The organism is Dysgonomonas sp. Marseille-P4361 (assembly GCF_900343125.1).
Lineage (GTDB): Bacteria > Bacteroidota > Bacteroidia > Bacteroidales > Dysgonomonadaceae > Dysgonomonas.
In genome coordinates, this window is record NZ_OPYL01000004.1 from 115,344 (window position 1) to 173,014 (window position 57,671).

55 protein-coding genes and 2 other RNA genes (2 of these 57 cut by a window edge) are annotated in these 57,671 nt (G+C 36.4%); 28 read left to right on the forward strand and 29 right to left on the reverse strand.

All coding sequences use genetic code 11. The annotated features are described in order from the left end of the window. A protein-coding gene (gene gap / locus DHU68_RS09075) for a type I glyceraldehyde-3-phosphate dehydrogenase (RefSeq protein WP_108822671.1) crosses the window boundary here: on the forward strand, nucleotides 1-636 show its 3' portion. It extends 369 nt beyond the left edge of the window; the window shows 636 of its 1,005 coding nt (coding positions 370-1,005); its start codon lies beyond the left edge, outside the window; its stop codon occupies nucleotides 634-636. An 81-nt stretch (nucleotides 637-717) separates the two neighbouring features. On the opposite strand, the gene DHU68_RS09080 is transcribed toward gap, so the two are convergent. From DHU68_RS09080 to DHU68_RS09105, 6 genes are all read right to left on the reverse strand, one after another. Beyond that, nucleotides 718-1,476 (reverse strand): creatininase family protein, encoded by a 759-nt coding sequence (locus tag DHU68_RS09080; protein ID WP_108822672.1) that lies wholly within the window; start codon nucleotides 1,474-1,476, stop codon nucleotides 718-720. 121 nt (nucleotides 1,477-1,597) lie between these two features. After that, nucleotides 1,598-2,950: a dihydrolipoyl dehydrogenase gene (lpdA, locus tag DHU68_RS09085; protein WP_108822673.1), complete on the reverse strand. Its 1,353-nt coding sequence runs from the start codon at nucleotides 2,948-2,950 to the stop codon at nucleotides 1,598-1,600. 57 nt (nucleotides 2,951-3,007) lie between these two features. Continuing rightward, on the reverse strand, nucleotides 3,008-3,763 hold the full coding sequence (locus DHU68_RS09090) for an SDR family NAD(P)-dependent oxidoreductase (protein WP_108822674.1): 756 nt from the start codon (nucleotides 3,761-3,763) through the stop codon (nucleotides 3,008-3,010). Beyond that, a complete protein-coding gene (locus tag DHU68_RS09095; RefSeq protein WP_108822675.1) occupies nucleotides 3,760-4,872 on the reverse strand; it encodes an Mrp/NBP35 family ATP-binding protein in 1,113 nt (370 codons plus the stop codon). Before DHU68_RS09095 ends, DHU68_RS09090 begins: the two co-directional genes overlap by 4 nt. A gap of 48 nt (nucleotides 4,873-4,920) precedes the next feature. Beyond that, nucleotides 4,921-5,667: a tRNA (guanosine(46)-N7)-methyltransferase TrmB gene (gene trmB, locus DHU68_RS09100; RefSeq protein WP_108822676.1), complete on the reverse strand. Its 747-nt coding sequence runs from the start codon at nucleotides 5,665-5,667 to the stop codon at nucleotides 4,921-4,923. A gap of 17 nt (nucleotides 5,668-5,684) precedes the next feature. After that, entirely contained in the window at nucleotides 5,685-7,523 is a 1,839-nt protein-coding gene (locus tag DHU68_RS09105; protein WP_108822677.1) for an ABC transporter ATP-binding protein, read from the reverse strand. Between the two features lie 224 nt (nucleotides 7,524-7,747). Between DHU68_RS09105 and DHU68_RS09110 the strand changes: the two genes are divergently transcribed. The 4 genes from DHU68_RS09110 to DHU68_RS09125 all read left to right on the forward strand — a co-directional run bounded on the left by DHU68_RS09110 (nucleotide 7,748) and on the right by DHU68_RS09125 (nucleotide 11,116). Beyond that, on the forward strand, nucleotides 7,748-8,521 hold the full coding sequence (locus tag DHU68_RS09110) for a GDSL-type esterase/lipase family protein (protein ID WP_108822678.1): 774 nt from the start codon (nucleotides 7,748-7,750) through the stop codon (nucleotides 8,519-8,521). 31 nt (nucleotides 8,522-8,552) lie between these two features. Continuing rightward, an RNA gene (gene rnpB, locus DHU68_RS09115) (RNase P RNA component class A) lies at nucleotides 8,553-8,905 on the forward strand. 234 nt (nucleotides 8,906-9,139) lie between these two features. Further along, the gene (locus DHU68_RS09120; protein ID WP_108822679.1) at nucleotides 9,140-10,363 is read left to right on the forward strand and encodes a Gfo/Idh/MocA family protein; all 1,224 of its coding nucleotides are present in this window, start codon (nucleotides 9,140-9,142) and stop codon (nucleotides 10,361-10,363) included. Between the two features lie 285 nt (nucleotides 10,364-10,648). Next, on the forward strand, nucleotides 10,649-11,116 hold the full coding sequence (locus DHU68_RS09125) for a hypothetical protein (protein ID WP_108822680.1): 468 nt from the start codon (nucleotides 10,649-10,651) through the stop codon (nucleotides 11,114-11,116). Between the two features lie 188 nt (nucleotides 11,117-11,304). Here the strand turns inward: DHU68_RS09125 and DHU68_RS09130 are convergent, their stop codons facing one another. The 3 genes from DHU68_RS09130 to ssrA all read right to left on the reverse strand — a co-directional run bounded on the left by DHU68_RS09130 (nucleotide 11,305) and on the right by ssrA (nucleotide 13,529). Further along, nucleotides 11,305-12,174, reverse strand: coding sequence for an energy transducer TonB (locus tag DHU68_RS09130; RefSeq protein WP_108822681.1), 870 nt, complete (start codon nucleotides 12,172-12,174; stop codon nucleotides 11,305-11,307). 304 nt (nucleotides 12,175-12,478) lie between these two features. Beyond that, on the reverse strand, nucleotides 12,479-13,096 hold the full coding sequence (locus tag DHU68_RS09135; RefSeq protein ID WP_160111115.1) for an SGNH/GDSL hydrolase family protein: 618 nt from the start codon (nucleotides 13,094-13,096) through the stop codon (nucleotides 12,479-12,481). A 34-nt stretch (nucleotides 13,097-13,130) separates the two neighbouring features. Continuing rightward, nucleotides 13,131-13,529, reverse strand: a transfer-messenger RNA (tmRNA) gene (ssrA, locus tag DHU68_RS09140). 223 nt (nucleotides 13,530-13,752) lie between these two features. Here ssrA and DHU68_RS09145 point away from each other — a divergent pair. Further along, complete coding sequence (locus DHU68_RS09145; protein WP_369831337.1) at nucleotides 13,753-15,126, forward strand: Gfo/Idh/MocA family protein; 1,374 nt, start codon at nucleotides 13,753-13,755, stop codon at nucleotides 15,124-15,126. A 61-nt stretch (nucleotides 15,127-15,187) separates the two neighbouring features. Here the strand turns inward: DHU68_RS09145 and DHU68_RS09150 are convergent, their stop codons facing one another. Then, a complete protein-coding gene (locus DHU68_RS09150) occupies nucleotides 15,188-16,543 on the reverse strand; it encodes an FAD-dependent oxidoreductase (RefSeq protein WP_108822684.1) in 1,356 nt (451 codons plus the stop codon). A 214-nt stretch (nucleotides 16,544-16,757) separates the two neighbouring features. Here DHU68_RS09150 and DHU68_RS09155 point away from each other — a divergent pair, with 214 nt between their 5' ends. Together DHU68_RS09155 and DHU68_RS09160 are read left to right on the forward strand one after the other, a co-directional pair. Continuing rightward, nucleotides 16,758-17,921: an ATP-binding cassette domain-containing protein gene (locus DHU68_RS09155; protein ID WP_108822685.1), complete on the forward strand. Its 1,164-nt coding sequence runs from the start codon at nucleotides 16,758-16,760 to the stop codon at nucleotides 17,919-17,921. A 12-nt stretch (nucleotides 17,922-17,933) separates the two neighbouring features. After that, nucleotides 17,934-19,544, forward strand: a complete 1,611-nt coding sequence (locus DHU68_RS09160; RefSeq protein WP_108822686.1) for a hypothetical protein — start codon at nucleotides 17,934-17,936, stop codon at nucleotides 19,542-19,544. 74 nt (nucleotides 19,545-19,618) lie between these two features. Here DHU68_RS09160 and DHU68_RS09165 read toward each other — a convergent pair whose 3' ends face one another. Genes DHU68_RS09165 through atpD form a run of 9 tightly spaced genes read right to left on the reverse strand, consistent with a single transcriptional unit; the run spans nucleotide 19,619 to nucleotide 26,799 of the window. Next, nucleotides 19,619-20,497 (reverse strand): F0F1 ATP synthase subunit gamma, encoded by an 879-nt coding sequence (locus DHU68_RS09165; RefSeq protein ID WP_108822687.1) that lies wholly within the window; start codon nucleotides 20,495-20,497, stop codon nucleotides 19,619-19,621. Between the two features lie 7 nt (nucleotides 20,498-20,504). Next, complete coding sequence (atpA, locus tag DHU68_RS09170; RefSeq protein WP_108822688.1) at nucleotides 20,505-22,091, reverse strand: F0F1 ATP synthase subunit alpha; 1,587 nt, start codon at nucleotides 22,089-22,091, stop codon at nucleotides 20,505-20,507. Nucleotides 22,092-22,136: 45 nt separating this feature from the next. Then, nucleotides 22,137-22,691, reverse strand: coding sequence for a F0F1 ATP synthase subunit delta (locus DHU68_RS09175; protein ID WP_108822689.1), 555 nt, complete (start codon nucleotides 22,689-22,691; stop codon nucleotides 22,137-22,139). Nucleotides 22,692-22,696: 5 nt separating this feature from the next. After that, a complete protein-coding gene (gene atpF / locus DHU68_RS09180) occupies nucleotides 22,697-23,191 on the reverse strand; it encodes a F0F1 ATP synthase subunit B (RefSeq protein ID WP_108822690.1) in 495 nt (164 codons plus the stop codon). A gap of 21 nt (nucleotides 23,192-23,212) precedes the next feature. After that, nucleotides 23,213-23,476 carry an ATP synthase F0 subunit C gene (gene atpE, locus DHU68_RS09185; protein WP_108822691.1) on the reverse strand — a complete coding sequence of 88 codons (264 nt, stop codon included), beginning with the start codon at nucleotides 23,474-23,476 and terminating at the stop codon, nucleotides 23,213-23,215. A 52-nt stretch (nucleotides 23,477-23,528) separates the two neighbouring features. Continuing rightward, on the reverse strand, nucleotides 23,529-24,620 hold the full coding sequence (atpB, locus tag DHU68_RS09190; RefSeq protein WP_108822692.1) for a F0F1 ATP synthase subunit A: 1,092 nt from the start codon (nucleotides 24,618-24,620) through the stop codon (nucleotides 23,529-23,531). Continuing rightward, the gene (locus DHU68_RS09195) at nucleotides 24,601-25,023 is read right to left on the reverse strand and encodes a hypothetical protein (protein ID WP_108822693.1); all 423 of its coding nucleotides are present in this window, start codon (nucleotides 25,021-25,023) and stop codon (nucleotides 24,601-24,603) included. Before DHU68_RS09195 ends, atpB begins: the two co-directional genes overlap by 20 nt. A gap of 5 nt (nucleotides 25,024-25,028) precedes the next feature. Then, the gene (gene atpC, locus DHU68_RS09200) at nucleotides 25,029-25,277 is read right to left on the reverse strand and encodes an ATP synthase F1 subunit epsilon (protein ID WP_108822694.1); all 249 of its coding nucleotides are present in this window, start codon (nucleotides 25,275-25,277) and stop codon (nucleotides 25,029-25,031) included. A gap of 7 nt (nucleotides 25,278-25,284) precedes the next feature. Beyond that, on the reverse strand, nucleotides 25,285-26,799 hold the full coding sequence (gene atpD / locus DHU68_RS09205) for a F0F1 ATP synthase subunit beta (protein WP_108822695.1): 1,515 nt from the start codon (nucleotides 26,797-26,799) through the stop codon (nucleotides 25,285-25,287). Nucleotides 26,800-27,390: 591 nt separating this feature from the next. Between atpD and DHU68_RS09210 the strand changes: the two genes are divergently transcribed. From DHU68_RS09210 to DHU68_RS09230, 5 genes are all read left to right on the forward strand, one after another. Further along, complete coding sequence (locus DHU68_RS09210; RefSeq protein WP_160111116.1) at nucleotides 27,391-28,944, forward strand: hypothetical protein; 1,554 nt, start codon at nucleotides 27,391-27,393, stop codon at nucleotides 28,942-28,944. An 86-nt stretch (nucleotides 28,945-29,030) separates the two neighbouring features. After that, the gene (locus DHU68_RS09215; RefSeq protein WP_108822697.1) at nucleotides 29,031-30,224 is read left to right on the forward strand and encodes a saccharopine dehydrogenase family protein; all 1,194 of its coding nucleotides are present in this window, start codon (nucleotides 29,031-29,033) and stop codon (nucleotides 30,222-30,224) included. Nucleotides 30,225-30,498: 274 nt separating this feature from the next. Beyond that, nucleotides 30,499-31,416 (forward strand): aspartate carbamoyltransferase, encoded by a 918-nt coding sequence (gene pyrB, locus DHU68_RS09220; RefSeq protein WP_108822698.1) that lies wholly within the window; start codon nucleotides 30,499-30,501, stop codon nucleotides 31,414-31,416. Between the two features lie 17 nt (nucleotides 31,417-31,433). Then, entirely contained in the window at nucleotides 31,434-31,895 is a 462-nt protein-coding gene (pyrI, locus tag DHU68_RS09225) for an aspartate carbamoyltransferase regulatory subunit (protein WP_108822699.1), read from the forward strand. After that, nucleotides 31,892-32,458: a flavin reductase family protein gene (locus tag DHU68_RS09230; protein ID WP_108822700.1), complete on the forward strand. Its 567-nt coding sequence runs from the start codon at nucleotides 31,892-31,894 to the stop codon at nucleotides 32,456-32,458. Before pyrI ends, DHU68_RS09230 begins: the two co-directional genes overlap by 4 nt. Nucleotide 32,459: 1 nt before the next feature. Here the strand turns inward: DHU68_RS09230 and DHU68_RS09235 are convergent, their stop codons facing one another. From DHU68_RS09235 to folB, 7 genes are all read right to left on the reverse strand, one after another. Then, nucleotides 32,460-33,218 carry an MBL fold metallo-hydrolase gene (locus tag DHU68_RS09235; protein WP_108822882.1) on the reverse strand — a complete coding sequence of 253 codons (759 nt, stop codon included), beginning with the start codon at nucleotides 33,216-33,218 and terminating at the stop codon, nucleotides 32,460-32,462. Nucleotides 33,219-33,229: 11 nt separating this feature from the next. Next, nucleotides 33,230-34,099 carry an SPOR domain-containing protein gene (locus tag DHU68_RS09240; RefSeq protein WP_108822701.1) on the reverse strand — a complete coding sequence of 290 codons (870 nt, stop codon included), beginning with the start codon at nucleotides 34,097-34,099 and terminating at the stop codon, nucleotides 33,230-33,232. Between the two features lie 112 nt (nucleotides 34,100-34,211). Continuing rightward, entirely contained in the window at nucleotides 34,212-34,544 is a 333-nt protein-coding gene (locus tag DHU68_RS09245) for a hypothetical protein (RefSeq protein ID WP_108822702.1), read from the reverse strand. Nucleotides 34,545-34,703: 159 nt separating this feature from the next. Next, a complete protein-coding gene (locus tag DHU68_RS09250; RefSeq protein WP_108822703.1) occupies nucleotides 34,704-37,298 on the reverse strand; it encodes a T9SS type A sorting domain-containing protein in 2,595 nt (864 codons plus the stop codon). Between the two features lie 194 nt (nucleotides 37,299-37,492). Continuing rightward, on the reverse strand, nucleotides 37,493-39,010 hold the full coding sequence (locus DHU68_RS09255; protein WP_108822704.1) for a DUF4301 family protein: 1,518 nt from the start codon (nucleotides 39,008-39,010) through the stop codon (nucleotides 37,493-37,495). Nucleotides 39,011-39,064: 54 nt separating this feature from the next. Next, the gene (locus DHU68_RS09260) at nucleotides 39,065-39,592 is read right to left on the reverse strand and encodes an RNA methyltransferase (protein WP_108822705.1); all 528 of its coding nucleotides are present in this window, start codon (nucleotides 39,590-39,592) and stop codon (nucleotides 39,065-39,067) included. Between the two features lie 6 nt (nucleotides 39,593-39,598). Beyond that, nucleotides 39,599-39,952 carry a dihydroneopterin aldolase gene (folB, locus tag DHU68_RS09265; RefSeq protein WP_108822706.1) on the reverse strand — a complete coding sequence of 118 codons (354 nt, stop codon included), beginning with the start codon at nucleotides 39,950-39,952 and terminating at the stop codon, nucleotides 39,599-39,601. A gap of 189 nt (nucleotides 39,953-40,141) precedes the next feature. Between folB and DHU68_RS09270 the strand changes: the two genes are divergently transcribed. The 6 genes from DHU68_RS09270 (at nucleotide 40,142) to DHU68_RS09300 (ending at nucleotide 46,267) form a co-directional block, all read left to right on the forward strand. Continuing rightward, nucleotides 40,142-40,501 (forward strand): polymer-forming cytoskeletal protein, encoded by a 360-nt coding sequence (locus DHU68_RS09270; protein WP_108822707.1) that lies wholly within the window; start codon nucleotides 40,142-40,144, stop codon nucleotides 40,499-40,501. A gap of 34 nt (nucleotides 40,502-40,535) precedes the next feature. Further along, nucleotides 40,536-42,314, forward strand: coding sequence for an aminopeptidase P family protein (locus DHU68_RS09275; RefSeq protein ID WP_108822708.1), 1,779 nt, complete (start codon nucleotides 40,536-40,538; stop codon nucleotides 42,312-42,314). After that, entirely contained in the window at nucleotides 42,304-43,704 is a 1,401-nt protein-coding gene (locus tag DHU68_RS09280) for a thioredoxin-like domain-containing protein (protein ID WP_255412476.1), read from the forward strand. The genes DHU68_RS09275 and DHU68_RS09280 overlap by 11 nt, the downstream gene beginning before the upstream one ends. After that, complete coding sequence (locus DHU68_RS09285) at nucleotides 43,704-44,222, forward strand: gamma carbonic anhydrase family protein (RefSeq protein ID WP_108822710.1); 519 nt, start codon at nucleotides 43,704-43,706, stop codon at nucleotides 44,220-44,222. Before DHU68_RS09280 ends, DHU68_RS09285 begins: the two co-directional genes overlap by 1 nt. 177 nt (nucleotides 44,223-44,399) lie before the next feature. Continuing rightward, a complete protein-coding gene (locus tag DHU68_RS09290; protein WP_108822711.1) occupies nucleotides 44,400-45,029 on the forward strand; it encodes a nitroreductase family protein in 630 nt (209 codons plus the stop codon). 323 nt (nucleotides 45,030-45,352) lie between these two features. Next, complete coding sequence (locus DHU68_RS09300; protein WP_108822713.1) at nucleotides 45,353-46,267, forward strand: polyphosphate kinase 2 family protein; 915 nt, start codon at nucleotides 45,353-45,355, stop codon at nucleotides 46,265-46,267. 96 nt (nucleotides 46,268-46,363) lie between these two features. Here DHU68_RS09300 and corA read toward each other — a convergent pair whose 3' ends face one another. Both corA and rsmA read right to left on the reverse strand, forming a co-directional pair. Then, nucleotides 46,364-47,308: a magnesium/cobalt transporter CorA gene (gene corA / locus DHU68_RS09305; RefSeq protein ID WP_108822714.1), complete on the reverse strand. Its 945-nt coding sequence runs from the start codon at nucleotides 47,306-47,308 to the stop codon at nucleotides 46,364-46,366. A gap of 99 nt (nucleotides 47,309-47,407) precedes the next feature. After that, a complete protein-coding gene (gene rsmA / locus DHU68_RS09310; protein ID WP_108822715.1) occupies nucleotides 47,408-48,202 on the reverse strand; it encodes a 16S rRNA (adenine(1518)-N(6)/adenine(1519)-N(6))-dimethyltransferase RsmA in 795 nt (264 codons plus the stop codon). A 110-nt stretch (nucleotides 48,203-48,312) separates the two neighbouring features. On the opposite strand from rsmA, the gene DHU68_RS09315 reads away from it, so the two are divergent. The 3 genes from DHU68_RS09315 (at nucleotide 48,313) to DHU68_RS09325 (ending at nucleotide 52,000) form a co-directional block, all read left to right on the forward strand. Further along, the gene (locus DHU68_RS09315) at nucleotides 48,313-49,323 is read left to right on the forward strand and encodes a lysylphosphatidylglycerol synthase transmembrane domain-containing protein (protein WP_108822716.1); all 1,011 of its coding nucleotides are present in this window, start codon (nucleotides 48,313-48,315) and stop codon (nucleotides 49,321-49,323) included. 143 nt (nucleotides 49,324-49,466) lie between these two features. After that, nucleotides 49,467-50,402 (forward strand): metallophosphoesterase, encoded by a 936-nt coding sequence (locus tag DHU68_RS09320; RefSeq protein ID WP_108822717.1) that lies wholly within the window; start codon nucleotides 49,467-49,469, stop codon nucleotides 50,400-50,402. Nucleotides 50,403-50,539: 137 nt separating this feature from the next. After that, nucleotides 50,540-52,000, forward strand: a complete 1,461-nt coding sequence (locus DHU68_RS09325; RefSeq protein WP_108822718.1) for an aminoacyl-histidine dipeptidase — start codon at nucleotides 50,540-50,542, stop codon at nucleotides 51,998-52,000. A 57-nt stretch (nucleotides 52,001-52,057) separates the two neighbouring features. On the opposite strand, the gene DHU68_RS09330 is transcribed toward DHU68_RS09325, so the two are convergent. After that, a complete protein-coding gene (locus tag DHU68_RS09330; RefSeq protein WP_108822719.1) occupies nucleotides 52,058-52,744 on the reverse strand; it encodes an NAD-dependent deacylase in 687 nt (228 codons plus the stop codon). Nucleotides 52,745-52,920: 176 nt separating this feature from the next. Here DHU68_RS09330 and DHU68_RS09335 point away from each other — a divergent pair, with 176 nt between their 5' ends. The 6 genes from DHU68_RS09335 to DHU68_RS09360 all read left to right on the forward strand — a co-directional run. Beyond that, nucleotides 52,921-53,505, forward strand: a complete 585-nt coding sequence (locus tag DHU68_RS09335; RefSeq protein WP_108822720.1) for an FKBP-type peptidyl-prolyl cis-trans isomerase — start codon at nucleotides 52,921-52,923, stop codon at nucleotides 53,503-53,505. Nucleotides 53,506-53,525: 20 nt separating this feature from the next. Further along, the gene (locus DHU68_RS09340) at nucleotides 53,526-54,542 is read left to right on the forward strand and encodes an FKBP-type peptidyl-prolyl cis-trans isomerase (protein ID WP_108822721.1); all 1,017 of its coding nucleotides are present in this window, start codon (nucleotides 53,526-53,528) and stop codon (nucleotides 54,540-54,542) included. Between the two features lie 121 nt (nucleotides 54,543-54,663). Next, the gene (locus DHU68_RS09345; RefSeq protein ID WP_108822722.1) at nucleotides 54,664-55,131 is read left to right on the forward strand and encodes an Lrp/AsnC family transcriptional regulator; all 468 of its coding nucleotides are present in this window, start codon (nucleotides 54,664-54,666) and stop codon (nucleotides 55,129-55,131) included. A gap of 146 nt (nucleotides 55,132-55,277) precedes the next feature. Next, entirely contained in the window at nucleotides 55,278-55,898 is a 621-nt protein-coding gene (locus tag DHU68_RS09350; RefSeq protein ID WP_108822723.1) for a PASTA domain-containing protein, read from the forward strand. Continuing rightward, entirely contained in the window at nucleotides 55,898-56,968 is a 1,071-nt protein-coding gene (locus DHU68_RS09355; protein ID WP_108822724.1) for an RluA family pseudouridine synthase, read from the forward strand. Before DHU68_RS09350 ends, DHU68_RS09355 begins: the two co-directional genes overlap by 1 nt. A 17-nt stretch (nucleotides 56,969-56,985) precedes the next feature. Beyond that, on the forward strand, nucleotides 56,986-57,671 hold the 5' portion of the coding sequence (locus DHU68_RS09360) for a D-alanine--D-alanine ligase (RefSeq protein ID WP_108822725.1). The gene runs 298 nt beyond the window's last position; the window shows 686 of its 984 coding nt (coding positions 1-686); the start codon lies at nucleotides 56,986-56,988; its stop codon lies off the right edge, out of view.

The following is a 57,671-nucleotide window of genomic DNA, read 5'->3' on the forward strand; positions in this document are numbered from 1 at the left end:
GACGACACTCCTATGTTCGTTACTGGTGTTAACACTGACAAATATGTAAAAGGAACTCAATTCGTTTCTAATGCATCTTGTACTACTAACTGTCTTGCTCCTATCGCTAAAGTATTGAACGATAAATTCGGTATCCTAGAAGGACTAATGACTACAGTACACGCTACAACTGCTACTCAAAAAACAGTTGACGGACCTTCAGTAAAAGACTGGAGAGGGGGACGTGCTGCTGCAGGTAACATCATCCCTTCTTCTACAGGTGCAGCTAAAGCTGTAGGTAAAGTTATCCCTGAATTGAACGGAAAACTTACAGGTATGGCATTCCGCGTTCCAACTCTTGACGTATCAGTAGTAGACTTAACAGTTCGTCTTGCAAAAGAAACTACTTATGCAGAAATCTGTGCTGCTATGAAAGAAGCTTCAGAAGGTTCAATGAAAGGAATCCTTGGATATACAGAAGACGAAGTAGTATCTGCTGACTTCATTGGTGATGCTCGTACTTCTATCTTCGATGCTAAAGCTGGTATCCAACTAAGCCCAACTTTCGTAAAAGTTGTTAGCTGGTATGACAACGAGTGGGGTTACTCAAACAAAGTTCTTGAGCTAATCGCTACAATGGCTAAAATCAACGGATAATCTATAAAGATTTATCATAATAGAAAAGGACTGCAAAATTTGCAGTCCTTTTTTTATTTATAAAATCAATTGAATATTTCCTTACTGATATATCCCATCTTTCACCACCTCTGCAAATAATTTTGCAATTTTAGCTACAACAGCCTTTGCATAACGCTCGCCTTTTTCGGCTGAGGATTTTTTCGGATTGGCAGTTCCCGTATCGGGTGAAACTCGTTTCCAATTGCGAGGAGTCCATCCAACACCTGCGTTAAGAGATGCAGACTTGAAAGGAATTCGTTTTCCCTCTCCTGCCACCGACAAATCAACCAAATCGGGACGATAATACATCAGCACAGAAGTTTCCTGTTCCCCTGCATGATCATCTTTTATATCAAAATACGGTTCTTGCGGCTCTACTGCAAACCAATCTATGAGGATTATTATAAAATCGGGATAATCGACAGCCAAATCACGAATCATACTTTTGAAGCTATTACCGCCGTGCCCGTTTACTATAAAAAGCTTATTGATGCCTTGTCTATCGAGTGATGCCACAATATCTCTGAGAATAGAGAACTGAGTCTGATAACTAGTGTGCAAACAGAAAGGATAATCTAACTGTCCTGGGTTCTGCGCTCCAAATGGTACATAAGGCAATACCATTCCCTTTATTTCGTTATCGCTAAAAGCTTTCTCTACAGCATCTATACTAATATGATATGCCAAATAGCAATCGGTCATATAGGGCAGATGATAGTTATGTGGCTCTGTCGCTCCCCAAGGTAGGACTGCATAGTCGTAGTTTTCGTTAACTATATCGTGATATTTTGCTTTAGAAAGATCTAAGTTTGGGTTCATATTTAATTTTATTTCATGTTATTCTCAAAGATACGATTTATGCTAAGTTCTTTGCTCCTCTATAAATAAAAAAGCTGTCGTTCTTTAAACAACAGCTTTCTGAATATTATCTTTTATTTTTTCAGTACAAAGCTTCGTGAATAATCTCTGCTACAGTAGGATGAGGAAATACGATCTTCTTAAATTCATCGACTGTATATCCCTTCTCGATAGCAATACCTGCAATAACGATCAATTCCGATGCTGGATTACCCAATATATGGCAGCCAATAATTTTATCATCTTTATTGACAATCAACTTAAACATACCATTACCCAACTCATTTTCGGCAACAAAGCGTCCAGAGAAAGCCATCGGTAGTTTCATTACCTTATATTCGATTCCTTTCTCCGTAAGGTCTTCTTCTACTGCTCCTACACCTGCAATTTCCGGATTTGTATACACTACGGCAGGAATAGCATTATAATTCATCCTATCCTCTACTCCCGTAATGTTATTTACAGCTACTTCAGCTTCGCGGATAGCTGTATGTGCCAACAACGAGTAGCCGGTAATATCGCCACACGCATATATATTAGGATGTGTAGTCAGCATATGCTCATTTATTTTCACTCCATTGCGGAATGACTCAACCCCCAGTTCTTCCAGATTCAGATCTTTTGTAACCGGACGACGACCTGTACTTAACAGAATTTGAGAAGCTTCAATAACAGATTGTTCACCATCTTTTTCTACAACGACCTGACCATCCTTTATTTCTATAACTTTTGTATTCAAATAGAATTCTACTCCTTTCTTTGTATAGTCGGCACGCAGCACAGCAGAAAGTTCCTTATCCATTGCCCCTAGAATTTCGGGAAGCATTTCTATAACGCTCACTTTCACTCCTAAGCTATTGAAAAATGAGGCAAACTCCACTCCAATCACTCCCCCGCCTATTACAGCCAAAGATTCGGGCAATTCCTTATTATCCAAAGCTTCTTTCGAAGTCCAATAACCACTCTCTGCCAATCCTTTTATAGGAGGAATAATAGTTTCGGATCCGGTACACAGAATCACCTTTGCCGCAGTAATGGTTTCACCGTTGCATGTGATCAGGATATTTTTTTCGCCATCTTCGCCATCTATTATAGCTTCTCCGTTCACTACTGTTACATCATGAGCGGCAAGCTTTTGTTTAATACCTGCAACTAGCTTACGCACTGTCTTTTGCTTACGGGCAATCATTTTAGGCAAATCGAAAGATGCTGCTCCCTCAACGGTTACACCATATTTTTGGCTCGATTTAATATTATCATACGTTTTCGCTGAATAGAGAAGAGTCTTTGTAGGAATACACCCTTCATTGAGGCAAACTCCACCCAAGGCATTTTTTTCGAAAAGAATTGTCTTCAGACCTTTTGCAGCAGCTCTTTCACCTGCTGTGTATCCGGCAGGTCCACCACCGATAATTGCAACATCGTACAACGTCATATCTTTGTGTTTTTTGGTATTTATTAATTTAAAATTTAGCCTTATAAAGATAAGGAATTATTCTTCATAAATCATCTTCTTAGTCATTCCTCCATCGATGATTATATTCTGCCCATTGATAAAATTGTTATTTGGATGACACAAGAACAAGCAGGCCTCAGCAATATCGGCAGGAACTCCTACCCTACCCGAAGGATGTTGCTTGTGATCTGCCACAGTCAGACGACTATAATCTCCCGTCTCGATCCACCCCGGGCTGATGCAATTTACCGTAATATTGAATTCACTCAGCGAAACAGCCAAAGCATGAGTCAAGGATACAATTCCACCCTTAGATGCTGCATAAGCTTCCGAATTGGCTTCGCTCATCAGATAGCGTGTGGAAGCAATATTTACAATGCGTCCGTAGGCTTTAAACTGCTCATGCTGCGAACGATGTTGAGCCAAAAACTTTGATGTAATAAAAACAGAGCGTAAATTTATTGCCAACACCTTATCAAAATCATCAATAGAGACATTTAGTATAGAACCAAAATCACTGACTCCAACATTATTGATTACAATATCTATATTACCTTTTTCGCTTACAATGTCTGTTAAAGCAGACCATAACTGCTCTTTATCCGACACATCTACTTGAATAAAAGAAGGTTTGTAGAGTTTCAATTCCTCACACAAACGTTCTCCTCCTTCTCTGTCAATATCGCAAAAGGTTACATCAGCCCCTGCAAGGCAAAAGGTGGAGACTATAGCCTTTCCTATGCCATTAGCTCCACCCGTTACGAATACTATTTTGTCTTTTAAACTTGTCATTTGTTGTGCACTTCCACTTTTTGTGTAGGAGGTTGCTGTTTGTTGCGCTTATCTACCGCCTCTACAAAATTATCAGCTAGAGTAGAGAAAGCCATACCGGTGATACTATTTTCATTCAAAGCTACGGGTTCTCCTTTGTCTCCCCCCTCGCAAATACTTTGAACAATAGGAATCTGACCAAGTAAAGGCATATTCATTTCTTCTGCGAGATTCTTAGCTCCGTCTTTTCCGAAGATGTAATATTTATTGTCCGGTAATTCAGCCGGTGTAAACCATGCCATATTTTCTACTAACCCGAGAATAGGCACATTTACCTTATCGTTCATAAACATATTGATACCTTTACGAGCATCGGCCAAAGCTACTTCTTGCGGAGTACTTACTACCACAGCTCCCGTAATGGCCAATGTTTGTACCAATGTAAGGTGAATATCACTCGTACCCGGAGGAAAGTCTATCAAGAAATAATCCAGTTCGCCCCAGTTAGCATCTGCTATTAACTGTTTCAAGGCATTACCTGCCATTGCTCCACGCCAAACAACTGCATCATTCTTGTTGACAAAGAATCCGATAGAAAGCATTTTCACCCCATATTTTTCTACTGGGATAATGTATTCTTTTCCATCTATTGGCTCAAGGTATGGACGAGCATCCTCTACGTCAAACATCTTAGGCATGGAAGGCCCAAAAATATCGGCATCCAACAATCCTACTTTGTAGCCTTTCTTAGCCAGCGATACTGCAAGATTTGCAGATACAGTACTCTTTCCTACTCCACCTTTACCCGACGATATAGCAATCACATTCTTCACCTGAGGAAGCAGCTTTGCGGGCTTTGGTTGTTCTACCTGAGGTGTACGAGCCTCTATATTTCCTTTTATTTCTATGTTAGGGTCGGCATAAGTAAGGATTGCCGTTTCAGCAGCTTTTATTATAGATTTCATAAACGGATCGTTCGGTTTTTCGAACAGAATCGACAAATTTACTTTCATCCCGTTTATATGGATATCGTCTGACACCATACCCATTTCTACAATATCTTTCCCTGTACCGGGATAGCGCACATTGCGAAGTGCGTCAAGAATAAGTTTTGGATATATACTAGCCATTTCTATTATTGTTGTGTGGTCTGAACAACAGACCTTATTGTTTAAAGTTTATTGATTCAACATATTACTGCGCCCGAAACTGCGATATGAATCTTTTTCGATTTCGATATCAGGCTCGACCCAATTTTCACGATCGGGACATTCAAATTTAATATACTTGATATTTAAACCACGAGCAAGCCATTGTTGTTCGTAGAATGTTTGAATTTTAAGAATATCATCTACCAATCCCGAATGATATAGATCATCTGTTTTGAAGAGAACAGGTAATTTATTCTCCTCAACCATAGCACATGTATAGGTAAACATAAAATTACTATCCGTTTTCAGATGTACGATTCCATCCCCTTTTATAATCTGACGATAGAGCTTCATAAAACGGGTCGAAGTCATACGTTTGCTCACCTTACTCATTTGAGGATCGGGGAAAGTAATCCATATTTCCGACACTTCATTTTCGGCAAAGAAATGCGTAATCATCTCAATATGCGTGCGAAGAAAAGCAACGTTAGCCATACCATCCTCCAAGGATTTTTTAGCTCCCGTCCACATACGCGCACCTTTGATGTCTACTCCGATAAAGTTCTTGTCGGGAAATAGCTTTGCCAAACCAACAGTATATTCTCCTTTTCCACAGCCAAGCTCCAACACTATGGGATTGTTGTTCTTGAAAAACTGCTCATTCCATTTGCCTTTCATATCGAAGCCTTTTTCTTGCAATACCGAAAAAGGATACTGAAACACATGAGGATACTCCTCCATGTTGGCAAATTTCGCTAATTTATTTTTTCCCATATACTCTTATTCTATTATCAAAACTGCTGCATATCGCACAGCTTGCGGTAATAACCATTCAATTCGTACAATTCGCTGTGATGTCCGCGCTCAACAATAACCCCCTCGTTCATCACACATATTTCGTCTGCGTTTTTGATCGTCGACAAACGGTGAGCTATTATCAGGGTGGTTCGGTTCTTCATCAAGCTTTCCAATGCTTCTTGTACCAGACGTTCCGATTCGGTATCAAGTGCTGATGTAGCTTCGTCGAGAATCAAGATCTGCGGATTTTTCAATATAGCACGGGCAATGCTCACACGCTGACGCTGTCCGCCCGAAAGCTTGCCGCCCCTATCTCCAATATTTGTATTATAGCCATCTTCGGTTGCCATAATAAAGTCGTGAGCATTAGCCACTTTTGCAGCTTCTATCACTTGCTCCATTGTCGCATTTTCTACTCCGAAAGCAATATTGTTGAAGAACGTATCATTAAAGAGTATCGCCTCTTGGTTTACATTCCCCATCAGTCCACGCAAATCGTGGATATCGGCATCTTTAATATTTACATCATCTATATATATTCCTCCTTTATCTACATCATAGAAGCGAGGGAGCAAATCTGCCATCGTAGATTTCCCTGATCCCGACTGACCAACTAAGGCGATAGTTTTACCTTTAGGTATAGTCAGTGTCACATCTTTTATCACCCAGTTTGATTCGTATTTGAACCAAACATTTCTATAGGAAACTTCTTTATTGAAAGTTATCGTTTTCGGGTTTTCCGGGTTTAGTATATTATTTTCAGCATTCAATATCTTATCTACCCGCTCAACAGAGGCCATACCTTTTTGGATTGCATATACCGATTTAGAAAGATCTTTAGCCGGATTGATAATAAGATAGAAAACTGTAAGATAGAATATAAACTTAGGAGCCTCTATACTTCCGTCTGATCCTAATATCAATGTTCCTCCATACCACAAGACAAGCACTATGGTGATAGTTCCCAACAATTCACTCATCGGGTGAGCCAACTGTTGACGACGTGCGATTCGGCTCGACATATCACGAAACATATTGCTTGCGTTATCAAATCGTTGTGCAATCTTAGGTTCTGCATTAAACGCTTTTATAATACGCAAGCCACTTAATGTTTCTTCCATCTGAGTAACAAGACTCCCCCATAGGTTCTGAGCTTCTACCGATCTGCGCTTCAAACTCTTCCCGACCTTGCCCATTACATAACCCGCAACAGGTAACAAGATGAACACAAAGATTGTCAATTGCCAGCTTGTCACCAACATTGTTCCCAAGTACACTGCAATCAGAATAGGATTCTTACTTACCATGTCCAGAGAGCTCATCACAGAATTTTCTACTTCGTTGACGTCTCCGGTCATACGTGCCATCACATCGCCTTTCTTTTCATTCGAGAAAAAGCCTAAAGGGAGCGATAATATTTTATCATTTATCTGCTTACGGATGTCTCTTACTACCCCTGTACGAACTGAAACGATATAGTAGCTAGCCAAATAAACAGCTATTGTCTTAAAAATCGTCATTACGACCAAAAACAGACCAAGCACCAAAAGCACTGTTCCGCCCGGATACTTATCCATGATATCGGTCATATACCAATAGAAGTTGTTTTTGAGGATATTGAAGTCGAAAATAGAAGCAAGGCTACTTGTATCTATCGGGATATATTCATATTCTTTTATATCTGTTTTGAAGAGAACTTCAAGGATAGGTATAATGAACATAAAGGAGAATACATTAAGAAAAGCACTTAATATATTGAAGAAAATATTAAGTAATACCTCTTTCTTATATGGCGGAACAAACCGTCTGATTAAAGTAATAAAGTCCTTCATCGAAAAGGGTTTTGTTTATATTTACGAATCTATCCGTATACGGCTGGATAAAAACGGCTGCAAGTTAGTCATAATTCTTGTTTTAATAAAGTGCTTTCAGCTATTTTAGGAATTTGAACAGCAGCGATAAAAGAGACTCAGGTAAAGAGGTATCTTCATCTCCTTTTTTACTATCTTTGATCTGCCTATATCTATAGACTAATCTATTAACAATGTTATAAACTATGAAAAACCTACTTATTGTCAGCCTTTCACTTCTATTCTCAATCCAGCTAGCATCTCAGAATGATGCAAAAAGCCTCCGTATTGTATTCATTGGCAACAGTATAACTGAGGGTTCGTGGTTAGAAAACCCTAAAGAAGAAGCTGCCCCCATCAGGATGTGTGAGTATCTTGAAAAACAAGATAAAATAAAGAGTGTAAAATATGCCAACAGAGGACGAAGCGGAGCTACTACTGTAGATTTTCTTCCTGCTTCGGAAACTCTTTTTCCTAAATTAGTAGAAGAAACCGATAAGCTAATTGAAGAGAAAACGACTCTGATATTCTCCATGATGCTAGGAACAAATGACAGCGCCGAAAAAGGGCCAAACGGTTCACCTGTGTCGCCAGTCCAATATTACACAAACATGAAAGTCATTATAGATGAATTACATGCGCTGTACCCCTCTGCGATTTTTGTCATTCATAATCCTATATGGTATAGTCCAAACACCTATAATTCGTCTATCTACTTGAAAGCCGGGTTGAACCGCCTGAACTCATACCACCCGATGATAGACAAACTGGTTGCTGACTATGCGGCTAAAAAGCCAAATTTAGTTTTCAAAGGGGACACCGAAGCATATGCTTATTTCGAAGCAAACTCGGAAGCAGAATTCACTCACGAAAATGGCAATGCAGGAACCTTCTTCTTACATCCGAACAAAAGCGGAGCAATCAAACTTGGCGAATTTTGGGGCAAGGCTATTTATAACATCCTATTCCCACAGAATTAGTCAGAATTTATCTATCTTTGCTGTCCAAAATACAGTAGGCCGGTTTGTCGCTGGCTGTCGAAAGGCAGAAAGAGGAAAGTCCGGGCAACATAGAGCATCGTACTTCTTAATGGGAAGCTGTTCGTGAGGGCAGAGTTTAAGGTAACAGAAAATAACCGCCTTAGGGTAAGGGTGAAAAGGTGAGGTAAGAGCTCACCGGTCTGCATAGCAATATGCAGAGCCGTACTACTTGCGAGTTGTAAGACCATGTATACCGGCGCATGTAGGGCTGCTCGCCCGATGTCGGGGGGTAGGTTGCTAGAGGCTACTGGTGACAGCAGTCGTAGATAAATGACAAACACCTTGCAAAAGGTACAGAACCCGGCTTACAGGCTTACTGTTTTTTTTCTTTTCTAACTTTCAACAATATTCTCTTCTTCAATAAATATCATTCCATAAGATCCTATTGGGCTGTTTACATGAATATATAAGATTAATTGAAGAAACTACAAGGTCCTTTAAAATAAAACAAAAAAACATTTGCTCCTTAGTTATCAGATGATTACATTTGGATAACATATAATCTAATACTCAGATAAGTATAGCGTTAATCTGAATAATATTATAAAAAATGCCCAAATGAAAAAAAAACAATTCAATCAATTATTTGACCGACGAGACTTTATTAAGTTGGCCGGTTTAGGACTGGGAACAGGAATAGTCGGAATGCAGTATTCGTGCAAAAGCAACCAAAAAGTAGTTATTCAAGGATTTGAAGATTCTGGTAGTGAAGCCGAATCATCGAAAATCTGGACTCCTGTTTCTGACAGAAAAGTACGTGTGGGACTTGTAGGCTATGGAGTTTGTGAATTTGCTGCCGCTTTTGGATTTCAGGATCATCCCAACGTTGAGGTAGTGGCTGTCAGCGATCTTATCCCCGAACGCTGTGCAAAATTAGCTGAAGTAACAAAGTGTAAGAAAACGTACTCATCTTTGGAGGAACTTATCAAAGACGACAGTATTGAAGCCGTTTTTGTAGCTACTGATGCACCAAGCCATGCAAAACACTGTATCGAAGTGTTAAATCATGGAAAACATGTTGCTTGTGCGGTTCCAGCCGTATTTGGTTCATTGGAAGATGCCGAAAAACTATTCGAAACCGTCAAAAAATCAGGTCTAAAATATATGATGTTCGAAACATCTATGTTCAGAGCAGACCTTTATGCAATGCGTCAGATTTATCTGGCGGGAGGACTTGGGACACTTGCTTATGCTGAAGGCGAATATTGGCATTATTCGAAAGATGGAATAGATTCGTTTAAAAACTGGCGCCACGGAATGCCCCCTCAATGGTACCCTACGCACTCTGATGCCTATTTTGTAGGAGTTACAGGAGGTAGTTTTCTAGAAGTATCTTGCTTAGGTTTGCCTTCCAAATTTGAAAGGTATCAGCCACAGAATAACATCTATAAAAACCCGTTTGGAACCGAAATATCGTTTTACCGTACCAGCGAAGGAGGAACAGCGCGTATGGGACGAAGCTCAGACACCTATGGTCATGGATATGGATCCGAGACTGGAAGAGTAAGGGGTACAAAAGGATCTTATTATGAGAAGTATGAAGGTTTGGAAGAAAATCTCCCTGATGTAACACGTCCAGCACTTCCTCCGGGAGTACCTGGAGGAGGACATGGAGGTTCGCATGGGCGTCTTACCGATGAATTTATTACGGCTATTCTACAAGACCGAAAACCTTTGGTTGACATAGCAATGTCGCTGAATATGACGGTGGGAGGGATTGTTGCACATCAATCGGCTATGAGAGATGGCGAATGGTTGAAGATTCCACAATTTAAACTCTAGAATAGATTTCGAACTAAATACGAATAAACACAACACCCAATATTACTACTATTGGGTGTTGTTTCATCTAATTATCAATATCTAATTTATTCAAAACTCCCTTTATCGTCTCTCATATAGATCTTGTAGTTAGTCGACTCCTTAATCTAAAAACAAGAAAGGAAAGTAATAGAGACCGATTTACAGGCTACTTTTATTCTTTTCAAGTCAGGTTTATCTCTTCAATGAATAAGGTCTCTTAAAATATTTTTATAACTTTGATTATAAACTTTAAAAATACTACATATGAAAAAACTATTATTATTTATTGGTCTAGCATTATTTTTGTTTTCGTGCAGCGAAGATGATAAAGAAGACAAATATGCAAAAGACATTGTTGGTTATTGGGTTCTTGATCACATAAGCCCAACAGTTAAGGCAAACAGCGAAGCAAACATACAAGAAGTTGAAAATTTTATCCGAGAGTATGGTGAACCTAATTCTGCATGGAAATTCCTTGATAATGGTAAAGTATATACCTTCAGTTGGACAAACGACAAGGATGAATGGAAATATTCTATAAATGGAAACGAGTTGACCATGGTGCTAACTTATGATGGAGAAGAACAAGGAGGTCCCATCACTGATAGATTTGAAATAAGAGAAGACAAATTCATTATATATTACGACTATCTAGATTGGGTTAAAGGCAACTTTTCTCCTGATGCAGGTATAACAGAAGCTACTGCTGCTATATATTATGTAAGGCAATAAATCGAATACTTTATATTTATACTACTAATATAAATAAGATAAAAAAGCTACACGTTTTGAGACCTGTAGCTTTATTTTTTTAGCAGCCCTTATAATTGGTAGTGGAATAGGTATATTTGGTACAAGATATATTTTGTTTCCTATCCCCCTTCCTCTCTCCAAAAGCCTTTACCATATATTTCAAAAGTTTAGGGAAGCTTAAAAATAATCGGTAAAGCGTATCTTACAGCAACTTTTTCCCCTTTGTTTTCACCAGGAATCCAATTAGGCATCAATTCTACTATTCGTTCTGCTTCTTTTGCTAAAACCAAGGAAATTGCAGGACATTTATCATTATGTCGACAGCGGACAACACCGAAAACGTCAAAAATTTCTCCTGTAGGTGATACAACAAATTGCACCACTACACTTCCTTCTTCTTTGTATTCTATTGCCTCGGCAGGATATTGCATATTATCTGAGATGAATTTCTTCAAAGCATTCGCACCTCCAGGAAATTGAGGAAACTTTTCTGCTAATTCGCAAACTTCACCTTGATATTTTTCTACTCGTAATGGCAAAGCTTTTAATTTAATTTCATTATTTTCAGACTCGTATACACCATTGAGCAAATAGGTAGTTCTTACGATCTCCCCGTTAGCGAGTTTACCTGGACTCCATTTTCCCATTGTTTTTGCGACACGAAGCACTTCGGCATCTAAAGCGGGATAACTCCCAGAATAGATACTAAAACTATTCAGAGAACCATCTTTTTCTACAATAAAGTGTATACTAACACTATTGTCACTTCTATTTAACTTTATTTCTTTCGGAAAATGTACGTTGTTATTGATATATTGCCATACATTACCAGTTAAGCATTCAGGTAAAGTTCCACCTCCTCTAACAATATGAACATCTTTATAGAGTTTTTCTTGTAAAAGATTCGTTGTCATATCCCTTATGGCTTCCTCAGGGTACTTCATATTTTTCTCTTCAGGAGCATCTTCATTTCCCATTACATTTCCTACACTAATTAGAAATAGGAAACTAAATAAAATGTTAATCGTTTTTTTCATAATGTATATATTTAACAGTTAAAGGTAACATAGAACAATAGACAAGTATTAAACAAACACAGATCTACTATTTTTTAGTAAATATACGAAAACACAACAGCTGTCCTAATATTTTTATAAAAAATGTAGAATTTTAATTATGTCTCTTATAATCGCAAAATCGAATTGTGCAAATTTATAAAATGAAATGTACATCAAAACACACGCATACACATTTGAAATACATTCACAATTATACAAATATAGCAAAAGCCATTCAACAATATGAATGGCTTTTTAATTGTATTTAAACATCAATTAAATACTATTTCAATGCAATTAAAACTGCACCTGTCATTCCATCAGCAATCTGATGATAACCCTCTGCACGTGGATGAACATCATTATTTGCCATTAATAACGTTTCATTGTATCTGTTTGCTACTTTCTGATCTATTATTGGATAACCATAAAATCTATCCATTGCAAATCCACTTTGAGAGATAATAACATTCGGATGATCAGTGAACTTTTCTACTGCTTTTTTACTGAAATTAAAGATATTATATCGCAACATATTCCGACTGGTTGAACGCAAATCACTATTCCTGGATTTTGGCATACAAAGCACCACTTTTCCATTCGGATTGTCTGCTGTAAAAGCATCAACAATCTTTTTGACATTGGTGATAATTGTGTTTAACTGAGAATCTGAAAATAGATTTCCTGATAAATCATTTATACCGCAATCCATAGTCAAAACGTCTATTTTGGTATCGTTATCCAAGCCTAAAACTTCGGTTCGATAATACTCGAAATTTAAAGAACCAATCCCTTCATTATCTTTGAATACTGAATAACTTATTTTATCAACTGATGTCACAGTTAATGTTGGATATTTGTTTGAATTATCAAATATAGAAAAAGCGCTGATATTCTGCAATATCAACGCTTTTAAATTAATTTAGATTAACATCAAGTGGAGCTGGAGGGACTTGAACCCTCGTCCAAACAAGGAACTAATTTGCTTTCTACATGCTTATCTCCGCTTAAATTTTAGTGAATGAGCAAGACCGAAGCCACCAACTCAAACCTTAGCTTTTTTAGTTTCAGATAGAAGCCAAAGCCTCCCCTATCCTGTCTCCGATTTATCTGCACCACCTAATCGGAATGCTTCGAAGCCACAGCTTCCGGGTGATGTCTTGTCCTCACACCTGTGCAAGGATTAAGCTAAAATCTACTATACTTCGATTAAGCAGCAAGAGCGTAATTGTTATTGCCAGTTAAAATTTTGACGTCTGAGATTATAGTGCCAGCCGACTACGCACTGCATGCTTACAAACCACTTCATCTCGCTGTCAAAGCCAGTCAGCCCCATATGGTTTTATTATTTATAGCTCTTTCTTAATAAGAACAGACATAGCTAAATATTATATCTAGGGCAAAGATAAATATTTTACTACGTTTTTCAATAACATAGTCTCAAAAAGATTCTGTTTAAACAAACGAGATTCTGCTTCAATTTATTTTTAATATAATTTAATTAATGTATATTTGATAATTAGTTGTTGACTAAATAGATAATCTTAAATACATATTATAAAAAGTAATACCATGAAAAAAGAAAAAGGGAGTCTAGACAGAAGAGAGTTTTTAAAACTTTCTGCTTTAGGTCTAGCTAGTCTTACAATTATTCCTAGTTGGTCCATGAATGGGGTACGCATTGCTCCTAGCGACAGAGTTACTTTAGGTTTTATCGGACTAGGACAACAAGGTCTATCCGACTTTTATAGTTTTAGCCAGGTTCCAGGAGTACAAGTTCTTGCATGTAGTGATGTCGATTCGTTAAAGACAGAGCGCTTTAAAAGACGCCTTGGTAAATGGCAAGCATCTATGAATATGAAAGTTCATTGTGACAAATATGAAAACTACGAAGAACTTTTAAACAGAAAAGATATTGATGCTGTTTCAATAGCTACTCCCGACCATTGGCATGCCCTTAATGCAATACATGCTTGCCAAGCTGGCAAAGATGTATATTGTCAAAAGCCATTAGCCTATACTATTACCGAAGGTTTAGCTATAATGAGAGCTGTGCGAGACAACAATCGTGTACTACAGGTAGGAAGCCAACAGCGCTCAAGCAAAGAGTTTATAAAAGCGATGGACCTTGTACGAAAAGGAGCAATAGGTCATATAGAGAAAATATACGCAAAAGTAGGTGATACCCCTACACCTTTTGATCTACCAAAACAAGAAGTACCTAAAAACCTTAACTTTAATTTATGGTTAGGGCCTCTAAATGACCCTAAAATACATTATCACTCTGACATCTGTCCTACAATATCATTAGAGCCAGAACAAAATGAACAGTTATGGGGTGCATGGCGTTGGTATTGCGAAACTGGAAATGGATATACTGCCGACTGGGGTGCTCATATGTTTGACATATCTCAGGCTGCAATAGGAATGGATGGTTCTGGACCAGTTGAGTACATTCCTAAAGGATACAATGGAGCAGAATACCTTACAATGAAATATGCGAATGGTATTGTAATGACAGAACAACCTTACCGCGACGATGATCCAAATGCTCAGGGTATTAAATTCATTGGCGATAAAGGATGGATACAAGTAGCAAGAGGTTTCCTACAAGCTTCTGACCCTAATTTACTGAAAGAGGATGAACGCACTGAAAAAGGAGTTGGAGCAGGTGAGTTTGAAGTTAGCTCTCCTCATATGCAAAACTTTATCGATTGCATGAAATCAAGGAAGAAACCAGTCGCATCTGTTGAAGTGGGCTGTAGTACTAACACTTTATGTTGCTTAGCAAATATAGCAACAGAATTGAAACGCCCAGTAAGATGGAACCCGGCAACACTAACATTCGTTGATGATACTGAAGCCGAAAACCACAGACTATATAAATACGAATACAGAAAGCCTTATAAGCTTCCCTATTACGATAAATAATAAAGAAAAGCAGGAATAGTAATTATTCCTGCTTTTTTATTTCTAATCAATTCCTACTCAATCAGAAGCCATAACCATTTAGCATTCCTTGGTAGTATAATGGTTTTAATACTTCTACCTTCAATTGCCATGCAGCTGCTTGCTCTTTAGACATATCCAGCATTGTAAAAGGGAAAGAAATTTGAGGATTTTTGTCATAATCAAATTCACACAATAAGACATGTCCATAATCTGTAATAATAGGACATGCTGCATATCCATTATACTTCTGATCAGGAGTCTTACCTTCCATAGTTAAAACGAGGTTCATTGCCGCAACAGGGACTTGTTTACGAACTGCAGCTGAAGTTTTACTTGTAGGGATACCAGCACAGTCTCCTAAACAAACAATATTTGGATATGTTTTATGAATTAACGTCTCTTTATCAACCATAACCCATCCATCCGCGGCAAGACCTCCTTCAGTCCATGAAAGACCAGCTTCGCGCACAAAAGTAGGTGCTGACATAGGAGGAGTAAAATGCAAGAAGTCATAATCCTCTATTACAGGCGTAACAATCTTTTCATCACCTATTGTTTCTATTCGTTCCATATGAACACGCTTAGCAGCAGTATCAATACCTTTAACTCTTGTATGTAAAGTAATGCTCACATTTCGTTCATTATAGATTTCCAATAAGCGAGGTGTAAAATAAGGGACATCGTATAATTCCTTATCTGCCGTAAAATAATCCAGCGTTACTTTATCTCTCGTATTTTGTTTACGTGCATGATGCTCTGTCAGCAAGCATATTTTCTTCGGAGCACCTCCACATTTATGCTTGGTATAAGTATCTGTAAAAACACCTCTCCCTCCTTTTTGAGCAAACTCTTGAATTGCTTTCCATGTTTTTTGCGCACCTTCAAAATCGTATATCGTATGAGCATTTCCTTGCCCTAATGTACTTTGACTTATACCCTCTGTTCTATCCCAATCAATTTGCAGACCTGGAGCTAATACCAGAAAATCATAAGATATTTTTCCATTCTTTTCTGTCTTAATCGCCTTCGATGAAGGATCTAGTTCTTTAACTACGTCTTTTACCCATGTAACTCCACTAGGCATACAATCTTTCTGATCTTTCCAAACATCATCAGGTTCATACACTCCTGAGGCAACTAAAGTAAATCCAGGTTGATAATACTGACGATCACTAGGATCAATAACGGTGATGTCCGGTTCTTTTAGCCAACGGTGTAATAACGCAGCCATACTTAATCCGGCACAGCCTCCACCTATTATGACTATCTTCCCTTTGGCATTACTAGAAAACTCGGTTGCCTTATATATTCCGGCTGCGGCAACAGTACCTACGGCTCCTGTTGCTGCCGCAATTTTAAAAAACTTTCTACGTGAGATTTTTTTGGTATCAGACATTTAATTTTGTATTATAATATTGTGGTTAAAATTTGTCATTACAAATTAACAAAAACCACGACAAAAAACCTATTATAATATTCTTTTTACAGGTCAAAATATATAAAAAAAGCTAATATAAAAAGACAAAAAGTATTATAATGATCTAAAAGAAAATAGTTACAAAAAAAAAGATATATTTGTCCTAAGTCACAAAACTACAACTAAAAAAAATATGACTATATTTCAAACCCAATTTGAAGAAATCAAAAAATTAATCAATTATGAAGATTTCTCTCTCCTTACAAAACGAGTTATAGATCTTACTTTAGATACAGAAAATCTAGTTTATTACAAGAAAACTACTGAACTGTTAGATTGGCTTGATCTCAACACAAACAGTAAAGAAGAGATTATAAGTAGATATACTTCTTTATTGGATGAACTATATAGCTTCTTGATCAATAAACCTATTGATTCTGATAATAATAAAATTCTGATTTCTTCTTACAATCTTATTAAATCCTATAAACGATCTAATTTTGCTTTAGGTCCGATTAGTTTTACTGTGAAAGAAGGCGAGATCATTGGTCTTGTTGGCGAAAATGGAAATGGAAAAACAACACTTCTACGTTCTTTATGTGGAGAGTTGCAACCAACAGCTGGTGAAATCAAATATCACTTCCCTTACAGAAACAGTTACGATTTACGCTCCCGATTGATATACATTCCCCAACGAACAAATTCGTGGCATGGATCCTTACTTTCTAACCTTCGTTTTACAGCAGCTTCGTATGGAATTGTAGGTAAAGAGAATGAGTTGATCGTAGAATTAATCATCGCACGTATGGGATTAAGACAATATCGCACCTATGGATGGAAAAATTTATCATCAGGTTACAAAATGCGTTTTGAATTAGCCAGAGCATTACTACGCAGACCAAAATTGCTCCTGATCGACGAGCCTCTTGCCAACCTTGATATATTAGCTCAACAGGTAGTTTTAGATGATTTTAAAGACATCGCTCGCTCTCCTTTTCGCCCATTGGGTATTGTGCTCAGTTCTCAACAGTTATATGAAGTGGAAAAGACTTCTGACAATGTTATATTCCTTAAGAAAGGAAGTCCTAAAAATATAGAACAAGATACAGATGTTATTTACAAAGAGGTTTCTAAATTTATTATTGAATTCGAATCTAGTTGGAAGCAAGATGATCTTTATAATATTCTGAAACAACTTGAATTAGAAAAAATACAAATAAATGGAGGAACTTATGTCGCTAGTTTCCCCGCTAATATTAGTCAAGATCAGTTCTTAAGATTAGTATTGGATCAACAAATACCAATTACTTACTTCCGAAATATATCCAATTCAACCCGCAGATTTTTCCTTTCATAAAACAAGACTACAATGATAAAGAAAATACAAAATTATTTATTGACACATCACCCTATTATATGGAATATTAAGTTAATTCCAATGATTCTCGTATTACTTGGTATTCATGCTATATTCTTCACTATAGGCTTTGCTTCTGCTCAAACATCTTTTGAAGATCTGTATTCTTACTATTATTCTCCTTTTAACAATATGGAGATTTTGTATCTGGTAAGCGTACTCATCGGCATCATCGCTCTGATAGGATGGCTTGTATTTTATAACCGTAATAATGGACTTAAAATATTTTATCCTAAAAAAACAAGTCAAATATATCTTGAATGGTCATTATGCCTTATAATAACAATAGGTTTGGCTACTATCCCTTTTAGCATGACTGAAGGTTATTTAAGTAAATGGAGATCTATCGCATCTAAAAGCGAAACAGAAAAAGCCATTGCGACATTACAAAGAGCAGAAGTGCTTATTCCTAATACAGACTACTATAGGTTCTCATATTCTACAGAATATAACAAGCCTATTCCTGTTCCTGAAGGCATGAACTTAAGACCTGATTCTATTGACTTTGACGATTTCTCAATACAATATAGTGGAAGCGGCGGACTTATTATTAGAGGATATACAGGACAGTCTTTACTTTTCTTCAGTTCATATGGCTATGAAGACTATCATGAGTACAAAGACAAACCTCTCGAAATCATGAAGAAAGTATACATAGACTCCACAACTTGGGAGAAACATAGAAGACAGAACGAGGTAAAGGAATGGATAAAGAACGGCGAGAAAGATAAGATCTTATCTGTAATGAAGGACTTTGAAAATCTACAAAGAAAGCACAATCTAGTAGTCAACATAACTCCTGAAAAATGGTTAGAGCGAATATATATTCCTCCTTTTTTCCCGGTGAACCAAGAGACTTTGATAAAGAAAAACCAACCAAATTCAATTTATGATAACACCTATTATTCCGATGATGATATATTTGCTGTTGAAACAGTAGATGCGGTCTCTGACCACCAAACTAGCTCAAGCAAAAAAACAATTCCTTTTCTACAATACGATGAATTGGAAAATGGATACAATCAGATTTCGAAAAGTCACGAAGAAGATATAGATATACAAATATTTCTCCTTATCTGCATATGTATTGCAACATGGACTTCACTATTTATATTCTCATTTAGAGTTACGGATGGAAAATCATGGTTGATTTCACTTGTCGGTACCGGATTATTGTTATTTGCCATCCTTGTAGGTACGGTTGCCATACTCGATACACTTGATTGGGGCAGAAACGACGAACGCATATTCGTCATGCTGATCCTTTTATTTTGGGTTGCTTTATTCATAGGCCTCGGTATCCGTATCTTAACTAAGATCATAGGCAAAAAACACAAAGGTAATTCCAAGTATTATATCAATTTATTCATTTGGTTAATTCCATGTCAAATACCACTATTATTCTTCACCTTTGCTTTATATACGGAATTACAAGAGAACTATCTTGATATCTCTGAAGAGATGATAATGAATATGTTCTGGCTAAACATTCTATTTATTTGTTTAATAATGTGGCCAATATCCGTTTTTGTAAGAAAATGGAAAGCCATTGCTGAAGAATAACTAGATTTATATAAAAAACAAAGCCTCGGATACATGTATCCGAGGCTTTGTTTTTTATTATAGGATTATAAATATCAACCCTGCAAGGCTGAAGCCCCACCTATTATATCAAGTAATTGATTTGTTACTGCTTGCTGACGCGACTTATTATATTGAATAGTCAACTCTTGAGCTAGCTCATCTGCATTATCTGTAGCTATCTGCATAGCAACAGTCCGAGCAGCATGTTCAGAAGCATTAGAGTCTAGCAATGCAGCATAAAGTCTTGAATAAAGAACTGTTGGTATCAGTTCTGTCAGAATCTCTTCTTTCGAAGGCTCAAAAATATAATCAACAAGATTATCTTCATCTGAATCTTCTTTCTTCTGCTCTAAATCGAACGGGAGAAAAGGCACATTCTTCAATACTTGTGTTCCCGTTGAAACAAAGTGATGGTAGATTAAAACCACCTCATCTATTTCTTTGGAGATATATTTAGCTATTAGTTCTTTAGCCAAATCTTGTATTGCCTGATATGACGGTTTGTCTGCCATTTCACGATAATCGCCTTCTGCTTTCAAGTTCATTTTCTTTGCAGCATCGAAAATCTTTTTACCAACAGGATACACTAAGATATTTTCTTTACCAAGATCTTCATATTTATTATAAGTATGAACAAACTCTTTAATCACATTTGCATTATATGCTCCACAAAGAGATGAATTGGAAGCGAAAGCTACAATTGCTATTCTCTTTGTTTCCCTCTTTTGGATAAAAGGAGATTCGTAAGATGTATCGGCAGAAAGGAGATTTGTCAGAATTGTATCCAACTTTTCCTGATACGGCAAGAAGTTGGTAATTGCATTCTGAGCTTTATGAAGCTTCGAGGATGCAATCATCTTCATAGCCGATGTTATTTTCTTCGTACCCCTTACAGAACTGAGCCTGTCTTTTATTTCCTTAAGAGATGCCATAATTCAATTACTTTTTATATTGAGCAGCCGTATCTTTGGCTACTTCTCTGATTATAGTTTCTACGCTTTCGTCTATGACTCCTTTTTTCAGTTTATCCAACACTTCTGTTTGATATTTCATTTCCAAAGTTCTCAAAAACTCTGTTTCAAAGTCATGCACTTTATCTAACGGTACGTTACGCAACAATCCATTTGTTCCACAATACAGAATAGCAATTTGCTTTTCTACTGGCATTGGCATATATTGCGCCTGAACAAGAAGTTCTGTATTCTTACGCCCTTTATCAATAGTCATAGCTGTTACCGGATCCAGATCTCCCCCAAATTGAGTAAAAGCTTCCAGTTCACGATATTGAGCTTGGTCTATCTTCAGTGTTCCCGCAACCTTTTTCATTGCTTTCACCTGAGCTGAACCTCCTACACGTGATACAGAAATACCAACGTCGATAGCAGGACGCTTACCCGAGTTAAACAAGTCTACATCTAGGAATATCTGTCCGTCTGTAATAGAAATCACATTCGTTGGAATATAAGCTGATACGTCTCCAGCCTGAGTTTCGATAATAGGCAATGCAGTTAACGAACCTCCTGCTTTTACTTTTCCTTTAAGGCTTGCCGGCAAGTCATTCATTTGCTCTGCAACTTCCTGTTGAGAAATAATCTTAGCAGCACGCTCCAATAAACGAGAGTGTAGATAGAAAATATCCCCGGGATATGCTTCACGACCCGGTGGACGACGAAGAATCAGTGACACTTCACGATACGCAACTGCTTGTTTCGATAAGTCATCATATACTACTAGTGCATGACGACCTGTATCGCGGAAATATTCTCCAATAGCTGCACCTGCAAATGCAGAGAAGTATTGAAGTGCTGCGGGTTCTGCCGCTGTAGCCGAAACGATGATTGTATAATCCATCGCTCCTTTCTCTTTCAGCGTTTGCACTATATTGGCAACGGTAGACGCTTTCTGCCCGATAGCCACATAGATACAATAAACCGGATCTCCTGCTTCAAAATTCGCTTTTTGATTAATTATTGTATCAATAGCAATAGCTGTTTTTCCCGTTTGGCGGTCACCAATGATAAGCTCACGTTGACCTCTACCAATAGGAATCATTGCATCAACAGCTTTCAAACCTGTTTGCAATGGTTGAGCTACAGGCTGGCGATAGATTACCCCGGGAGCTTTACGTTCCAAAGGCATCTCAAGTAGTTCGCCTGTTATAGGACCTCTTCCATCCAACGGTTCACCTAAAGGAGTAATCACACGTCCCAACATGCCGTCACCTACATTGATAGAGGCAATTCTTCCGGTACGTTTAACGGTAAAACCTTCTTTAATCTGATCGGACGGACCAAGTAACACAGCACCCACATTATCTTCTTCCAAGTTCATCACAACGGCCATTATTCCATTGTCGAATTGTAGAAGTTCATTAGCTTCTGCATTTTTAAGTCCATATATACGAACAACACCATCTCCTACTTCGAGAACAGTACCAACCTCGTCAAACTGTACGCGGTTATTAATATTCTCAAGCTGCATCTTCAATACATCGGAGACTTCACTTGCTTTTATATTTTCAGACATATAATTCTTATTAATTTCTTTTTATTATAGCTAATAGATAGCCTCTTAACTCATCTTACTGTTTTCTGCGATAAACTGTTGCTTAATCCGTGCGAGTTGAGTTTTAACACTGGCATCGAGTCTGTAATCATCCAAATAAAGGATAAAACCTCCTTCGATATCAGGATCAACATGAGTTTCGAATTCCAGATTACCTGGCTTCATTTTTTGCAATAAGCCTTTCATCTTTTCCTTCACAGAGTCATCTACAGGCATAGCTGTTACCAACTTACCTGTATTTATTTGTTTTGCCACACAGTAAAGGTCGATATAGCAAAGAGCTATATTTTGTAAAAACCTTTCTCTTTTGTTTTTCAAAACAAGTTCTGTAAATCGGGTGAATTCTGCACTCGTTTTTTGACCAACAGCAGCTTTCACCAGATTCATTTTATCCTCAACACTTAACATAGGATTATCCATTGCCATACGCAATGCCGGTTCACTTGCAAAAATAGAAGCGAGTTGCTTCATTTCGGCATAAACCACATCTTCCGACTTGTTATCTTCTGCAAATAACAATAGCGCTTTAGCATATCGCTTAGAGATCATCCCTTCATTCATAACAGTTAAGATTTAGATACCATAGCCTCATCTACCAGGCGATCAATCATTGACATTTGTGCTTCCGAGTCTTTTAAAGAACCACGAAGAACTTTTTCAGCCACATCAACCGAAAGCTCTGCTACCTGACGACGAATATCGCGGATAGCCTGATCTTTTTCGGCTTGAATAAGCTTTCTCATTTCTTCCAATTCTTTAGCTCCAGCTATTTTAGCTTGCTCTCTCGCTTCGTTTACAATACGATCGCGAGTATCAGCAGCTTCTTTCAAGATTTTCACCTGCTCAGTCTTGGCCGATGCAAGTATAGCATCGCTCTGTTCCTTAATGGAAGCCAATTGTTCATTTGCTTTCTGTGCCGCATCCAACGAATCTTGAATATAGTTTTTGCGATCGGCTACCATTTTGGTAATAATCGGGAAACCAAATTTTGCAAGAACGATGAATACAGTCCCGAAGCAGATGCACATCCATATTACAAGACCAAATTCAGGTTTAAGCATATTGTTTGTTTTTTATATTTATTATAAAACAAGAATAAGCAAACATACAACAACAGCAAATAGTGCAACCCCCTCGATAAGAGCCGCAGCAATAATCATAGACATACGGATATCTCCACTGGCTTCTGGTTGACGAGCAATACCTTCCATTGCCGAACCACCGATCTTTCCGATACCAATACCTGCACCGATAGCTGCCAATCCTGCTCCTAAAGCTGCACCTAGTTGAGCCAGACCTGATCCGGCTGCTGCTTGCAATAAAACTGCTAAAGTTGATAGTAACATAATTTTTTCTTTTTAGTTAATTAATTATTTGTTTTTTATATAAATTTTCAATCTAATGTTTTTCTACGCTATGTGGTTCTGCCTGAGCAAGTCCTATGAATACTGCCGACAGCATTGTAAACACATATGCCTGAATATAAGCAACCAGAACTTCGACCAGATCCATAAACATTGTCATCACAACAGATACGAATGTCATCGATCCGAACAATACAACGCCTAAACTAGCTGTAACGAAGATAAGGCTCATCAATCCTAAAATCACTGAGTGTCCTGCCAAGATGTTAGCAAAGAGACGAATCATCAATGCAAAGGGTTTAGTAAACATTCCTATCACCTCTATCGCGGGCATAATAGGTATTGGTAGCTTAAGCCAAGTAGGTACCGGAGGATTAAATATTTCTTTCCAGTATTCCTTTGTTCCGAAGATGTTTACAATAAAGAATGTAAATAAAGCCAGTACTAGTGTAACAGCAATATTTCCAGTCACATTTGCTCCTCCGGGGAAAATGGGTATTAAACCCATCAAATTGTTGATAAAAATAAAGAAAAAGGCTGTTAACAGATATGGTGTAAACTTCTTGTAATTTTTGCCTACACATGGTTTAATCACATCGTCGACAATGCTCATGATGAACATTTCCATAAATCCGACAAAGCCTTTCGGTGCTACATGAACACCATCCTTACAGTTCTTTTTATACCAGCGTGCTGTTGATAACACTAAGACTAAGAGTATAACACAACTCATCATCAGCCCCAACGTATTCTTAGTTATAGAAAGATCCCAAGGGCGCACTTCTTCTCCTGCTGCGTTTTTTTCTACAATTTTATCTTTATAAGGACCTTCGGTTGCTATATAAAAACCGTTATAGGCCTCATGTCCGTGGTGGAAGCGAGAGGACATAAACACATTTAACCCGTTAGTTTCACTATAGACAATGATAGGTAACGGAATACTATAATGTTTATCTCCATCTGAAGCTATATGCCATTCATATGAGTCCATCAAGTGCCCCATAATCATGCCAGCAATATCGACTTTTTCTTCTTTTGCGTCATTCTCCTTTGCACTTGCAGGGAAGATATTCCCTATAAGAACTATACAGAGTAACACAATATATTTAAACTGGTTTTTCCTCATTTTTGTTGTCCGATTTGATATGCTTCTCAATTTTTGTAAGTAAATATGTTTCTGCGACCAAAAACAACAGATAGAAAGCTATGAGTAGGATAAGAAATGATTTTATATTACTACTTCCTTCTACTAAATAATATATCAAGGCAACAAAAAGAGACGATAGTATCTTTATTACTTTTGCAAGCATATAAATATTTATCAAGCGTCTGCTATCCTTACTTTGACTGTTATTTACAACTATATTTATAATAAGGCTTTCTATAGCTATAAAAAAAAGAAAAACCCCTACAAACCAGTTCCAGTCAAGTCCGGGAAAAAACTTGTGTATAATAGCTGCAAGGATTGCACCTACAATAAGCCCGTACCCCGTTAACCCTAATATAAATCTGTTTTTTAGTGAACCCATAAAATTCAAATGACACAAATAGTCACAACATTCTGTACTACTTCAGCTATACCTCCTTTTACATCAACCGCCTGCTCCGCCCCTTCGATTGAGTATACGATCTGTCCCTCCATCAGAGGTGATATTAGCGGAGCATGATCAGGCAGAACTCCAAATTTTCCCGAAACACCTGGTATAACTACAGATGTAACTTTTCCCGAGAATATTTTCTTTTCGGCCGATATGATATTTAGTTGTAATTCAGAATTTCTCATAATAATTTTATTCAGCAGCCTGAGCTAAGATTTTCTCTCCTTTAGCAATAGCATCTTCTATTGTACCTACATTCAAGAAAGCTTGTTCCGGCAAATAATCTACTTCTCCATCTAATATACGTTGGAAGCCTTTGATTGTATCTTCAATATCAACAATAACTCCAGGCACTCCCGTAAATTGTTCCGCTACATTGAATGGCTGAGAAAGGAACCGTTGAACACGTCTTGCTCTATTTACAATCATTTTATCATTATCAGACAATTCTTCCATACCCAGAATTGCAATGATATCTTGAAGTTCTTTGTTGCGCTGAAGAATTTGTTTCACTCGTTGAGCTGTCTCATAATGCTCTTGTCCTACTACATTTGGATCAAGGCTTCGAGAAGTGGACCCAAGTGGATCTACAGCCGGATATATACCCATTTCTGTAATCTTACGATCTAGCACTGTAGTTGCATCCAAGTGAGAGAAAGTAGTAGCTGGAGCCGGGTCGGTAAGGTCATCCGCCGGCACATATACGGCCTGTACAGATGTAATAGATCCGTTCTTTGTCGAAGTAATACGTTCTTGCATAGCCCCCATTTCGGTAGCCAATGTAGGTTGATACCCTACAGCTGATGGCATACGACCTAACAGTGCCGACACTTCAGAACCAGCCTGAGTAAAACGGAATATATTATCAATAAACAATAAGATATCTTTTGGTCCGTCGGACACAGCATCACGGAAAGATTCCGCTATAGTCAACCCCGATAAAGCCACATCTGAACGTGCTCCAGGAGGTTCATTCATCTGACCAAAGACTAAGGATATCTGTGATTTTTTTAATTCTTCTTCGTCTACTTTAGAAAGATCCCAATGTCCTTCTGCCATACTTTTCTCAAATTCTTCGCCATAACGAATAACTTTTGACTCGATCATTTCGCGAAGCAGGTCATTCCCCTCACGAGTACGCTCTCCTACTCCGGCAAATACCGAGTAACCATTGTGTTTTTTCGCGATATTATTAATAAGCTCCATGATCAACACAGTCTTACCTACTCCGGCACCACCAAAAAGTCCAACTTTTCCTCCTTTTGCATAAGGAGCGAGAAGGTCTACCACTTTGATTCCGGTGAACAAAATATCTCTACTCGTCAGAAGTTCTTCGAATTTAGGTGGTTCTCTATGAATAGGGCTACCACTTTTTTTCTCAAGAACACCCATACCATCAATGGCATCACCTACGACGTTCATCAAACGACCTTTTACCTGCTCTCCAATAGGCATTCGGATTGGTGAACCTAAAGGAACAACCTCTACTCCGCGGCTTAAGCCATCGGTACTATCCATTGCTACGGCACGCACAGTATCTTCGCCTATGTGTTGCTTTACTTCAAGAATCAGCAAACGACCATCAGGTCTTTTAATTTCAAGGGCATCATTGATCTTTGGCAATTTCAAAGCCGGATCATTGGTGTCAAAGAATACGTCCACCACTGGTCCGATAACTTGCGATACATGCCCAACTAATTGTGACATAAACTTCTATGTTTTTATTGTTTGTTTAATTTATTTTACTTCTATGTTTTTCTGACGTTAACTATATGGCAGGATAATAAAAACTCTTGTCTGTTATAGTATAACAAAAGCCCTAAATTACAAAATCTTTTATACAATGATTCAAGACTTGATCAATTAATAATATTTTTCCTGGAATTAGACGCCTCTATTAAAGCTGAGCAAATATAAACATTATTAACTTTTAATTGTACCTTTACATCCGAAAATAATAAGCACACTTACTATTTTTAAACTTTAGTTAACTTTTAGTATTTAAATTTACAGAACTTCTACGAGCTTAATATTTACTTTACACAAATGATAACAACCTTATTTTCCTGGATAGTTATATTTTATACTTTATTCTCTTTAGGAGATTGTTTTATTTTCCTATACAACAAGCTTTGTAAGAACAAAGAAGAGTATAATTTAATTGACACTTTTCTCTTAGGTATATGTTTCGCATGCCTTCTTCTACCCCTTTCATCTTTTTGGTTACCCTCAAATCATGTTATTCTCTTTGCTTACATTATTATAGGAACAGCACATTGGATATTTAATTATGCTCGTTTGAAAAGACATATTGATTCCATAAGACTGTTTGTAACATCAACAACTATCCTTCAAAAAATATTTATCCTTGTTCCTATACTATCTGTATTGTTATATGTATATGTTTCCGAATATTTCTACGATGCCGAATATTACCAATATCAACACATTAGATGGAATGAAGAATATGCAATTGTACCGGGTCTAGGCAATCTAGAGGATAGATTTGGCTTCAACTCCAATTACTTATTATTATCTGCAATATTTACATTTCGCTTCCTTTTTGGCCCCACCGAAGCGATATATAGCTTACAGTCCCTATTATATATATGTATACTTTGTTGGATCACAGTATCTCTCATTAAAAACGGGTATAGTATTTTTTATGGAATACTACTAGCTATCTCTTTCCTTATAATATTCACTATGGGATATTCTTTAGCTAGCTCCTCTACAGACATCCTTCCCTTACTTTTTATTTTTTATTATTTATCAAAGAGCATTATAAACACCAAATGGTCTAAAAACCAACCATTATTGGCCTTATTACTACCTATAACTATAGTTACATTCAAATTATCGACTGCTACATTTTGCTTAATTTGCTTAATCCCATTTATCTTCTTGCTGAAAGAGAAAAAATATAGAGAACTTTCGTTCATCATTTCAGCATCTTTTTTGATCATTTCGCTATGGTGCGTTCGCAATATAATCACCTCTGGATACCTAGTATATCCTTTATATAGTTTAGATTTCTTTAATTTTGATTGGAAAGTGCCTAAAGGAACAGCTATTTTGCAAGAAGCCCATATTTACAATTATGCAAAAAGAGTATACTCTGTTGATTTTCTTAAAGTTCAATTATTCTTCAAGGGAATCATCAATCAAGCTACAACCACAGGTCTCCTTAATATTATATTTTATATAATTTTTCTGATAGCTCCTGCTATAATAATATACAAATACAAAAAAAAGAGACTAGATATAGACAGAGTATTTCTATACATTATTATATCATTCTGCATTATCTTCAATTTCTTAACAGCACCCGATATGCGGTTCAATTATGGATATATATTGGGGCTATTGACTCTCTTAGCTTTCATATTTTTCAATGGTAAAAGATTCTCAAAATTAACAATTACTACAAGCATCCTTGTTTTATGCAGTTTTGTATGCACTGCTACCTACCAGTTTATAGATGAAGGAGGAAAAATTGGAGTTAAATTTGAAAATTATATGGATTTTGTTGCCTTGTATCATCATAGAAACAGAAAAAATACCAACTCTTTTCATGAGTACCATATGGGAAATCAAACTATACATATAACAAAGGAGAGACATGATAATAGAACATTTGATTTATTGCCCGCAGTAGACCCAAATGGAATTCCTTTCGAAAGCTTTAGTGGATTAAAAATACAAGATATCAGAACTATAGAACTTAGAGGAGAATCTCTTCAAGATGGCTTTAAAACTAAACCTGAATACATTGAGATTATTAACAACAATATAGATAAGTATGTTTCGATGTATTATGAAATGCTCGCTAAAAGAGAAAATTGGAATTAAAGTAAATAGTCTTTTATTTTAATTCCCTTACTTTGCTTTTATTATTGTATTTTTGTTATCTGATTAAAAGATAAAATTAAAATAAAATGGGAAAAGTATTAATCATCGGAGCTGGAGGCGTAGGAACTGTGGTAGCGCATAAAGTTGCGCAAAATATGGACGTCTTTACTGAAATCATGTTGGCTAGCCGCACGAAATCAAAATGCGATGCTATTGCCAAAGCAATAGGTGGAAACAAAATACAGACAGCACGTGTAGATGCTGATGATGTTGAGGATTTAAAACAATTATTCAACTCTTTCAAACCTGAATTAGTTATTAATGTAGCTCTACCATATCAAGACCTAACCATCATGGACGCATGTCTTGCTTGTGGCGTTAACTATCTCGACACTGCTAACTATGAGCCTATAGACGAAGCCAAGTATGAATACAAATGGCAATGGGCTTATCAGGACAGATTTAAAGAAGCAGGATTAACAGCAATTCTTGGTTGCGGTTTCGATCCGGGTGTGACAAGCGTATTTACAGCTTATGCTGCAAAACACCACTTTGACGAAATGCACGAGCTGGATATCGTAGACTGTAATGCTGGAGATCATGGAAAAGCATTTGCTACAAATTTCAATCCTGAAATTAATATCCGTGAGGTAACTCAAAAAGGTAAATACTGGGAAAATGGAGAATGGGTAGAAACAGAACCTCATGCAATTCACAAACCATTGAATTACCCTAACATCGGACCTAAAGAGTCTTATGTTATTTATCACGAGGAACTTGAATCTCTGGTAAAAAACTTTCCTACACTAAAACGTGCTCGTTTTTGGATGACATTTGGTCAAGAATATCTAACTCACTTACGTGTAATCCAAAATATTGGTATGGCTCGTATCGACCCTATTATCTACAATGGAGTAGAAATAGTGCCTATCCAATTCCTTAAGGCAGTATTACCCGACCCGGGAGAACTGGGAGAAAATTATACAGGCGAAACGTCTATCGGATGCCGCATAAAAGGGATCAAAGATGGTAAAGAACGTACATATTATGTATATAACAACTGCTCACATGAAGCTGCATATAAAGAAACCGGAGCTCAAGGCGTAAGTTATACAACCGGAGTACCTGCTACTATCGGAGCCATCATGTTTATGAAAGGTTTGTGGCGCCAACCAGGAGTATTTAATGTAGAAGAATTTAACCCTGATCCGTTTATGGAGGAACTAAACAAACAAGGTCTTCCTTGGCATGAGCAATTTGACATAGATCTAGAAATGTAATATATACTTAAAGCGCTGATAATTTCAGCGCTTTTTTATTATTGGCTTAAAATATACTATCCTAATTTCGAAAAAGTCTTTATCTTTGTATCAGCTAGTAAACTATTATTTTATGAAAAGACGAAATTATCCATATGATTTTATATCCTTATCAATTTCTTCTTTTTTATTTATTTTGATACTTATAATTTAAATATATTTATCCTCGGAAAGAATTTCTTTTTCGGGGATTTTTTTTGATCGAGTCATTAATTCTTCAAAAGCTAAACAAAACATGAGCAACAAAAGCCTAGTATCCATCACAGATTATTCGAAGGAAGATATTCTTAGAATACTTAATCTGACAAAGAAATTTGACGAGAACCCAAACAGAAGACTACTTGAAGGAAAAGTTTGTGCCACTCTTTTTTTTGAACCATCTACCAGAACTCGATTGAGTTTCGAAACAGCCGTTAACAGACTGGGAGGGCGTATCATAGGCTTTACAGATGCAGCTACTACAAGTTCTTCTAAAGGAGAGACTCTAAAAGACACTATCCTCATGGTGAACAATTATGCTGACATCATAATCATGAGACATCATTTAGAAGGTGCTGCTCGTTATGCTTCAGAAGTATCCTCTGTACCAATCATCAATGCAGGAGATGGAGCCAATCAGCATCCGACTCAAACAATGCTGGATATTTATTCCATCTACAAGACTCAAGGCACACTAGAAAATCTGACTATTACGATGGTAGGTGATTTGAAATATGGACGAACAGTGCACTCGCTTATTATAGGCATGTCACACTTTAATCCCACATTTCATTTTGTAGCTCCAGAAGAACTAAGAGTTCCGGATACTTACAAAAAATTCTGTGACGAAAGAGGGATTAAATACGAAGAACATATTAACTTTTCTCCTGACGTTATCAACAAAACAGACATTCTATACATGACTCGCGTACAACGTGAGCGCTTTACTGACCTGATGGAGTATGAAAAAGTAAAGAATGTATATATTCTAAAGAAAAGTATGCTTGATGGATCTAAAGACAACCTTAGAGTATTACATCCACTCCCTCGCGTCAATGAAATAGATCAGGATGTAGATGATAGCCCTAAAGCCTATTATTTTGAACAGGCCAAGAATGGGATGTTTACTCGTGAAGCTGTTATTTGCGATGCCTTAAATATACATATCGATTAATAAAAAAAGAGACTAAAATGGGTAAGATAAGAAAAGAACTACAAGTTGCTGCTCTATGCAATGGAACAGCTATCGACCATATACCAAGCAATGTTGTATTTAAAGTTGTATCTCTTTTAGAATTAGACAAGCTAGACAATCCTATTACGATAGGTAATAATCTGGAAAGCAAAAAAATGGCTTCTAAAGGGATTATAAAGGTAGCAGACAAATTCTTTGAAGAAGATGTTGTTAACAAAATTGCTGTTATTGCTCCCAATGTAGTTTTAAATATAATAAAAGACTATGAGGTCGTTGAAAAAAAACGAGTTACACTACCTAAAGTGATAAAAGGTATCGTCAAATGCAACAACCCTAAATGTATCACAAACAATGAACCAATGGCTACTCATTTTGGAGTTGTTGACGCTGAAAAGATAGAGTTACGTTGTCATTATTGTAATTTAAAAATAAAAAGAGAAGACATCATCCTAAAATGAAACAAGACTGGAAACCAGGAACTTTGATATACCCACTTCCCGCAGCTATGATTAGCTGCGGAAGTTGTTCTGAAGAATACAACATAATCACCCTTAGTTGGCTGGGGACGATTTGCACCAACCCTCCTATGTGTTACATATCGGTAAGACCTGAAAGATATTCTTATGATATTATTAAACGAAATATGGAGTTCGTTATAAATATTACAACCGAAGATTTAGCCTATGCAACAGATTGGTGTGGTGTTAAATCAGGAAAAGATTTTCGTAAATTTGAAGAAATGAATCTTACTGTAGGTCAAGCCTCTGTAGTCAAAGCTCCTATTATTCAAGAATCTCCTCTTAATATCGAATGCAGAGTCAAAGAAATTTTAAGTCTAGGTTCTCATGACATGTTTATTGCAGATGTCGTAAATGTAAAAGCTGATGAGAAATATATTGACAAGCAAACAGGTAAATTTAGTCTTGAAGAGGCGAAACCTATCGCCTATTCGCATGGACAATATTATGAGCTAGGAAATAAGATAGGAGGTTTTGGTTGGTCTGTACGTAAAAAGAAATAATCTATAGTTTGATTTCTAATCCATCGTAAGCTATCAACACATTTTCAGGAAGTTCCTTTTCAACCTCCTCATGCAAGCCCATATCATGTGAAATATGGGTTAAATATGCTCTCTTAGGAGACACTTTTTCTATTATTGCTAAGGCTTCATATAAGCTAAGATGAGACATATGCTCTCCTTTTCGGAGAGCATTGATAACTAAAACGTCTACCCCTTCTAACTTACAATACTCTTCTTCTGGGATTGTCTTCACATCAGTAAGATAGACAAAATTAGCAACACGATAGCCTAATACTGGCAGTTTATAATGTTTAACCTCTATTGGTATGATTTGAACACCTGCAATAGAGAATCTTTCCCTTTTATCAACTTCATGCATTGTAAAGACAGGAACTCCTGGATAAGGATTCTCGCTAAAAGAATATGGCATTCTTCTTCTTATAGCATCCAACGTAATCCCATTAGCGTATAGATGCACTTTACCTAATTTAGAAAAGATCCGAAGATCGTCTAACCCTCCTACATGATCGTAATGCTCATGCGTAAGCAATATTCCATCTAAGGGAGAAAAGGGTTCTGGTAAAATCTGTTGACGAAAATCGGGACCACAATCAATCAATATTTTGATCCCATTTATATTTAGCAAGACAGACGCTCTTAAGCGTCTGTCTTTTATATTGTTTGAAGTACACACCTCACATCCACAACCTATCTCAGGGATTCCTGAAGATGTTCCTGTTCCCAAGAACTTTATATTCATTCGTACACTATTTATTTGATCAATATCCACATATCATCCAAAGGAATACCGTAACGACTAATCCGCTTAGGTCTTGAAATTCCTTCAGTATATTTCGAGCTAAAGTCGTCATATATTTTAACTACTTCAGCTTCAGTATCAGCTCCTAATAACAAAGCATAATATATTCCTGTTGTTGTACGTGCAACAAATACTTTCTCTCCCAAAGCATTAAATGTCCTACGAATAAAATCAGCATTATTCTGACTTCTAAAGGCTCCTAATACTATTGAGTATTGTTTTAAGAATTGTTTATCTCCACTATCTATAACAGAGACATCCATTGTTCTGAACTGCCTATTTGCAGCATCTTTATATTCTTGTTTTGGAGATACTTTAGGTGTGTTCAACTCAGAGCTTAATTGAGTGCTTGTACGTGGAGTTTCTGACGATTTAGAAGAACTTTCATTAACTAAATTTGAGGCTATAGCTATAGCAATTGGGTCTTTATCGTCCTCAATAGATCGTCTCTTTCTATTTGTTTTGATACTCGCAATACGGGGATCTGGCTTAGCCTTACCTACATTAGAATAACGATATCCTACATCCATATAACCAAACATACTCAATGAGGATTTAGAAGATGGATCCAATTCCATCTTAAGTATTGATTGTCCATTTTCCGTCTTAACTCTAGACAACCCTACTCCATTTCTCAATAGAGAATCTAATTCCTCAACTACTTCTTTGTCAAAACTAACATCATGAGAAATAACTCCTTCTTGAGTCAAAGTTTGCTGAGAATTAACTTTTAAGACTTTTGTATTTTCCTGAGAATAGGTATTCCCTGATAAGACTAAAAATCCACAAAAAAGTAAAGTCGTGTAAAAATATATTTTCATAGAAATTCCGTATTATTGTCCTTTGAAATAAGACGCGTAACAAAATGTTATTGCAAAGATAAAAGAAAATAAGAGATAGTTAAACAACCACTACCTCTCATGTATAATTTTCTTAGAGATTAGTCTTTCTTCTAGAAGTAGACACCCTTCTATAAATTAAATACACAAAAATTATTGATATTATTATAGATAAAGAAACATCTCCAATTGGTCCTTTATCTCCCACATTACCTGGAAAAGAACTATCCCCATCCTGACCAGGGAGGAATGGATCTTCCCATTTTTCACCTGCACTTAACAGACCATTCATTGGCGTTATAAACGAGGATGTTTCCAACGAATTTACAATTGAACGTTTCTCTCTTTTATAAAATGAAGTAGATGGTAATTCTCCCTCTGAAGATAATATTGGCATATCCATATCATCAGTATCTGCTGCACTCATATAAGTTGAGGGTACAACAATCAATGAAGAAAGTAGTATCAAAAATAATAATATTTGTAGTTTAGTTTTCATCTATTATATCTCTTGTGTCGGTGTATATATGTATAGTTTGTTTATTAAAGTAAAGATAATTTATTGTTCGCTTACAATAATATATATTTATTTACCTGTATTTACGATTTTCGATGTATGATTCCGTTTTCCTGTAATCTTAACAATATAAGTACCTAAGCTCAGAGGTTTCAAGAAATAGTCTGTGTTAGCATCATCGATCTTATCTTTCAAGATTAGACGTCCTTGTAGATCATAGACTTGAATATCACTATTAATATCTCCTTCATTTAGATTTGTAACATAAATAGAAGATCCTTGGTAATAACAAAATATATCTTTTTCATCATTTGTTATGATATCATCTGAATCTCCATCATAAAAACGCAGAACGAATCTATTATTATCTGCTGTATACGTTTTAGTAGTAGACACATCTGATACAAACTTATACTCATCTCCAGGATAGATTCTAACTTTTTTGTCTAGATGTCTATCTATTAGCCAAACGCCAGGAACTGATTCTAAGTTTTCTATTCCATAAAATTTCAGACTTAATTCTTCTGTAGAAGATGGAGGCATAAAGAACAGTCCTAATTCTTTTACATCCGCAGGGATTGCATTACCTAATAATTGTTTACCCTCTGTTGACTTAGTAAAAATAATACTTTTACTTCCCTCATATCTTGTTTTTGTTTTCTCTCCATTATATTCAGGAACGAATTCTTCAAATTTATCAGAAATACCTTTACTTGTATCGTAAGGATCTTGAGCATAATAAGTGGTAGCTGCATCATTAAACACTACTGACATACGATCTGAAGTACGATCTTTGTCATTATTTACTTCGACAACAAACCAATCCTTCATTATTTCATTATCTCTCTCGGCTTGAGCACTTTTCAAATAATGAGTTCTACCAAACATACTTAGCTTATTCATATCTAGCTTAATATCTACATTTGTAGATGCTTGCAAACAGAACATTTGCATTGGGGCAACTAAATACTTCAATGGTTCTATTCCATTCAATGCATTCGCACTTCCTTCGCCATTTGTTCCATCTTCATTATTTCCTACAGCTAGAGTAGATCCGGCATTTCTACTTATATAATCATATTTAGCTTTGAATCGAAATAAATCAGCCTCTTCATCATACTTAACTAAAGCTTCATTGATCAGCCAATATTTAGCACGTAAATGAGCCCCTGTAGGATTCACGCTAGAGACCATAACTGGCTGTGCTTCATTCGGACTTAACGCTAGTAACTCAACAGCATCATTCATACTAGCTATAGTAGAACTGCCATTTAGGTCATACCCTAACAAAGGGTTTAAGCTTATAGGTACCATAAATGGATTACCTAAGAAATTTAATCCAGGTTCTAGACTTACAATAACTTCAGATTTAGACGTATTAAATGTCTCATCTAATATTTCTTCATATCTAGATCTATCTTTACCTTCTTCAATCCAATCTCCGCCAACACCTGCAATAGGTCTATTCGCTGCACCGTGAACAGTAGCATGCTCATTTTCATCATAATAGAAACGGCTAAAGTTATTCATTAAGCCACCAGGCTTAGATAAATAGTCATGAAACACCATTCTATTAAATACATATCCACCTCGTGCTCTATTAGCAGCTAAGATGCTATTTCCATCTCCAAAATTCCAACGCTCATCAATAAAATCATGGTCAGCATGAGAAACTTCCATACTCATAAAGTACCCAACTCCTTTATCCAAACGCTTGTAAGGATCTACAATCGGCACTTTATTCGATGTTATACTTGTTGCATTTGGCTCTGTTAATGCGTGATAGAACATATAATCAGATCCCATGCTAGCAAATGGAGGAGTAAATCCGGTCAAATAATTCCAACCTTCCTTATTTCGAAGCGTTCCTTTTCCATCCGTATATGTGTTTGGATCAGCTATAGGCCTCTGCTGAGCATCAAGAACAAAAGCACCATCATCATAGCGATCAATCTCATAAAGGCTCAAATTGACTTGACTATATGTTGGTATATCCGTATCAGCTGTCACATCCTTAATTCGTGCATACCCACTTTTTATTAATCTAGTATTCAGCGTAGTAGATGCATAATCCTGATCAAATGACATATTTACAGCGAACCTATCTCCTCTTTTCGCATTAACAAAATCAACGGATAAAGCCCCTGTTATATCAACCATAAGGTAACCAACCTTTCTCCAGTCTTCTGTATCTAAAGGCTTTCCCTTTTCTACAGAAATCGAAGGAAAATCGATCCAGTTTACTGTTTTTTGATCATCAATCTTAGCCGTAGTACCGTCAGGAATAACACCATATATTCTTTGCAATGTAGAAGGAGTACCTGCTTCTTTATCAATAAAAGCGACAACTCCATCTGCAAACGATGGTGTATTAGATTTATTCACAAATAAATTTGCTCCAACACCTGTATCTTTTAACGGATCCTTTGCATTAATAAAATCTTTAATAATTTCAGTACGACCTTTCTGTTCTATTGTTGAACCAGATGCGAACTTAGCCGAACCTCCTATATATAAGGTGGTAGATGAACTTTCTCCTTTTTTAGTTTCCCCTTCTTTATATTTAACATACATAGGCGCTTCGGAGTAAAATATTACATCCGACTGCCCCATTATAATGACAGGAAAAAGGAATAATACGATTAATATTACACTAAATCTCATACTGTAGTTTTATAAAAGTCTCTTGTTCAAGTAGTTTTGTAATTAAATAAATAATAAGCACACAAATAAACAGCATAACTTATATTTATACAAGGCAAAGATAATCTTTTTTTTATATAAAAAACAGATATCTTCTTTTTTTTTAAGAGAGTCCATGCTTTTAACATCAACATCAACTAAAAAAGACATTTAACTTACAAATGCTCAGGCCTTAATAAATCATTTATAGTTTTCACCGGATTAAATGTTTCAATGGGAACTTCTACAAAAATAGTATTCCAATCCGACATCGCTCCATTCCATAGTCCAGGAAGTTCTAAAGCCTTCAAATCTTTTCCATTTTTAGATTTCATCGAAATAAAGCCCGTATTATGATCCACATAATCTTTTAAATTATAATGAAACCCTCTGTAATCCTTGATTCCACAGACTAAATCTACTGGATTAAAATGAGTACTCCCTTTAAGCATTCCCACTTTGGCTGGATCAGACATATCAATCTGAGAACTTTCCAATATTTGAGGAGAGATAGTTCCATCCGAGTTTACGGCAAGAAAAGGTCCCCCTCCCGGCTCTCCTACATTCCGAACCATACCACAGACACGACATGGTCGATCCAATTTACGTTTCAGATACAACACTAGTTCTGCATCTTCAAGCAATTTTGTATCAGGATTTTTTACATTTAGCGTATTTTGCAAGAAATATAAAATATCCAGCAACTCTTCACGAGTATATCTACCCGAGTCTAGAAGCTTTGAGTATTCATATATTTTCTCTTGAACACTAACTAATACTCCCGCTAGAATCTTTTTATATTTTGTTTCTACTTCCTTATGCTTATCGGGCACAGTATTATCTATATTTTTAATAAAGACAACATCAGCATCCAACTCATTTAAATTTTCGATAAGCGCACCATGCCCTCCTGGTCTAAAGAGCAACGAACCATCATCTTCTCTGAAAGGTTCATTATTCATATCTACAGCAACAGTATCGGTACTAGGCTTTTGTTCACTAAAGCTAATATCGTAAGAGACTAACAACTCCTTCTCCTTCTCAGGCTGCTTTTCTCCTACAAGTTTTTCAAACAATGCTCTATGCTCTGGAGAAACAGTAAAATGCAATTCGATCTTTCCTTCTCCGTTTTGAGCATACAGATAACCTTCTTGCAAATGTTCTTCTATCGGAGTACGGGAAACATTTCCATATTGATGAAATTTTAATAAACCTTTAGGCAAAGCGCCATAGTTAAGACCTTCAGCCATCAAAAGATTTTTCACTATCGCTTTATAATTTCCTTTTTGCAACAGAGATTCAATCCCCTCCCCTTCATTTTTAATACAGACTGCATTTAAGTCATTATAAAAAGCAAACTTATCCAATCCATCAAAAAAAGTTTTTTCAAAAGCCGTGGCAGGAACTTCATATGGTGCATCTAAGAAACTAAACAGATCTTTGAACATACGACTTGCCGCTCCTGATGCTGGAACGAATTTCACTATTCGTTTCGATGTTGCTCTATAAGCATCCCATTTATCTAGATACTTTTGTTCAGTATCGGAAGTTACTACTACAATTCCTTTATCTACTGAAGCAGCAGAAGCTAACTCTAAATAAGGAAAGCCTGTTTTAAAACGATCCAACTGTTGCAGGAAATCCACAACATCTATTCCTTTTTCTTCAAGGCAACGTTTATCCGAATCAGTCATTGTTCTCATACTTAGTCTTTTTCTTTCTGCAAATTTAGCAAAAATATAATAATATCAACTTAGTTGTTTAAAGAATTCCCAAACCACTATACCTCCGGCAACCGACACGTTTAATGAATGTTTTGTTCCAAACTGAGGTATTTCCACACATTGGTCGCATAGGTCAACTACATCCTGAGACACTCCCTTCACCTCATTCCCTAACACCAACGCATATTTATTTCCTTTATCTAAAGACATCTCATGCAGCATCATACTATCCTTAGCTTGCTCCACTGCACAAATACAATACCCTTCTCCTTTCAGAAAAGATATTGCTTCTTTTGTGTTTTCAAAATATTCCCAATCCACAGAATATTCTGCACCTAAAGCTGTTTTATGAATTTCCGTATTTGGAGGACAAGCTGTTATACCACATAGAAGAATAGATTCTACCAAAAAAGCATCGGACGTACGAAATACAGATCCTATATTATTCAGACTTCTTATATTATCCAATACTATCACTAAAGGAATTTTTTCTGTTTCCTTAAATTCCTCAATTGATTTCCGATTCAGCTCTGTTATAGATTTTACTTTCATATAAACTTAATCTATCAAAACAACACTAGCATAATCAATCTGACCTCCAACCGGTGGGTTGCGCTTCGACAATTTAATCTCGACCTCTTCTATCTCCGAATACTTTTCTTTCAAACTATAGATTATCCGATATGCAACATGCTCCAATAACTTAGACGGAATATCCATTTCTTTTTTCACATCTTCATACACTGATGCATAACTAACTGTATCTTCCAAATTATCAGAAAGACACGATTTCGAGAAATCCACTTTTATCTTTAGACTAACTACGAATACGTTACCTACTTTTTTCTCTTGAGGAAACACTCCATGATTAGCAAAGAAGGTTATATTCTCCAGCAAGATATAACTTTTCATCCTTACCTTTTTTTATTACCGCGCAAAGGTACAAAATTAGCAAATGATAGTACTAAAATGAAATACACAAATCTCTCCTTTAAATAAATAATACTTGTTAAAAGAGGCACTATTTACATTCCACTCCTATTAACTTATAACGATTTTTAATTAAGTTTGCTTTTCTAAACATAAAACGAAATGTAATTAATGGCAAAAATAAAGGAAGTTTTAGCTACTACCGCTAGCATACATAACGTCTTAGTTTCGGGAACACGCATCGTTGGAGATATATGCTCCGATGAAGATTTCAGAATAGACGGGATGATAGAAGGAAACATTACATGTAAAGGCAAAATTATAATTGGAAGAAACAGCTCTATTACAGGCAATATAGAATGTAGTAACATAGAAGTTCTTGGAAAAGTGAGTGGTGATATCAAATGCTCCGAAAACATTATATTACGCGCGTCTGCAATCGTGACTGGAGATATTACAACTTCATCTATTGAAATAGAGCCGGGAGCAAAGCTTGATGGTAAATGCTCTATGTACAAGCCAGAAGAATAACAATTAACATCTAGAACTATAAAAACGTAAACTTATGAGTAACGCAATCCATAAGAGAATTAAAAACTTACATACATTTATGGAAGATAAAAACATACATGCTTTTATCATTCCTAGTACCGATGCTCACCTTAGTGAATATCCAGCCTCTCACTGGGCATCCAGAGAGTGGATTAGTGGATTTACCGGTTCTGCCGGGACTGTAGTTATAACACGAGAAAAAGCCGGACTCTGGACAGACTCCCGTTATTTCTTGCAGGCTGCAAACGAATTAAATAATACAGAAATTGAACTTTTCAAAGAAGGGCTTCCTACTACTCCATCTATAGAAGAGTGGCTAATAAGCGAACTTTCCGAAGGTGATTATGTTGGTATAGACGGAGGTGTTTATGCAGCTAAAGAGGCAATAGGCTTAACTCACAAATTGAATTTGAAAGGTTTACATATCATTAGCGATTACGATCCATTCAGCACTATATGGAATGACAGACCCGAAATCCCTAAGAACCCGATCTTTGTACTACCAACAGAATATACAGGGGAATCTGCAAAAAAGAAAATCTCACGTATATGCGACGCTGTAGAAAAAAACGGGGCAGAATCTCTTCTTGTAGCATCATTAGATACTATTGCTTGGATATTCAATATCAGAGGCAATGACGTAAAATGTAATCCTGTAGCTGTTAGCTATGCATACATATCCAGAGCAGAAACTGTTCTATTTATTGACCCTAAAAAATTGACAGCAGAAACGATTGACTATTTAAAAAGCGAAGGTGTTACAATAGCAGAATACACTAAAGTATTTGACTACATAGCCGGTTCAAAATCATCAATCTGCCTTGACAGTAATAAAGTCACATTTAAGTTATATAACACAATACCTACAGGCAGCCGCATTATAGATATCCCTTCTCCTGCCGACTTGATGAAGAGTATAAAAAACGAAACAGAAATACAGGGATTCAACAATGCGATGGAGCGCGATGGTGTTGCTTTAGTACGTTTCTTAATGTGGTTAGAGAACGCTGTTCCTACAGGAAACGTTACCGAAATTATGATTCCTCAAAAACTTGTTGAGTACAGAAGTCAACAGAAAAATTTTGTAGGAGAAAGCTTCGACACAATATCCGGATATGGACCCAATGGAGCTATTGTTCATTACCATGTAACAGAAGAAAGCTCCCTTGATGTAAAAGCAGAAGGTTTCCTGCTAGTAGATTCGGGCGCACAGTATTTTGATGGAACAACCGATATAACCCGTACTATTGCTGTAGGACCGCTTACAGAGCAAATGAAAAAAGATTACACAATGGTTCTAAAAGGACATATCAATATCGCAACAGCTATTTATCCTCAAGGCACACGTGGAAGCCAGATAGATATACTTGCACGCAAAGCGCTATGGGACAATGGACTGAACTACCTACATGGCACAGGACACGGTATTGGTCATTTCTTGAATGTTCATGAAGGACCTCAAAACATCAGAATGAATGAAAACCCTACAACGCTACAGATAGGAATGGTTACATCTAACGAGCCAGGTCTATATAGAGCAAACCAATACGGAATACGTATTGAAAATCTTGTATTAACTCAGCACGAAACGACTACTGAGTTTGGAGATTTCTATTCATTCAAGACTCTTACTCTTTGTCCTATAGACAAAACTCCAATCGTGAAAGAAATGCTTACCGAAAAAGAAGTGGAATGGTTCAATCTATACCATAAGTATGTATATGATCGCCTATCTCCTCTTTTATCGGAAGAAGAAAAAAGTTGGTTAAAAGAAAAAACTGATGAAATATAGATTCCTACTAATTTTGAGCCTCCTCCTTTACTTTAAAGTGGAGGCTCAAATCAACACAAACAACAATACGCAATCATTCCAATTAGAAGCAGTTATTCCAACACAGAAAGGTAAAAAGATTTACCTGGGACAGTATTGGAATAGTGGTACATATGCTATTGATTCAACATTTATTTCTGATGAAGGGATAGCTAAATTCTCATCTCCAGAGAGTAAGCTTGAGGGTCAATATTTTCTATATATAAAACCAGACTATCAAGTCGATTTTCTCATTGGTAGTGAACAGAACAACATCAAGTTCACCTTGAATGAAAACGATATAAAAGCTAACAAGGTATCAGGATCAAAAGACACCGAAGTGCTATGGCAATACATTCAGATGACATACAATGCTGATAGATTGAGGGAACAGATAGAGAATTCTAATATTTCAGACAAAGAGAAGTCAGCTAAAGAAAAGGAGCTAAATAAAGCCCAAAAAGATATTGACAGTTACAAAAAGGCACTATTTAAACAAAACACAGACCTATGGGGAGCCTTATATATCAAAGGTCTAGAACCAACAGGCATCCCTTACCCTGAGCCCAAAACTCAAGAAGAGGCAAGTGAAAACAGAAAATATGGAAAGCTTCACTATTTTGACAACATAAATCTTACAGATCCCCGATTCTGGAGAACGAATTATTTTGAGAACTACATAGACACATACTTGCAACAATGGGTGGAAGCAAGTCCCGATTCGTTAGCTTCTGCAGCCAGTCTGTTAGTAAAAAAAACGATCGATAATGACATTTGTTTCGAACGTATGCTATCGAAGCTAATAAATGAGTCTATAAAGAGTCTTAAAATGGGAGATAAAAACATTTGGTCTCGCTTGTACGAAGATTACATTATGGGCAAGAATATTTCTTGGATAGATAGTACCCAGTATCTGAAACTGGGACAGATGTATGAAAAAATAAAGAATAACAGAATCGGTATGTATGCTCACAACTTACGAGTACAAACAATCAGTGGGGATAGCATAAACACAAATGGAATAGACAGCAAATACACTATACTATACTTCTACTCTCCTAGCTGCGGATACTGCGTCACAGAGGTTCCAAAGATGTATAACGAACTTTATTCCAAATACAAAGACAAAGGTTTGGAGATTATAGCTTTCAATGTAGGCAGCAGCAAAGAAGATTGGATTAAATTTATAAATGATAACAAGCTTACAGGTTGGATCAATTGTGCCGATCTTAATTACAAATCTCAGTATTGGATGCACTATGATGTATCAGGCACACCATCTGTTTTAGTTCTGGATAAAGATAAAAGGATTATAGCAAAGAAGCTTGATCTGGAAAATTTACAAAAACTTTTTAATTATTTATATCAATAATGGCTTTAATAAAAGAAGTTAGAGGTTTTACTCCTGAAATTGGAGACAATACTTATCTTGCCGAAAATGCAACAATCATCGGCGATGTAGTTATCGGAAAAGATTGCAGCATCTGGTTTAATGCTGTATTGCGTGGTGATGTTAATTCGATAAGAATAGGAGATCGCGTAAACATACAAGATGGAAGTGTTTTGCATACATTATACCAAAAATCTGTAGTAGAAATAGGCGATGATGTTTCTGTAGGGCACAATGTTGTTATACACGGAGCTAAGATAGAAAATGGGGCACTCATAGGGATGGGAGCTATCGTATTAGACCATGCCGTTATTGGCGAAGGTGCTATTATAGCAGCAGGGTCGGTTGTTCTGAGTGGAACTCAAGTCGAACCAGGCAGTATTTATGCAGGAGTTCCTGCTAAGTTTGTAAAGAAAGTAGATCCTGAGCAAGGAAAAGAGATCAACCAAAAGATTGCCAAAAACTACCTGATGTACTCAGGCTGGTTTAAGGAAGAATAAGATTTTCTATAACTAGAAAAATTAAACTAAACTCATTGGTCTGAAACACTCTCTACTCAGTTTTTGCCAATGAGTTTTTTATTTCATATAACTAAAATACTACTTTTACTCTCTATAAGAGGGAACATATCACAAACATCTGCTGTTATTAACTATATAAACAAATTGACTTAAGACATGAAACTAACAGAAGACTTACAATGGCGCCATGCCTGCAAAGGCATGAATGGAGAAAAAATTCCTCAAGAAAAAGTAAACAAGATATTAGAAGCTATCAATTTAGCACCAACATCACTAGGGCTACAAGCTTATAAAGTCTTAGTCATCGAAAATCAAGAATTAAAAGAAACGATATTCAAAGAAGCTTGTCCTCAACAACCAATTACAGCATGCTCTCATCTGCTGATATTCGCTTCATACACACAAATAACAACAAAAGATCTGGATACTTATTTCGACCTCATAAAATGGAAACGTAACCCCGGAGATGAATGGCTCGGCAATTACAGAAAAAAAGTAGAGAGTTTTATGGAGAGAAACTACAATTATTTCGAAGATTGGCTTGCCCGTCAAACTTATATAGCTTTAGGTATAGCCTGTGTTGCTGCTGCTAACGAACATATTGATTCTGTCCCTATCGAAGGGTATGATAAAGCTGCTTTAGATAGGATTCTAAAACTTAAAGAACGGAATCTAGCCTCAACTGTAATGCTCCCTTTAGGTTACAAAGACCCAGAAAAGGATTGGATGAACAATCAACCAAAAGTAAGAAAGGATCTGAATGATTTAATAGAGGTTATTAAGTAACATATGACTCTCGCCAAAGTCAACCACAGCCAATCTATAGGCACATTGATGATTTTATTCAACTCAATTTGGCTCTATACAGGTATAGAAAGATTGTATGGCCAAAACTTTGGAGGAATATTATATATATTTCTATACCCTAATTGGCTTATTATAACATCTATAACTTGCAGTATTACAGGAATATTTCTAGGCATATATGTTCTAAAGAAAAGAGTAAAAACACGATATGGCATCTTAACAAACATAGTTCTAATCATCATTTACACCTTCCTTAATCTTCGCATAACATCATAAAGAACAAAACCCTAAAACAACCAATAATGAAAGACTACATTTTAAAGAAAATCTTAGTAAAACCCGGAAAGCAGCACAAAGTTGCAGATTTTGAGACCGATTACACCGGCGATCTCGAAAAGAAAGAAGCAAAACAGCTTCTAGAAGAAAACACCGAGAAGCTAACGAAATTACAAGATAAACTCTATGCACAAGATAAATACTCTGTATTGATTATCTTTCAGGCAATGGATGCTGCGGGCAAAGATGGAACGATAAAACATGTGATGTCTGGCATCAATCCTCAAGGTTGTCAGGTATTCTCTTTTAAACAACCATCAGCAGAAGAACTCGACCACGACTATATGTGGAGAATTTACAAAAGCCTGCCCGAACGTGGTCGTATAGGGATCTTCAATCGTTCTCACTACGAAGACGTATTAGTAGCAAAAGTTCACCCCGAAATTGTATTAAACGGGAAACTTCCAAATATCAATAAAGTAGAAGATGTAGACGAAAAATTCTGGAAAAACCGTTATCGCCAGATAAACGACTTCGAGAAACATCTAACCGAAAATGGGACTATTATACTTAAATTCTTTCTCAATGTATCTCACGGGGAGCAATTAGAACGTTTCTTATCTAGACTTGAGGATGATTCAAAGAATTGGAAATTTTCTGCATCTGATCTAAAAGAAAGAGAATATTGGGATGATTACATGAAAGCTTATTCCGATATGCTTACCGCCACGTCTACCTCTTATGCACCTTGGTATGTTATACCAGCTGACAAAAAATGGTTTATGCGATACGCTGTAGGGCAGATTATATGCGATAAGATAGAAGAACTAAATCTACACTACCCTATCTTAAATGAAGAAGCGAAAGGGAAAATAGAAGAGGCTAAAAAAGCTTTTTCGACACGAATAGAGAAAGACAATATTGAAAAAGAAGATGATTAAAACTCTATATCAGACAACAGAAAAGCCGCCTACATATTTAGTCTGTAGGCGGCTTCTTTATATTATTCAATCTTTTACAACAATACAATTCAAAAGTTACAGCCATTTCTTCTTTTTAAAGTAAAACAGAATAACAGCTACTGCGACAATCATCATTCCTATAGAAAAGCCATAACCATACTCCCATTCCAACTCAGGCATCCCTTTAAAGTTCATACCATAAACACTCGCTATCAGTGTAGGAGGCATGAAAATAACAGAGATCACGGTAAACATTTTAATAATCTTATTCTGCTCAATGTTTACAAAACCCAGGAATGTATCTTGTAAATAGTCTAGCCTATCGAAACTAAACCGCGTATGTTCCAAGAGTGAGTTTATATCCTTAATAAGGATGGTTATAAGTCCATGTAACTCTTTTGGCATCAGCTGACTTTTCAGCATATTAGAAACAACACGTTGTTTGTCTATTATATTTTCTCGCAACAACATTGTTTTTTCCTGAAGGTTCTTGATCTCCATCAACAATTCCTCGTCAGCCTCTTTTATACTAATACTATTACTCAGAGAGGTAATCTCCATTGTCATATGCTCAACCATATCTGCATCCAGTTCTACCCGAGTCTCCAATATAGCAACAAGCACATGATATCCGGTAGGATACATTTTAGGGTTGGCCGATATTTTTTTTACTGTCTCCTGAAATGAAGTCAATTCTTCTCCACGCACAGTTATCAATATATTATTTTTAAGGATGAATGATACGGGTTCTCTTTCAAAATTACTTAATAAGAAGTTTGAATTTACCACCAGCGAGTCTGCCGTCTCCATATAACGAGAAGACATCTCAATTTCGACCATTTCTTCTTCTTCCTGAATATAAATTTTTAGATAGTCCTCTAATTCACTCTCGATCTCCTCATCCACATTATTTAAGTCTATCCAAAGAAAATTTTTGATTGGAGTAATTTTCAAGAACTCAATGCTACGACTAACTCGTATAGCACCATCTTTATGGTAGAATAGTTTAATTTCCGACATGTCTTTTTAGTTTACTGGTTCACAGTTCTAGTTTTCAAGATTAGTCAGTTTCATTAAGCTACCTGTGCATCTTATGCACTACCTAACACCCCGACTAAATCATTTTCTTATACTCTCGGACAAATGGGCTGCAACGATATTTGTCAATGCTTCGAAATCTGCTACCGAGAGCCGCTCGGGTCGTTCGTCGAAAATAGGACTCGAGTATGCCTCATTTTCTTTCCCCAACAGTGGTTTCATCGAATTTCTCAACGTTTTTCGTCTTTGATTAAAGCCTGTCTTCACGACAGTTTTGAATAACTTTTCATCACAACTCAATTGCTGTCGGTCATTTCTCACAAGCTTGACCACAGCCGACTTCACTTTGGGAGGAGGGTCGAACACCTTCTCACTCACCGTAAAAAGATATTCTATGTCGTACCATGCCTGAAGCAGCACGCTTAAGATACCATATGTTTTACTTCCCGGCTTAGCAGCAATACGTTCTGCCACTTCTTTCTGAATCATGCCTGAACAACAAGGTATCTGATTTTTATATTCTAAAACTTTAAAAAATATTTGAGAGGAGATATTGTAAGGATAATTACCTATCAGACAAAATTGTCCTTCAAATAATTCCTTTAAATTTAACTGCAAAAAATCTCCCTCTATGACTTTCCCATCCAATGCAGGAAAATGTTCATGCAAATAGGGAACAGATTCTCTATCGATTTCAACAACCTTCAAGTCTCTACCCTTTTCTATCAAATATTGAGTAAGCACACCCATACCCGGACCTACCTCTACTACTGGCAGATCGGAGAAATCGTCAAGTGTATCAGCAATCCTACGAGCAATATCTAAGTCTTTCAAGAAATGTTGCCCTAAGAATTTCTTTGGTCTAACTGCAGGCATACTTTATATTTATCACTATATTTGCAGCCGCAAAGGTAGTGTTTTTATTATAAATATTTAACTTTAATGCAACACTATTATTTACATAAATACAAATTTATTGATTTGGCATGGAAGAAACAGGCAATGGGATAGCTTCTAAAAAAAGCTCTTTATTGAACAAACTGATCAAAACTATACTACCTCTGGCTTTAGGTATCGTTATTTTATATTTTTTATTCAGAGACATTGACTTCAAAGAAGTATGGATTATCTTGAAAGAAGCTAATTGGGGAATTCTTTTAATCTCTCTTCCTTTTGGACTCTTAGGCAATACCATCAGAGGTTACCGATGGGAACTATTCTTAAAACCGTTAGGATATAACCCTAAAGTATCTACTCTTAACTATGCTACCTATGGAGGGTATGCAATAAACTTCGCATTGCCTCGCGCCGGAGAATTATGGAAAACCGGAGCAGTTTCTAAAGAAGAAAACATTCCTTTTACCAAAGCCTTTGGTACAATGCTACTCGATCGTATTTTCGACACTTTCACAGTCTTAACCATTACCCTTTTTGCTTTCATCTTCAATATGCAATTCTTTATTGATCAGCTTAAAGAAAGAAAAAAAGCACTAGAATCTATTATCGAGATATTACAATCTCCTTTATTTTACATTGGTATAGGTGCGGCTATTATCACCACATACATCGTATTAAAATACTTCAGTGAAAACATAATAGTCCGTAAGATTAAAGAATTCACAAAAGGAATTATTCTTGATATGAAAGCTATTTGGAAAATGGATACAAAAGGTCGGTTACTCCTATACACAATCGGCATATGGGGTTCCTATTTTCTTTACTTCTACATCACATTCTTCGCTTTCGACTTCACCAAAGATTTAGGTTTTACCGCAGGATTGATAGCCTTTGCCCTTAGCAGTATAAGTATGGGTGTTCCATCAAATGGAGGCTTAGGTCCTTGGCAGGTAGCTGTTGTTGCAGCATTAGCTTTATATGGTGTTAGCGGATTAGAAGCTAAAGCTTTTGCAGTGGGAGTCTTTGGATTACAATCGCTTTGGGTTATATTATGTGGGTTTTTCGGGATGGGAATGCTCTCCTTGAAAAAATCGAAATAAATCCTTTATTTCTAAAAAACATCAAAACACACAAGAGATCTAAATAAAAAGATATCTTTTTAGGTTAAAATAGAGGGGATGCCCCCTTCTCTTTCTAATGGTTTGCGTATATTTGATACACTTACAACCTAAATAAAAGACTTATGAAATATATCTATTCTTTCTTGATCTTATTTTTAATATATCTCACCATCTCAACTTGCAATCTCTATGCGCTTACCCACAAACAAAGCAATACGATAAGCGACACGCTTCCTTTACTAAAGATCGGTCTAATTGCAGATATACAATATTGCGATTGTGATGCCAGAGGAACCCGTTTTTACAGAAACTCGCTACCCAAAATAGAAGAAGCTGTTAAACAGTTAAACGAAAATGAGGTCGATCTGACTGTCAACCTTGGTGATTTATCCGACAAAACACCCAGTGATATAGATACAATAACAGCAAGATTGAGTAAATTAAAAACTCCAATCCACAACATTGCAGGGAATCATGACTATATGGGGATTACAGACAATCAAATTTTATACGGTAAATTAAAAATGCCCTCTGAGTATTACACATTACATCTTTCAGATCAAAATATTGCTCTTATTTTCTTGAACACAAATGAGATTTCGTCTTATGCCAATATAACCAACACTCACAAACAGAAAGAGTTCGAGAATATAATGACTAAAATAAAAAAAGAGAACAGAATAAACGGATATGAATGGAACGGAGGTATTAGCAATAAACAATTAACTTGGCTAGACAATGTTTTAACTGATACTGACAATAAAAATATTAAAGTGATAATATTTACCCATCACCCACTCTACCCAAAACACGATCACAATACACTTAATGATATAGAGGTTCTTTCGGTACTCGAAAAACACGAATCTATTAAAGCTGTATTTTCAGGACATTACCACAAAGGTAATTTTGGCAAGTTCAATAATATACCATTCATTACTTTAGAAGGAATGATAGAAACAGAGTATGACAACTCTTTTGGAATAATGAAAATTTACGAAAACAGACTTATTGTTGAAGGAAAAGGTAGAATGACTTCCCGCTCTTTTACATTCTAAAAGACGCTTCATTTTGTCATAATATCAAAATGACATAATTACGATATTTTTAGCAAAGTCTTTTCGTCTATGAACAGAAGACTTTGCTAAAATTTTATATCTTTGTTACTAATCGAAATTTTTAAATACATAAATATATGTCAAAAGAAATACTTGATCTAAAACCGACACGATTGTGGAAGCACTTCTACGATCTTAATCAGATTCCTCGACCGACAGGGCAAATGGAGGAAGTTACAAAATTCGTTATCGATTTCGGAAAATCTTTAGGATTGGAAGTAAAACAAGATAAAACAGGAAACATTGTTATTATCAAACCGGCTACAGCAGGAATGGAAAATGCTCCGGTAGTGATATTACAATCTCACCTTGATATGGTTCCTCAAAAAAACAATGATGTAGTTCATGACTTTACTAAAGACCCTATCGAAATGAAAATCGAAGGAAACATTGTAAAAGCTAAATCTACAACATTGGGGTCTGACAATGGCATCGGAGTTGCGGCTATAATGACTGTTCTTGAAGACAAAACTCTGTCTCACGGAAAGATAGAAGCACTTTTTACAGTAGACGAAGAAGTTGGGATGGTAGGTGCTAGTGGCTTACAGCCAGGCTTCCTTAGTGGAGACATTCTATTAAATCTTGACACTGAAGAGATAGGCGAACTTTGCGTAGGATGTGCCGGTGGTGTAGATATTAATGCTACATGGGAATACAAAGATGTAGAAGTTCCGGAAGGTGATATCGCCTACAAAGTGGTTCTGAAAGGACTAAAAGGAGGGCACTCTGGTACCGAAATACATTTAGGAAGAGCTAATGCAAACAAGCTAATGGCATATTTTTTAAAAGATGCTATCAGCAATTTCGAAGTACGTCTTTCAGCTATCGATGGAGGATCGCTACGCAATGCTATTCCTCGCGAGTCGTGGGCTATAGTAACCCTACCTCAAGAAGACGAAAAAGACTTCCTTGACTTGGTGAAAGAATATGAGGGGATCTACAAGGAAGAGTACAAAGCGGCTGAAGTTGTTGCAAACCTATCTTTCAAAGCTGAAAAGACAGAACTTCCAAAAACATTGATCCCGGAAGAGATTCAAGATGGACTTATCAATGCTGTAGTAGCTTGTCAAAACGGATCTATTGGTATGTTAACCGAATTTGAAGGTATCGTTGAAACTTCTACAAACCTAGCATCTGTAAAATCTTCACCGGGTCGCATTGAAGCAAAAATGCTTGCTCGCAGTTCTTCTGAAACTCGCAAAGATGAAATCTGCTCTAGCTTGGAAAGTGCATTTGCGTTAGCAGGAGCAAGAGTTGACATAGAGAACCCTTATCCGGGATGGCAACCTAATGCCCAGTCTAAAACATTAAACATGATGGCTGAGCTCTATGAAGAAATGTTCAACGAAAAAGCTCATGTAGTTGTTGTTCATGCTGGACTTGAGTGTGGAATCATACTTTCAAGCACTCCTGGGTTAGACATCGTATCTTTCGGACCTACAATTTTGAATGCTCACTCTCCGGACGAGTATGTAGAAATAGATACTGTTGAGAAATTCTATAGCTATCTGTTAAAAACACTAGAAAGAATAAAATAAGACTATAACAAAAAAAGGCATCTCGATAAGATGCCTTTTTTATTTTAAATAAGAAGTCTATATTTTCAATAATTCTCTCAATTTTTCTACACCTGCCGAAGCACCCTCTTTGATAAAGTAGATGTCATTTCGGGAAGCCTTCACTTCATTTGGATCTATCAAGAATATCGGTGTTCCTGATTTTACATAATTCAATAAGCCCGCTGCCGGATATACATTCAAGGAGGTGCCAATAACAACAAGTATATCTGCTTTTTGAACAGTGTGCATAGCCTCTTCAATCATAGGAACAGCCTCCCCAAACCATACAATATGCGGTCGGAGCTGAGAACCTTTCTCGCACTTGTCGCCTAACTTTATTTCCCAATTATCGGCAGTCAACGTATAAATAAGAGAAGGGTCTACTGTCGAACGAACTTTACTTAACTCCCCATGTAAGTGCAGTACATCTGTACTTCCCGCTCGTTCATGCAAATCATCTACATTTTGCGTTATAATAGACACTTTGAAATCTTTCTCCATTTCAGCCAACCCTATATGACCTTTATTTGGCTTCGTATCAAAAGATTCTTTCCTTCGAGTATTATAAAAATCAAGAACCAATTGAGGATTACGCCTGAAACCTTCGGGAGTTGCAACATCTTCTACCGAATGTTGTTCCCATAATCCACCTGAGTCCCTAAAAGTAGATATTCCACTTTCGGCACTCATTCCTGCACCAGTTAAAACAACAATATGTTTCATAATTTATTAAAAAAATATAAGTATAGTACACAAATATACATTTTTTGAACCACAATATATATTGAAGTCTCACGAAAAGAGTTACTTTTGTGGGTTAAATAAAACAAAACAACCTATAAATCTATTTAAATAACCAATTGATTTATAGAACTTAATTTAGAAACAAAAAAACTATTATGAACAAGATCAGTTACGCTTTAGGCTTAAGTATTGCTAACAACTTCATGAATTCAGGTATTAAAGATGTAGACACTGAAACATTCATCAAAGGATTCCAAGATGTAATGAATGAAGGCACACTTGAAATGACTTATGAAGAAGCTCAAGAAGTCATGAACGAATATTTTTCGAATTTGCAAGCTGAAAGACTTGAGCTTAACCTAAAAGCCGGACAAGAATTTTTAGCAGCAAACAAAAAAAGAGAAGGAGTTGTAGAACTTCCTAGCGGACTACAATACGAAATAATCAAAGAAGGAAATGGTCCAAAACCAAAAGCGACAAACCAAGTAGAATGTCATTACCATGGAACTCTAATCAATGGTGTTGTATTTGACAGTTCTGTAGAACGTGGTCAACCTGCAACTTTCGGTGTCAACCAAGTTATCCCGGGATGGGTTGAAGCTCTTCAATTAATGCCTGTAGGCTCTAAATGGAAACTTTTCATTCCTTCTAACCTTGCTTATGGAGAAAGAGGTGCAGGACAATCTATCGAGCCAAACTCTACATTAATCTTCGAAGTGGAAGTTTTAAATATTCTTTAATTATAATAATCAATAAAAACATGAAAAAAATCCAAGTCTTAGCTCTTAGCTCATTCGTAGCTATTGGAGCATTACTTACATCTTGCGGAGGCAATATATCAACAAACGCACCATTAAAAACTGATGTAGATACACTTTCTTATGCCTTTGCTGCAAAACTATATAATGAAGGATTAGAGTCTCATCTAATGCAAATGGGACTTCTTGCTGACACAGCGGCTGTTCAATTTCAATATAAACAGCTTATTGAAGCAGATGCTACAGGTTCTAAAAAAGCAGAGCTTGAGAAAACAATGCGTTTTAAGATTGACTCTATCAAAAAAGCGAATGAAAGAAGTATTGCTGAGTTTTTGAAAGGAATGAAATCAACAATCAATGCTCCTGAATCTCAAAAAGCATTTTTGTTGGGACAAACTATAGGAACTCAAATTGGCGGAACTATGCTTCCTCAAATGGCTGAAAGATTATACGGAGAAAACTCTGGTAAAAAACTAAATACAGATGTATTTATTGCATCTATCGCTACCTCTCTTAAAAAAGGAAAACATGCTATCGCTAACCCTGATATTATATTTAGCGTAAAAATGCAAGAGATCCAAGAAAAAGAGATGAAAGCTAGAGAAGAAGAAATGAAAAAAGAATATGCTCCTCAAATCGAAGAAGGACAAAAATTCTTAGCTGACAACAAAACAAAAGAAGGAGTTGTTACACTTCCTAGTGGATTACAGTATAAAGTAATCAAAGAAGGAAACGGTACAAAACCAACTGCGAGTGATGTTGTAAACGTTCACTACCATGGAACTCTTATTGATGGAACAGTATTTGACAGCTCGGTAGAACGTGGCGAACCTGCAACATTTGGAGTAGGTCAAGTTATACCCGGATGGACTGAAATACTTCAATTAATGCCTGCTGGATCTAAATGGACTGTATACATCCCTTATGAACTTGGGTATGGAGCACAGTCTGCTGGTTCAATACCTCCATTTTCTACTCTAGTATTCGATGTGGAATTGCTTAGCATAGAAGGAAAATAAAAACAAATAGTCAACATTAGATAATATTTTGGCATATTGAATTCTTTTTTTTGAACAAAAAGTCTTCTTTTTATAAAAAAATACTCTATATTTGAATTAAAATAACAAAAAAGATCTTTATATGCAAAAAATTGACAAACTTGACAAAAAGATTTTAGAGATCATCTCTCAGAATGCCAGAATACCATTCAAAGATGTAGCTCTAGAATGTGGAGTATCTCGTGCTGCTATCCATCAAAGGGTACAACGCATGGTAGAAATGGACGTAATTGTTGGATCAGGATACTTTGTTAATCCTAAAGTTTTGGGATATAACACTTGTACCTATATCGGAGTTAAACTTGAAAAAGGCTCTATGTACAAAACAGTTATTCCTGAATTGGACAAAATACCCGAAATAGTAGAATCTCATTTCACAACAGGTCCTTACACCATTTTGATCAAGCTATATGCCAGAGATAATGAACATCTAATGGATCTATTGAATGATAGAATTCAGGAAATTGACGGAGTTGTTGCAACAGAAACCATGATTTCTTTAAGTCAGGGAGTTAAACGACAAATTCCAATTTCAAGAACTGAAGATTAATTAATTTTTCTTTCAGCATAAAAAAGGATAATCTCTATGAGGTTATCCTTTTTCTTTTATTGCTCAATAACATAAATTATAGCACAAAAGCAATAAGCCACACTTTTTTTTAATACTTTTGTAATTCTATATACAGAGGATCAGACATGAGTAAAGAAAAAAATATAATAGTGCGAATTCTTACCAATATTTTTGTAAAAAATATATTGCTAATAGGAATTGTTAGCATCCTATTAATTGTAATAGTGTTATTTGCATTGAATAGCTATACTAAACATGGCGAGTTCATCAAAGTTCCTTCGGTAAAAGGGCTCCAAGTAGAGGAGGCTAACGGAATACTTAAATCTTCCGGACTATCTTACGAAATATCAGATTCCTTATATCAAAAAGAAGGAGTTCCTGGAGCAATAATTGAACAAACTCCCAAAGAAAATTCAAACATTAAGGCCGGAAGAACTATTTTTCTTACAATTCAGGCTAAGGGAGAGCAAATGATTCCGGTTCCTGAATTAAAAGATTTTTCCAGACGTCAAGCCGAAGCCCAGCTTCACTCTTTAGGATTCAAAAATATTCTAATAACAGAAGTTCCTTCTGCGTATGCCGGAATTGTCGTTTCTGTTTCGTATAAAGGGAGAGAACTTACTCCTAATCAAAAAATACCCAAAGGAGCACCTCTACAAATGGCCGTAGGTGCTGGAGGTGTTGAATTTCAAGACAGTATACCTACAATTGAAGACATCAATATAGAAGAATCTTTCCTAGAATAATGATAAACGACTCGTTTGACGAAATAGAAGATTTCGCAGAAGATAATTTTACAGATGAGCAAGACGATACTCAACTGTATGAGCATTATCGCTTTGTAGTAGACAAAGGACAAGGCGCAATGCGTATAGACAAATATCTGTCAATACATATAGTTAATGTATCGCGCAATAGAATACAACAGGCAGCAGAAGCCAATTGTATACTTGTAAATGACAATCCAGTAAAATCGAACTATAAGATAAAGCCACTAGATACAATATCGGTGGTAATGAACAGACCTCCTAGAGAATTGGAGATTATTCCTGAAGACATCCCTCTTGACATTGTTTACGAAGATCAAGACCTAATGGTAATCAATAAACCTCCGGGATTGGTAGTACATCCTGGTTTTGGCAATTATCAGGGCACAATGGTTAATGCTGTTGCATACAAGCTAAAAGACACTCCGGAGTACGATGCAAAAGATCCTCGTCTAGGCATTGTACATCGTATAGACAAAGATACTTCGGGACTGATTGTCGTTGCAAAAAATGCCTATGCTAAAGCTCATCTTTCGGCTCAGTTTTTCAACAAAACAACGAAACGACAATATGTAGCTTTGGTTTGGGGTTCTGTGGAGAATGACGAAGGACGTATAGAAGGAAACATCGGACGTAGCCTGAAAGATCGTATGTTGATGACTGTATTTCCAGAAGGAGACTATGGAAAGACGGCAGTTACCCACTACAAAGTCTTAGAGCGCTTAGGTTATGTTTCTTTGGTACAGTGTAAATTGGAAACCGGGCGTACTCATCAGATACGCGTTCATATGAAATATATAGGACACACACTATTTAATGATGAACGTTATGGAGGAAATGAAATCCTAAAAGGAACTAATTTTACGAAATACAAACAATTTGTCCAAAATTGTTTCAGTATATGTCCCCGACAAGCACTACATGCTCAGACATTAGGTTTTATACAACCACGCACCGGAGAAGAATTAATGTTTGAAGCACCATTACCCGAAGATATGACTTCTTTACTCGAAAAATGGAGAGGATATATTTCAAATCGTAGTATCTAAGAAAAATATATAAACATATGAAACGTAACATTGCTATCGTATGGGGAGGTTATAGTTCAGAGATTATAGTTTCCGAGAAAAGTATGGCAGGAGTTTATTCTTTCCTCGATAAGGATAAATACAATGTTTATAAAGTTAAAATAACAAAAGAAAGCTGGAGCGTCGACTTTGAAGGTGCAATATTACCTGTTAACAAAAATGACTTCAGTTTCACTTTACCTAATAGCGAAAGTTCGATTCCATTCGACTTTGCTTTTATCATCATACATGGCACGCCTGGTGAAGATGGACGCCTTCAAGGCTACTTTGATATGCTAAGTACTCCCTACTCTACTTGCGGTATGATGGCATCTTCATTAACAATGAATAAGTTTATTTGCAATAATTACCTAAAAAACTTTGGGATTAAAGTTGCCGATTCCTTATATTTGAATAAAGAAACAGAATACGAAACAAAAAGTATTGCTGAAAAATTAGGATTTCCAATGTTTGTAAAGCCAAATAGTGGAGGTTCTAGTTTTGCTACAACGAAAGTTAAATCGGAAGATAAATTGCAAGAAGCAATTAATATTGCTTTTAACGAAACTAAAGACGTAATTATAGAAAAATTCATAGCAGGAACAGAAGTCACATGTGGTTGTTATAAAATAAAGGATAAAGCAACAATCTTCCCCCTGACTGAAGTAGTAACAGCAAATGAGTT

Bases quoted from the DNA above. Each gene is read 5' to 3' on its own strand.
- DHU68_RS09155 (WP_108822685.1), top strand. From the start codon at position 16,758: ATGACTATATTTCAAACCCAATTTGAAGAAATCAAAAAATTAATCAAT.
- trmB (WP_108822676.1), bottom strand. From the start codon at position 5,667: ATGGGAAAAAATAAATTAGCGAAATTTGCCAACATGGAGGAGTATCCT.
- atpA (WP_108822688.1), bottom strand. From the start codon at position 22,091: ATGTCTGAAAATATAAAAGCAAGTGAAGTCTCCGATGTATTGAAGATG.
- DHU68_RS09300 (WP_108822713.1), top strand. From the start codon at position 45,353: ATGAAAGACTACATTTTAAAGAAAATCTTAGTAAAACCCGGAAAGCAG.
- DHU68_RS09315 (WP_108822716.1), top strand. From the start codon at position 48,313: ATGGAAGAAACAGGCAATGGGATAGCTTCTAAAAAAAGCTCTTTATTG.
- atpC (WP_108822694.1), bottom strand. From the start codon at position 25,277: ATGAGAAATTCTGAATTACAACTAAATATCATATCGGCCGAAAAGAAA.
- DHU68_RS09105 (WP_108822677.1), bottom strand. From the start codon at position 7,523: ATGAAGGACTTTATTACTTTAATCAGACGGTTTGTTCCGCCATATAAG.
- DHU68_RS09080 (WP_108822672.1), bottom strand. From the start codon at position 1,476: ATGAACCCAAACTTAGATCTTTCTAAAGCAAAATATCACGATATAGTT.
- DHU68_RS09090 (WP_108822674.1), bottom strand. From the start codon at position 3,763: ATGACAAGTTTAAAAGACAAAATAGTATTCGTAACGGGTGGAGCTAAT.
- DHU68_RS09330 (WP_108822719.1), bottom strand. From the start codon at position 52,744: ATGAAACATATTGTTGTTTTAACTGGTGCAGGAATGAGTGCCGAAAGT.
- DHU68_RS09260 (WP_108822705.1), bottom strand. From the start codon at position 39,592: ATGAAAGTAAAATCTATAACAGAGCTGAATCGGAAATCAATTGAGGAA.
- rsmA (WP_108822715.1), bottom strand. From the start codon at position 48,202: ATGCCTGCAGTTAGACCAAAGAAATTCTTAGGGCAACATTTCTTGAAA.
- atpE (WP_108822691.1), bottom strand. From the start codon at position 23,476: ATGTTACTATCAACTTTAGCAGTTTTATTGCAAGCAGCAGCCGGATCA.
- DHU68_RS09255 (WP_108822704.1), bottom strand. From the start codon at position 39,010: ATGACTGATTCGGATAAACGTTGCCTTGAAGAAAAAGGAATAGATGTT.
- DHU68_RS09150 (WP_108822684.1), bottom strand. From the start codon at position 16,543: ATGTCTGATACCAAAAAAATCTCACGTAGAAAGTTTTTTAAAATTGCG.
- DHU68_RS09230 (WP_108822700.1), top strand. From the start codon at position 31,892: ATGAAACAAGACTGGAAACCAGGAACTTTGATATACCCACTTCCCGCA.
- lpdA (WP_108822673.1), bottom strand. From the start codon at position 2,950: ATGACGTTGTACGATGTTGCAATTATCGGTGGTGGACCTGCCGGATAC.
- DHU68_RS09240 (WP_108822701.1), bottom strand. From the start codon at position 34,099: ATGAAAATATATTTTTACACGACTTTACTTTTTTGTGGATTTTTAGTC.
- atpF (WP_108822690.1), bottom strand. From the start codon at position 23,191: ATGCTTAAACCTGAATTTGGTCTTGTAATATGGATGTGCATCTGCTTC.
- atpD (WP_108822695.1), bottom strand. From the start codon at position 26,799: ATGTCACAATTAGTTGGGCATGTATCGCAAGTTATCGGACCAGTGGTG.
- DHU68_RS09165 (WP_108822687.1), bottom strand. From the start codon at position 20,497: ATGGCATCTCTTAAGGAAATAAAAGACAGGCTCAGTTCTGTAAGGGGT.
- pyrB (WP_108822698.1), top strand. From the start codon at position 30,499: ATGAGCAACAAAAGCCTAGTATCCATCACAGATTATTCGAAGGAAGAT.
- DHU68_RS09235 (WP_108822882.1), bottom strand. From the start codon at position 33,218: ATGAATATAAAGTTCTTGGGAACAGGAACATCTTCAGGAATCCCTGAG.
- folB (WP_108822706.1), bottom strand. From the start codon at position 39,952: ATGAAAAGTTATATCTTGCTGGAGAATATAACCTTCTTTGCTAATCAT.
- DHU68_RS09130 (WP_108822681.1), bottom strand. From the start codon at position 12,174: ATGAAAAAAACGATTAACATTTTATTTAGTTTCCTATTTCTAATTAGT.
- DHU68_RS09355 (WP_108822724.1), top strand. From the start codon at position 55,898: ATGATAAACGACTCGTTTGACGAAATAGAAGATTTCGCAGAAGATAAT.
- DHU68_RS09325 (WP_108822718.1), top strand. From the start codon at position 50,540: ATGTCAAAAGAAATACTTGATCTAAAACCGACACGATTGTGGAAGCAC.
- DHU68_RS09195 (WP_108822693.1), bottom strand. From the start codon at position 25,023: ATGGGTTCACTAAAAAACAGATTTATATTAGGGTTAACGGGGTACGGG.
- DHU68_RS09245 (WP_108822702.1), bottom strand. From the start codon at position 34,544: ATGAGTGCAGCAGATACTGATGATATGGATATGCCAATATTATCTTCA.
- DHU68_RS09345 (WP_108822722.1), top strand. From the start codon at position 54,664: ATGCAAAAAATTGACAAACTTGACAAAAAGATTTTAGAGATCATCTCT.
- DHU68_RS09175 (WP_108822689.1), bottom strand. From the start codon at position 22,691: ATGAATGAAGGGATGATCTCTAAGCGATATGCTAAAGCGCTATTGTTA.
- DHU68_RS09340 (WP_108822721.1), top strand. From the start codon at position 53,526: ATGAAAAAAATCCAAGTCTTAGCTCTTAGCTCATTCGTAGCTATTGGA.
- DHU68_RS09350 (WP_108822723.1), top strand. From the start codon at position 55,278: ATGAGTAAAGAAAAAAATATAATAGTGCGAATTCTTACCAATATTTTT.
- DHU68_RS09125 (WP_108822680.1), top strand. From the start codon at position 10,649: ATGAAAAAACTATTATTATTTATTGGTCTAGCATTATTTTTGTTTTCG.
- DHU68_RS09120 (WP_108822679.1), top strand. From the start codon at position 9,140: ATGAAAAAAAAACAATTCAATCAATTATTTGACCGACGAGACTTTATT.
- DHU68_RS09275 (WP_108822708.1), top strand. From the start codon at position 40,536: ATGAGTAACGCAATCCATAAGAGAATTAAAAACTTACATACATTTATG.
- atpB (WP_108822692.1), bottom strand. From the start codon at position 24,620: ATGAGGAAAAACCAGTTTAAATATATTGTGTTACTCTGTATAGTTCTT.
- DHU68_RS09290 (WP_108822711.1), top strand. From the start codon at position 44,400: ATGAAACTAACAGAAGACTTACAATGGCGCCATGCCTGCAAAGGCATG.
- DHU68_RS09320 (WP_108822717.1), top strand. From the start codon at position 49,467: ATGAAATATATCTATTCTTTCTTGATCTTATTTTTAATATATCTCACC.
- pyrI (WP_108822699.1), top strand. From the start codon at position 31,434: ATGGGTAAGATAAGAAAAGAACTACAAGTTGCTGCTCTATGCAATGGA.
- DHU68_RS09285 (WP_108822710.1), top strand. From the start codon at position 43,704: ATGGCTTTAATAAAAGAAGTTAGAGGTTTTACTCCTGAAATTGGAGAC.
- DHU68_RS09270 (WP_108822707.1), top strand. From the start codon at position 40,142: ATGGCAAAAATAAAGGAAGTTTTAGCTACTACCGCTAGCATACATAAC.
- DHU68_RS09280 (WP_255412476.1), top strand. From the start codon at position 42,304: ATGAAATATAGATTCCTACTAATTTTGAGCCTCCTCCTTTACTTTAAA.
- DHU68_RS09250 (WP_108822703.1), bottom strand. From the start codon at position 37,298: ATGAGATTTAGTGTAATATTAATCGTATTATTCCTTTTTCCTGTCATT.
- DHU68_RS09095 (WP_108822675.1), bottom strand. From the start codon at position 4,872: ATGGCTAGTATATATCCAAAACTTATTCTTGACGCACTTCGCAATGTG.
- corA (WP_108822714.1), bottom strand. From the start codon at position 47,308: ATGTCGGAAATTAAACTATTCTACCATAAAGATGGTGCTATACGAGTT.
- DHU68_RS09110 (WP_108822678.1), top strand. From the start codon at position 7,748: ATGAAAAACCTACTTATTGTCAGCCTTTCACTTCTATTCTCAATCCAG.
- DHU68_RS09215 (WP_108822697.1), top strand. From the start codon at position 29,031: ATGGGAAAAGTATTAATCATCGGAGCTGGAGGCGTAGGAACTGTGGTA.
- DHU68_RS09335 (WP_108822720.1), top strand. From the start codon at position 52,921: ATGAACAAGATCAGTTACGCTTTAGGCTTAAGTATTGCTAACAACTTC.
- DHU68_RS09160 (WP_108822686.1), top strand. From the start codon at position 17,934: ATGATAAAGAAAATACAAAATTATTTATTGACACATCACCCTATTATA.